Origin of the sequence: Segatella baroniae B14 (assembly GCF_022024235.1) — a bacterium.
GTDB classification, from domain to species: domain Bacteria; phylum Bacteroidota; class Bacteroidia; order Bacteroidales; family Bacteroidaceae; genus Prevotella; species Prevotella bryantii.
On sequence record NZ_CP091800.1, the window covers coordinates 2,501 to 60,171 of the forward strand.

A 57,671-nucleotide genomic window follows, 5' to 3' on the forward strand; every position below is an offset into this window, starting at 1 on the left:
TAAACCTTGCCAGAGACGGTAACTCGTAGGTTCATTATGCAAAAGGCACGCCGTCACTCATTGCTGAGCTCCGACCGCTTGTAGGCGTATGGTTTCAGGAACTATTTCACTCTCCTCATCGGAGTGCTTTTCACCTTTCCTTCACAGTACTCGTTCACTATCGGTCTCACAGGAGTATTTAGCCTTACCGGATGGTCCCGGCTGATTCACGCAGAATTCCTCGTGCTCCGCGCTACTCAGGATACCGCTATGCCATGTTTCGCTTCGTATACAGGACTTTCACCTCCTATGGTTGTTCTTTCCAGAACATTCTACTCACAAAACACATACAATATCGCGGTCCTACTACCCCGCCGATGCCGAAACAACGACGGTTTGGGCTATTCCCCGGTCGCTCGCCACTACTGGGGGAATCATTATTTATTTTCTCTTCCTCGAGGTACTAAGATGTTTCAGTTCCCTCGGTTTGCCTCTCTACCTTAGGTAGAGATATACATTCTTCAAATGTATGGGTTGTCCCATTCGGAAATCCTCGGATCAAAGGTTATTTGCACCTACCCGAAGCTTATCGCAGCTTATCACGTCCTTCATCGCCTCTGTGAGCCTAGGCATCCGCCATACGCCCTTTCTTACTTTTTTCTTTACCGGTTCAGTCTTGCTTTTTGAAATTGCTTCTCCAAGTAAGATGAACGGTAGCTCATACTTTCAGCTGTATTGTTTCTTGAACTATTGCTAGTTCTCGCTACAGTTTTGCTTGTGTCAATATGTCAAAGATCTTATTGGCTTATCTCACTCTGTTAAAAAGTGGATTACCTGAAGTGGAGAATAACGGATTCGAACCGTTGACCCCCTGCTTGCAAAGCAGGTGCTCTAGCCAGCTGAGCTAATCCCCCAAACTTTTTTTGTTTGAGAAGACTGGAAGTTTTTGTAGTCCCAGGCAGACTTGAACTGCCGACCTCCACATTATCAGTGTGGCGCTCTAACCAACTGAGCTATAGGACTATAGTTCCGGGTTGGCTGACTGTCCAAGATTTCTGGGCTTGCATCTTCGAGCCCGGCTTCCTTTTTCTCTTATATGTTAAACAGGTTCTGTAGTACAAGGAAACTTTGGATGACATCAACCAACCTTTACGTTTGTCATGTCTCTTGACTTTTACTTACTTCTAAATAAGCATCTCTTCCAGAAAGGAGGTGTTCCAGCCGCACCTTCCGGTACGGCTACCTTGTTACGACTTAGCCCCAATTACCAGTTTTGCCCTAGGCCGACCCTTGCGGTCACGGACTTCAGGCACCCCCGGCTTTCATGGCTTGACGGGCGGTGTGTACAAGGCCCGGGAACGTATTCACCGCGCCATGGCTGATGCGCGATTACTAGCGAATCCAGCTTCGTGAGGTCGGGTTGCAGACCTCAGTCCGAACTGGGACCGGCTTTCTTGATTAGAATGACCTTACGGGCATCCGACTTTCTGTACCGGCCATTGTAACACGTGTGTAGCCCCGGACGTAAGGGCCGTGCTGATTTGACGTCATCCCCACCTTCCTCACACCTTACGGTGGCAGTGTCTCCAGAGTGCCCAGCTCTACCTGATGGCAACTGAAGAGAAGGGTTGCGCTCGTTATGGCACTTAAGCCGACACCTCACGGCACGAGCTGACGACAACCATGCAGCACCTTCACAGATGTCCCGAAGGAAGTCACTATCTCTAGATCCGTCATCTGCAATTCAAGCCCGGGTAAGGTTCCTCGCGTATCATCGAATTAAACCACATGTTCCTCCGCTTGTGCGGGCCCCCGTCAATTCCTTTGAGTTTCACCGTTGCCGGCGTACTCCCCAGGTGGGATGCTTAACGCTTTCGCTTAGCCACTCACCCCGAAGGGCAAACAGCGGGCATCCATCGTTTACCGTGCGGACTACCAGGGTATCTAATCCTGTTCGATACCCGCACTTTCGAGCTTTAGCGTCAGTAACACTACAGCGAGCTGCCTTCGCAATTGGAGTTCTTCGTGATATCTAAGCATTTCACCGCTACACCACGAATTCCGCCCGCTTCCTGTGCACTCAAGTCTGGCAGTTCGCGCTGCAGTGCCCAGGTTGAGCCCGGACATTTCACAACACGCTTACCAAACGGCCTGCGCTCCCTTTAAACCCAATAAATCCGGATAACGCCCGGACCTTCCGTATTACCGCGGCTGCTGGCACGGAATTAGCCGGTCCTTATTCGTAGGGTACATGCAAATAACCACACGTGGCTAACTTTATTCCCCTAAAAAAGCAGTTTACAACCCATAGGGCCGTCATCCTGCACGCTACTTGGCTGGTTCAGACTTCCGTCCATTGACCAATATTCCTCACTGCTGCCTCCCGTAGGAGTTTGGACCGTGTCTCAGTTCCAATGTGGGGGACCTTCCTCTCAGAACCCCTACTGATCGTCGGCTAGGTGGGCCGTTACCCCGCCTACTACCTAATCAGACGCATCCCCATCCATAAGCGATAAATCTTTATTCCATCTCAGATGTCTTCAATGGAAACCATAGGGCATTAATCTTACTTTCGCAAGGCTATTCCCTACTTATGGGCAGGTTGGATACGCGATACTCACCCGTGCGCCGGTCGTCATCAAAGAAAGCAAGCTTTCTTCATGTTACCCCTCGACTTGCATGTGTTAAGCCTGTAGCTAGCGTTCATCCTGAGCCAGGATCAAACTCTCCATTGTAAAATATCTTTGAATATCTATACAAATAGATGATTTGTCTCTGTTTCAAGGACGCTTATCCTTTTATTGAAGTCGGTTTAAAGCCTGGACAAAAACCAAACTTGACGGTTCGTTTTTGTTACCCATTCACACATATTTATAATATGTGAACGCTTCTTGTACTACTTCTCTGTCTATGTAATCTTTTCAAAGAACTCTTTCTTTTAAGCCTCGTAACCAACGTTATTTGGCTGCTTCCGTTTGTTTGAAAGCGAGTGCAAAGGTATACAAAATATCCATAACCTCCAAATGTTTTCAAGAAAAAATTGCAAAAAACTACAATTTTGCGCGTTCTTTGACAATAAAGACTTACTCCCGTGGACGTACACATTATAATATATAAGGATAAAGGATTAAAGAAAAATAAGAAAAGACGAAAAAGGCGGTGGTAACAATCATTTTCTTGGCAAAAGGTTTGCTTAATCCCAATAATCTATCTATATTTGCAGCAACAGAATCCGCCACGCTTCCCTTAAGACCAGCGAACCAGAGCGGGTCTTTTGCTTTTATGACCACATTGAGATTATATACCAAGCAAGCGTTATCCATCGCTGACTAGATTGCTCTTTTAAAAAACAGAGGGCTTCAGATAGCTGACGAGTCTAAGGCAACAAAGTTCCTTGGCGAGGTCAGTTATTTTCGTTTACGACATGTACAACAAAAGAACCGATTTGAATTTTACGGACAAGAACCCTCATGAGGTTTGCGTATTTGAAATTGCAATGTAAGAATGCCTCAAATACGTGAATTTTGAAGAATTTTCATATCTACCTGAATATCAGCACGTTACAGATTTTACGTATCACCGGTTAAAAAAAGGGCGCCAAAACCCTAGCTCCTAGGGGTCGAAAGCTTAGGGTTGATACGATAAGGTCATAGAGTTTAGCGAACAAAGTCTTAGGTTTCGCCCCCCAGGACCTGGGGTTTTGGCGGGAGAGAAAATCGAGGGGAAGAAAAAAGACCAAACAGGCTGATCAAAAGTTGAATATTTTGAGCTAGATGACGATTTTTGAGAGCACTGTTTTTTGGCATTTTATTTGACAGTCAAACCATTACAAGCAGGAAAAAGTCAGAAGTAGTTCAATACGTATCACTGCAACAGGATTCTATGTATCTGTAGCATCTGTACATCCTTATTCAGAAGCCCTCATAAGATTTGAAAAACAGGAAATAACTGAGTCTACTTAAAACACCAGTTTTGAGACCATATTCCACAATACATAAAAAAGCTTGATGCTTTCAATGCCTTATACCTGAAGAGAATATGGCTTATTATCGAAATAAGCTTTAAACAAAGCTTCTATAAAAATCTCCACCCTACTTATAAGAGAACTAATCCCAACAACGGAGATCTTTCTCAATTTCTGGCATTTGAGAACGATGAAACTCAGGACTCTTGATGCCAGCCTTTTTTTGCTTGCGATAATCATCAAGTAGAAAAAAGACATGCTTGCCTAAACTGACGATAGCTACTAAATTGCATATCGTAACGAAGCCCATGAACAGATCACCTAAATTCCAGACAAGATCAAGACTTGCTATCGCTCCAAAAAACACCATCACTACAGCATTCATAATACGGGTGGCCAATAACCATTTTTTGTTTCGCGTAAGGAACCGAACGTTCATCTCGCCATACGTATAATTACCTATAATACTACTAAAGGCGAAAAGGAAAATGGCAACAGCTACAAAAGTAGGTCCAACAGAGCCTATTTCATACTGCAGTGCACCTTGTGTGAGTTGGATGCCACTTAAATCGCCTTGATCATAGATTCCACTGATAATAATAATGAAAGCTGTACAACTACAGACCAATAGAGTATCAGTAAAGACGCCTAAAGCCTGTACCAAACCTTGCTTAACAGGATGCGATACATCTGCAGAAGCAGCTATGTTTGGAGCACTACCCTCTCCCGCTTCATTAGAAAAAAGTCCACGCTTTATTCCATTCATCAGCATCACTCCAAAAGTTCCACCGGCAAACTGTTCAAATCCAAAAGCATTACTGACAATGACCTCGAAAACATGCGGAATAAGGCTGAAATTTGTCAGGATAATAAAGACTACAAGCAACACATAAAGCACAGCCATAACCGGTACAAGCACACTACTCACCTTCGCTATACGTTGGATTCCTCCGAATATACATACTGTAGACAATACCACCAGGATGATACCCATAACGACAGGATCTACACCGAAAGCTTTATCCATTGCCCCTACAATAGTATTAGCCTGCACACTAATATACACCATACAGAAGGTTACTGTGATGAGCAAGGCAAAAATGCCAGCCATCCATTTAGAATGCATACCATAAAACATATAATAAGCAGGTCCACCAATATACGAATGGCGTCCACGACGCTTATATAATTGTGCCAAAGTCGATTCTACAAAAGCTGTAGCCGAACCGAGAAGAGCGATAATCCACATCCAAAAGACACTACCAGGACCACCAACGGCGATAGCAGACGCTACTCCTGCAAGATTACCTGTACCCACACGCGAAGCAATACTAACTGCAAATGCCTGGAATGAAGATATATGTTCGCCTCCATCTTTTTGGGTTCCCTCACCCAACAATCTAACCATCTCTGGGAACATCGTAAACTGGAAACCTTTAGTCTTGAACGTAAACCACAAGGCACAAATCACAAGACCTCCTGTTAAAATATAAGTCCAAAGGAAATCGTTACAACTGATTATAATCTGGTTTAATAAGCTTTCAGCTGAAAATATACCGTTCATGTCTTTTGGGGTGTTTAGAATAAAATTAAAGAAAGTTGAAAACAACTACTCCTCCCAGCATAATAAGAATACCGAGAATAGCCTGCACTGATACTGTCTTTTTATCGGCCTGAAACAATCCATATTTGTCGATAACCAGACTCAATGCCATCTGCCCTAAGAGGGTTAGTACGCTGAGTGCACTTACACCTACCTGGGGTATAAGATAAGTACAGCCAAAAACGAAAATGGCTCCAAAGATACCACCAAGACGAATCCACCACGGATCTTGTCGTTGAAACCCTAAAACAGTTTGTCCAAGCGTATGAGTAATCAAACAAAGTATTCCTAAGAAAAGCGTTCCGGCGATAAACGAAATTAAGGAAGCATTTAGCGCACTAGACAAGCCGACTCCTAAACGACCATTAGCTACACTGTTCAACGTCAAAATGACACCTATCAATACTGCAGAGATTTGAGGAAGCCATTTATTTTTTTTCGAAACATTCTGTGATACTGTTTTCGTATCAACCTGAACCTTTTCACTTTGTTTAAAACGGCTACTAACCGGTTGATTTACAATAAGTAAAACACCAACAAAAACGAAGATAACACTCAATATATGTACCACACTAATACTGCATTGTGGCATATCAAACCAACCGAATTTATCAATAAAAAGACTAAAAACGAGCTGACCGAAAATGGGTAATACGATAGTCTGTACACTTCCGATGGTACGGAAGAGAAAAGTAATATAGGCAACATACATCGCACCGAAGAGTCCACCTGTCCAAGACCACCAAGGAATATCCGAAATATTTATCGAAGAAAAATTACCTAGTTCTCCCGTCCCTAAGGCAATAAAAGCCAAAAGGATAGTAGAAATGACAAACGAAATAAATGAAGCCACAAGAGCCGAACTTACAGAACGCTGAAGACGCGCATTAGTTGCTGTCTGTAAAGGAATGAATGTACCTAGAATAATAGTTAATAATACTAAAACAATCATAGAGTTATCTTACTTGTTAAAAATAGCAACTACAAAAGTACAAAAAAACAAGGAAAGCGCCAAAAAAGAGTATTCACAAAAAGAAGAATCATCTTTATAGATAGATAGTTTCCATCTTACAAACTGATAGCAAAATATTACAAAAAAAAATAAAAATAACACTATAGCATAAGAAAAAAAACAACTTTTTAATTGTCATAAAGCGCTATATTCAGAAAATAAGCTATATTTGCAATTTATAATTGATTCTGCAACATTCCTATTGTGAACTTACATAGCTCACAAGCAGACTCCTACAAATATGAATAACCAACCATAAACACAAAAACACATGAAACTACTTAAAAAATATTTATCAACCTGCTTTATTGCCATTCCATTGCACTGGGTGGGAATAGTTCCTCAACACGACACCCCTGTGACATTAGGTATCCCTTTTGCGCCAGGAGAGCTAAAATCATCTACTTCACTTGTATTAGCTGATGCGCAGGGAAAAACGTATCCTTCAGAATCCTGGACTCAAGCATACTGGCCTGACGGTTCCGTTAAATGGGCAGCAGTATCAGCTCTTGCACCATCGAACAACAAAGATCTACAAATTATTCGTTCATTAAAAAAATCATCCAAAAATTCCACTAAAAAATCGAAACTATCGATTTCCCCCGCCTCATTTACAGTAACAACTGGTAAGATGACAGCTTACTTCTCCCTTCAAGGCAAGCATGTGATAGATAGCATTTATGTAGGGCACCAAAAAGTAACAGATGCCGTGGAATTTGTAACAGACAGTAAATCTCCAGCTATCGTAGACCAAGTTTTACTGGAGCATCAAGGTCCGATACGCACTATTGTACGTGTACAAGGCCATTTACACCAAAAAAAGTTTCCTTTTGATGTGCGCCTTTATTTTTATCAGGGCAGTGATATCATCAAACTCGTAAATACACTCACCATCGACGCCGAACCTAGTGAACAAGGACTGAAGGCAATAGGTATTCGGGCACAAGTTCCGCTTCGAGAACAACTTTATAATCGACATGTAGCCTTTACTTATAATCAGGGCAAAGTTTGGAGCGAATCAGTTCAGCCACTGGATGGCAGACGTGTACTCACACTACAACAAGGAGTAAGACAGCGGGCAGGCCACCTGCATAATCTGCAAGTTGACCAAGTAGCAGGCAAACGCATTCCGGAGTATAAGGCCTTTGACAAAATCAATCAGAATCTCATCGATAACTGGGCCAAATGGGATGAATATCGCCTGTCACAAATTACCGATAATGCCTGCAGCATTCAAAAAAAAGCGAATTCTTCCCGACCATGGTTAGGTACATTTACGACAGGACATGGCGACGGCTATGCCTTTGTGGGAGATGTAAGCGGCGGACTTGGATTATTTCTCAAGGATTTCTGGCAATCGTATCCTTCGGCCTTCACTCTTCAGAATATGCGTTCTTATCAGGCACAGGCAACCGTATGGCTTTGGAGTCCCTATGCTGAGCCCATGGATTTGCGCCATTATGACGATGTAGCTCACGATCTAAATGCTAGCTACGAAGACGTACAACCCGGACTAAGTACCCCTGTGGGCATCGCCCGAACATCTGTGGTATACCTACAACCATCAGAGGGCTATCAAGGGCAAACGGATATCAGTACCCGTTCACAAATACTGACAGAGGACGCTCAACTACTTCCCACCCCAGAATACCTGCATGAAAAACGAGCTTTTGGTATATGGTCGCTACCAGACAGCAGTACTGCAAACGCCCGACTAGTGGAAAAGAAACTAGAACACTACATACAGTATTACCAGCAGCAAGTAAAACAATATAAATGGTATGGCTTTTGGAATTATGGGGACTTCATGCACGCATTTGATGAAGAACGGGGCATGTGGCGCTATGATGTAGGTGGATACGCGTGGGATAACACTGAACTGGGGACACCGCTGTGGTTATGGTACAGTTTTCTGCGAAGCGGACGTAAAGATATCTGGGATATGGCCGTAGCCATGACACGACATAATGCAGAAGTGGATGTATACCATTTAGGCCCATGGGCCGGATTAGGCAGTCGACACAACGTAAGTCATTGGGGATGTGGTGCCAAAGAAGCCCGTATCAGTCAGGTATCGTGGAACCGTTTTCTCTATTATCTCACAGCCGATGAACGTACAGGCGACCTCATGCATGCCGTAAAGGATGCCGATCAAAAGCTTTACGAACTCGATCCGATGCGCTTAGCAGAACCGCGATCTAAATATCCGAGCACTGCACCAGCACGTCTGCGTATTGGTCCCGACTGGGTATCGTATGTAGCCAACTGGATGACAGAATGGGAACGTACGGGCAACACGGTTTATCGTGATAAGATCATTGCAGGCATGAAGAGCATTGGCCAATTACCGCACGGTCTGTTTACGGGCAATAAGGCTCTGGGGTACGATCCCGCAACAGGTAAAATCACTTACGAGGGCGACCCAAAACGGCAGAATACCAACCATCTGCTATCCATTATGGGAGGCTTTGAAACAATAAATGAACTGAGTGATATGATTAAGGAACCCACCTTTTATCGCGCTTGGTATGAGCATGCACGCGACTTTGAGCGGAATAGTCAGGAAATCAGTGGTAATCATCAGCGTATTATCCGCCTAGAAGCCTATGCCGCCCAACAAAGCCACGATACACAACTAGCCACCAAAACTTGGAATGATCTATTGGGCAGACATCGCAACCATAAGGCAGGACAAAAACAACCGACTATTAGTACCAACGAAGCAGCTTCGTGGAGTTTAGCAGCTATCTACACTCAAGAAGTACTAAAATGGGCTTCTCCTGATACAGCTGCAGAGAAGCCTATATGGATAGTGGAATCTGAATCACCTTACCATGAAATCCACCTGGGAGACACTATAGATATCAAAGCTCCCAAAGGTCTTACCCTATGGTACACCCAAAAGCTAAAGGCACCTGTAACCATTACCTACCAAGCCAGCATCGTGGATGAAGGCAAAGTGGGAGATCGGCTTAGTGACCTAAACTGTTTCTGGATGGCTACAGATCCTCAAGCCTCAACAATATTCGACAGAATGGACTGGCGACAGGGTAATTTTCTTCGAAGTTATTCTTTAAAACAATACTATCTAGGATTTGGTGGTAATTCGAATACAACAACCCGCTTCCGATTATACGATGGCAACGATAATGCGGAAAAGAATGCCGAACTTCGTCCAGCAATCATCAAAGAATATACTGATCAAGATCACCTACTCAAGGCTAATCATTGGTATACCATCCGAATCGTGGTAAAACAAGATAGTACCGCAATCTATTTTGATGGCGAGAAGATAGCCGACTATCAAGGTAAAGATGCCCTCACATCGGGATGGTTTGGTATCCGTACTACACAAGCCCATCTACGATTTACTTCATTCCAAATCAAAGAACACAACTTCTAATCGGCATCAAGTGCGTAAGTGTCAGATAGCTTATATATTCCTTGTATGGCTCAAACCTCTCTCGTGTCACTATCTGGCGATGGGAAAAGAAATATAATTGGGTATTAATGCCAGACGATGATGTGGAAAATTCTTCTACACTCACCTGTTCGCTACACTCCTTAAAAAAGTAAAATATATTTGGCACTTACTTCTTTTTTCTGTATTTTTGAATTCGAATTACTAAAATAATTATTTCGAATAACCAAAAGAAGAAAGTATATATGAAAAAAACTCTTATTATCATTTTAGCTGTTGTAGCCGTATTCGCTATCTGGGCTGTTAGTACCTATAACAGTTTAGTAGGTGAACAACAGAAAGTAGAAGAAGCATGGGCTCAAGTAGAAAACGTATACCAACGACGCGCTGACTTGATTCCAAATCTTGTAGAAACAGTAAAAGGGTATGCCAAGCATGAAAAGGAAACTCTGGAAGGCGTTATTCAGGCCCGCGCAAATGCCACAAGTGTAAAAGTAGACGCAAACACACTTGACGAGGCTTCTATGAAAAAATTTCAAGATGCACAGGGAGAACTCGGTTCTGCTTTAAGCCGACTGCTCGTTGTTCAGGAAAGATATCCTGACCTGAAAGCTAACGAGAATTTTAAAGAACTTCAAGCTCAATTAGAAGGTACCGAAAACCGTATCACTGTGGAGCGTAAGAACTTCAACGAAATAGCTCGTTCGTATAATACCTCTGTGAAAACTTTCCCTAAGAATATCTTTGCCGGCATGTTTGGTTTTCAAGCTAAACCATATTTCCAAGCACAGGCTGGTGCTGATAAAGCTCCAAAAGTTAGTTTCGACTAAGTCATGGCTCTCATCGATTTTCTTACTACCGACGAACAGCAACGTATCGTTAGTGCAATTGCAGAAGCAGAGCGCCAAACTTCTGGCGAGATTTGTGTACATGTTACTCCACGCTGTTGGGGTAACGTTATGACGACAGCCCAGAAAAAATTTAATCAGTTAAAACTCTATGAGACTGAGCGTCGCAATGCTGTACTGATTTTTATCGCCTATAAATCTCACAAATTCGCAATATTAGGCGATCAAGGCATTAACGAACTTGTACCAGATGACTTCTGGAAAGACACCCTAACGTTGTTAGGCGAAAAATTGAAAGCAGGCGAAACTTGCAATGGATTATGTGAAACCATCCTACAAATTGGTAATAAACTAACCCATTATTTCCCTGCCGTTAAAGATGATATCAACGAATTGAGCAATGAAATTACCTATGAAGATTAAATCTGCATTACTTACCCTCATGGTACTATTGGCTACCATAGGAACCTTTGCTCAGATTCCAGATAAACCGAACCCACCCAAACTGGTAAACGATTTTGCAGGAATCCTCCCTGATGCCAATATTATGGAAGATAGCCTGGAAGAATTTGCCAGAAAGACTAGCAATCAGATTGTTGTCGTTACCATAAATGATCTAGAAGGGCTAGACAAGGCAGATTTCGCCCAACAACTTGGACAGAAATGGGGCGTAGGTGGCAAAAAATATAATAATGGTATCGTCATTCTGATTAAAGCGAAAAACGAAACTAAAGGTGAGGCTTTCATCGCCACAGGATATGGTATGGAAGGAGCTTTGCCTGATGCCGTCTGCTATAAGGTAGTTAACCACGAAATGATACCTCATTTCAAAGAAAATAATTATAGTGAAGGTGTCTGGGCGGCGTTGCATATATTGATGCCTATTGCTAAAGGTGAAATCGACGTAAATAATTATGCAGAAGATGCCGACGATGATACTTTCATCGGTATCGTATTTATTTTTGTTCTCATCTTCCTTTTTATCCTCTATTGCTTCTTTGGTGACAAACATAGTGGTGGCAAAGGAGGCTCTGCTACATTCGGAGGATTTGGTGGAGGTTTCTACCACGGCAGTAGTGGTGGTAGCAGCGGATTCGGAGGATTTGGTGGATTTGGAGGCGGAAGTTTCGGCGGTGGTGGAGCCGGCGGAAGTTGGTAAAAACAAATTACCTCATTCCATAAAAAAGACGACGGACGAGAATATCGTCTGTCGTCTTTTTTTATGGAATAAAGTGAGAAGTTACCAAACTAATACTTCTCAAGAATAATATATTATTGCACGAGAACAAAACCACAGTTTTGTTTCATTTCGATAGTCAATGTTCCCTTTTTACCAACCTTAACCTGAGAAACATTTCCCAAATTTTCTGACAGAATATCAGTCACCTTCTTGGTCCATTTATCAGCATACAGAGTTGCCTGTCCTGCTTGAAGCATCGGTAAATGAAGAGTTAATCTAACAGGAGTCTTATTCGCATTTACACCAGCAATATACCAAGTATTACCATGACGACGAGCTAAAATAACATACTTACCAGGATAACCATCAATAAACCTCACCTCATCCCAAGTAGTCGGTACTTTCTTCATAAAATCAATAGCCCATGCAGGAGCATCCTCAAGATTGTTAGGCGCCATGGCAAAATGCTGAACACTACTTTGGAAAAGTACGGCTGTAGCCAAAGCATAAACATCTGAAGTTCTACGGGTAGTACCCTTCTGGTTATCACGACTATAATGCTTATTGAGAGTACTTCCGCCAAAATCCATACTACCTACAGTGTTACGGATAAACGGATGGATGCAAGCATTAAAGGCTTCTGCATCGCAGGCGCCCTGCCCAAAGTGAAGATTCTCACTAGCCAAAACAGCCTCACTGGCTACATAATTAGGATACATACGCTCCCAGCCACGCGGCAGAGTACATCCATGGAAAATAACCATCAGACCATAATCATTGGCATCGCTCAAAATATCTTCATAAAGTTTCATCATCGGCTGTTTGTCACCACCAAAGAAGTCTACCTTAATACCACGTATACCAATCTGATGCATCCATTTCATCTCCTTCTTACGGGCTATCGTATTATTCATGATACCACGAGGCCCTTGAGGAGCATAGTTCCACGCTCCATTAGAGTTATACCAAAGATAAATACCCACACCTTTGGCAGCACCATATCGGGCAAGTTCTGCAATTTTATCTCTTCCTATCTGTGTATCCCAAAGAGCATCGATAAGAACCGATTTATATCCCATAGCCGCTGCAAAATCTATATATCGCTTCTGTTCATCATAGCGAGTATAACCATCCATCTGGATAATCCAGCTCCAAGTACCTGCCCCATAAATATAAGGTTGAGATGCTTCATATTTCGGTTGCACCAAATCATAAGGAACAGTAGTTTCGACGATAGGTGCAAGCGTTTTGCCAAGAGTAAGCGTGCGCCACGGAGTACTACCAGGAAGGGCAATAGCTACAGAGGTACTTCCCTGTCCATTCATCTCAGCTGCCTGTGGAAAACCTATACTATAAGTACCATCTTTATGGCCCATGAGTCGACTTCCTACATAATTTGCATCTACACCCGTCTCAGAAACCAGTACCCAACCGGCATTACCCTCGCGGAAAAGACATGGGAAAGTATATCCTTGCCCCCATCCATTTTTACCCAACTGATCATCCATAGTATACGAAGTTTCGTAACTTGGCGATGTACCGGCAAAACCATGCATCGGCTCAGCCTGTGGACAAAGGAAAGTCGTGGTATTTGACGGAAATTTAAAACTGCTCGCCTCGCTTGTTATCACTCCCGAGTTTTTTTCCCCCTGAGGATATACACGATAACAATAAGCAACGTCACGATTGCTCACACGAAACACAATATCAAAAACCTTATTACCATGTTGAGTACAAGTTGCTGTAAGTTCATTGGCTTCATAGTCTACACGGCTGCATTTTATCGTTTGAAGTTCATAATGATCCGTCACCTTCTTCACTTGATATTCTTCAGTCAAAGCAAGCTGATCAGTATAATCACCCAAATCCATCTTCAGACCTAGACGCGAAGGAAGGATAAAAGTATACTGATCAAGATTGACTTGATAGTTTAATAGACCAGCGTCATCGCTCAATGTAACGGCGATTTGTCCATTAGGACTCTTCACTTGGATTTCACGAGCCTGCATCTGGAGACTCGCAAAAAACGAAGAGGCAAGCAGTAATTTTTGAAAGATTTTCATTGCTTTTGGTTTTATTATTGGTTATGATTACTCATCATTCTCTAAAAAAAGTGTACTCTCCGAAGAAAGCACACTTATCCGTTATAAATTAAATAGGATTATTGTCTTTTTGTAAGAGAGAAAGACAATAAAGAATTAAGGTTATTAGGTCTTCCCCCTCTCACGAGGGGGAAGAGATTGATATAGGAATATTTATTTCACATTTAATATCTTATTTACTAGGCTATTATTTCACAGCATAAAGTCCGATTACCGCACCAATGAAACCACCACTCTGGTGTGTACTCAAATTAACAGCATCGACACCCTTAGCTAAGAGCTGGTAATCAGCATCACCCTCTGCATAATAGAAATCATAGTAACGACCGTTACCTACCACCTTGAGACGAAGAGGTTCGTTACCAGCAGCATGTACACCTGTCAATTCCGTAGAAGCTATAACCGCATTACCACGTTCAGCTCTTTCAAGAACAAGTACCGGTTTACCAGCACGAAGAGTTTTGACAAACACGAAGTTATGATCCTCTTTCTGCATCAAAACCAAACCAGCCTGTGTTTTTTCACTTGTAGGAGCGAAACGAACAGTAGTCTCAGCAGTAAAGTTAGTATGCTGCTGACGAGTAAAGATAACAGAAGGACTCTCCTTTTCATTAATCTTAGCATGTTTTGGAGAAATCACCAATCCCTCGGAAGAGGTCTTCCAGAAAGCAGAAGGATTACGAAGGAACATCCAACGCTGATTTAAGCTTTCACCATCAAACTTATCTTCATAGCTGAAATTACCAGAGAATTCACCCTGATTCTTCAGTCCTGCACTCAGTTTTTCCTGCCACTTCGTCATCTTGCTAACAGCAGGAATTGCAGTATTCTTAGGCTGAATAATAGGCCAACCATTTTTCCAGGTTACAGGCAAAAGATAAGTATCACGACCTGTATTATAGAAGTCATCCTGATATGGGCGACAGCCGAGGAATACAGCCCACCAATCACCTTCCTTACTCTGCACAATATCTGCATGACCGGCACTGGTTACGATATCAGGACGATTAGGATCAAGACCAGTACGCTGAGTCAATATAGGGTTATCAGGACATTCCTCCCAAGGACCCTTTGGACTCTTGGCACGGAAGATTACTTCAGAATGCCAATCACAGGTACCACCTTCAGCACACATCAGATAATAATATTTGCCAACACGGAAAAGATGTGGACCCTCTATCCAAATCGGATTTTTCTGAACATGGGTACCACCACGAACAATCTCTGTAAAATCGCCCTTAATGCTATCACCCTTCACATCAAACTCGAAAAGACGAATAGCACGCTGACCCTCATATTCCTGTTTACCTGTTACAGGACCATTATGAACAATATAGCCTTTACCATCCTTATCAAAGAAGAAACTTGGGTCAATACCATTTACCTTAGGAAGATAAATCGGGTCACTCCATCCCTTCTCAGGATCCTTACTCTTTACGAAGAAGTTACCTGCGCCCACATTTGTGGTAATCATATAAAAAGTTTTATTCTTCTCATTATAAGAAATCGCTGGAGCAAAAATACCGCCTGAAATATTTTGGCGAGTCAAAGGCAACTGAGATTCACGATTGAGAACATATCCAGCCGGTTTCCAATGAATCAAATCCTTACTCGTACTCAATGGTACACCAGGATAAAAACTAAAAGAAGAGTTTACCAAATAATAGGTATCACCCTTACGGCATAAAGATGGATCTGGATAAAAACCAGCCAATACCGGATTATAATATTCTTTACTGGTGTCGATATTTTTAGCAAAACGACTTTCGTTACCAGTATACTTAAAATTCTGGAAAACAGCATCCTGAGCAAAACTACTTACACTCAAAGAAGCCATAACGAGAAGAGATAATATAGGTTTCATATCGATAAAAATTGTTTTTCGTTATTTTCGATTATTTTAATATTGTTTTCTGCAAAATTAGAGCATTTTAAACAAAATAACTTTAGATTTTGTATCAAAGAGTTTATCAAAGATTACATCAAACAAAAAAAATAAAAGTACATTTTGTCATATATATCAAGAAGTTTACGAAATGATACATCAAACAAAATAATTCTTAAGCAAGAATAAAAATTCTACCTGGTGAAAAACAAAAAAGAACAGTGCTTGTAAAAAAACATTTCCATCAACATAATAATAATAACTTACATTATACACCAACGACAGATATTCGATTTTTCTGTAAATAGCTTCTCAAATTACATTCAAAGGCTTCTTTTGAAAGATTTTTAGGAAGATGTAAGAATTGTAAGATAGATTGAGTATAATTCGGGATTTTTTTTATACATTTGCATACGAATATAACCATTTAGTATCGTAATAAAACTTATTAAATACACACTAAAATGAAAAAAATCTTTTTAGCAGCTCTCACAGCTGTTCTGACATTAAATGCTTCAGCACAAAACAATGTAACATTTGGTATCCGCGCAGGTTTGAACATTGCCAACATTACTACAAGTGGTTCTCAAACTAACGCAAGTATAAATCTAGGTAGTCGAGTAGGATTCCACATAGGTGCTATAGCAGATATCCCTGTAGCAGAGAATTTCTACATCCAGCCAGGCTTATTCTTCTCACAAAAAGGCTTCAGCACAGATGCAACAAACCAAAGTTCAGCAGAAGGTAAACCACTTTATCTTGAAGTTCCTGTTCTGGCCTCTTATCGTATCAAAGCCTCTGATGAAGTCAATATTTCACTCGAAGCAGGTCCATACTTAGCTTACGGCCTAGGCGGTTCAGGAACTTTGTCTAGTGGCAATCAAACTGCAAGCGGAGATTACTTTGATGACGATACCAATCGTTTTGATGCAGGTCTTAAAATTGGTGCAGGTGTAACTTTCAGCCAGCATTACTACGTAGGCATGGCATATGAATGGGGTTTCGTAAACCTATTAAAGGATTACGACAATATTTCTGTCAAAAATAAGAACTTAATGATTTCTTTGGGGTATAACTTCTAAAACTTAGATATGATTTTAACGCCTCCTAATCAAACAAGGTTAGGAGGCAATCATAATATTTTTTACTTATACACTGTCCGTTATATAGTCGTGCTCCATAATCATACATTTCAAGACCAGACATCGAATCATATTCCTTGCCTTTTTCGTTCTGGACGATTCGATGATTACCCAAATGATCCTTGACAATGACACGTCAACGCGTTATACGATCAACAACTAACCAACCAAACAAGCCTTTACTATAATAAACTTTACAAGTATTTATACCATCAAAGGAGTCGGTATTGTGTCCCATTGTACAAAACATAACAATTATGATTCAACCATATAATCTCTTTATACCATCTTTCCAGTAGTAATTCACCTTTTTTGTTAATGATATTCCATTTCTTATCTCTACAAACAGAACACATATTTTTACTGAAAACCCCTATCTTTTGATAAGAAAAAGGAATAATTACTGCAGAATTTTGATCTATGACACCCCATAATTTACCTTTCTTTACTGAAAATAAAAAAAGGTGTGCGCTCTCATTATAATCGAAACCGAGAATTGCATCATAGCAAGCAGGGATTATAATCCGTCCTTCTGCATTTACAATTCCCCAATGTCCATTTTTGAAGAACGAAGTTAGTTTTTTATTTAATGTACTCATATTATGTTTCAAGGACTTAATGCATTATACTAGAAAACATATATAGTTAGATTTGATAAGCACTATATCCAACAGAACGAAATTTTATCGAGAAATTTACAAACCGACATAATTAACTGAATGTTAACTAATTAGAAGTCTATTGAGACAGCATTACAGAACGCAAAGAATCAGCTCTTTCCTTATAATATTGCATTGGTTTCCAATCTTGGCGAGGAAGTTTATTATCTTTGAGAAGATTATATATTATATCTGCACAATTATAATGGCCTAAATCTGATCCTTTTCTAAGATAATAAAGTGCCATTTCTTTTATCTCAGTATTTTTACTATTAGCGAACATGTTGTTTTCTTTATATCCGAATAATAAATCATAAACCTCATAACATGCATACATATCATCATATTTCTCTGCCATAAGCAAATCATAGAATAAAATATCATATTGCTTTTGGGTTGGCATACATAATTCATCATCAGGCAAACACAATGCATATAATTCATAATAGGCATCATGATTACCATATTTTACAATTTGTTGCTTTAAACTATCTTCTATTAAAGAAGTTCTATTTGTACAAGAAATATCCTTCTTATAATTAAACATGAAAACAAAAGTTGTGCAAATTGCCCCTATTACTATTCCAATAAATATAAATAAAACTTTTTTCATCTTTTGTAAATTTTAGGTGTATTAAATAGCATTTCTCGTAATTTCTTTAAGAAGTTTTTAAATTTATCATTCGCATCAGGATCTATTGAGCCAGGTTGCCAATTAGAAGAATGTTTCTCTATTAGTTTTCCATTTTTATATGACAGCCATTTCCCATTATCGATAACTTCTTCAATAGAGAACGTAGACAAATCTGATGTAACTTTTACATTCGAGACCACAAAGGTGGGGTCTACTGGCTACTTCTAATTTTATCTCTTAGTTCCATCGAAGAATAGAAATAAAATTTCGATTTGTTTTTCGACTTAAGTACGGCTTCAACGACTGCCAAAGAGTCTGCAACGGAAATATTATATATCTTTCTATCTCCTTGTACGTAGCCTACTCTTAACCCAGATAATAGTCGAGGAAAGCCTTCATCCAGATGAGTTGCGATGATACTATCGTTGCTATCAATATCATCAATCACAATTTTTATTGCTCTATGGGAATCTTTCTTCAATAACATTTTAAATGCAACAAAACGCACTGCCATAGATTTATGTTTTGTTGCCAATTCTGTCAGTTCCTCAACATTACAGTATTTAGCAATACTATCGCCATAAATCCATTGTTCAAACCTCGGATTCCTTTCGTCTGTCAGATAGCGTTCATCAAGCCAAACATGTTCAAAAGGACCACTCCTTATAGGTTCACATAAAACACATATGCTGTCAATACTATTGATCACTACGGGATTTGACAATCCATCCTTATCATTTTGGCATCCACATAATATGATAAAAAATAATATAAATAAGATTCTATACATAACCAATTTCGTTTGTTAATATGGTTTGGTTGAAGTTGGACTAACTGTGCGGCATTCTTTCGCAGTTCGCATTATTGCTATGGCCTCACCTATTGTTCTACCATGGGTTGATGACAATACACATACGGACTTATACTATAATATTTCCAACAGAGCGGATCTACAGACATGAATCTGCCCAATGAAGGGTCATACATGCGAGCTAAATAGTCATAAGTATCAAGACCTTTCGAACGGTCAAGTTCTTTGCCGTTATACCTCTCCTTAAAATCACCACGATTACCAGAATTTATATTTCCATCTTTTTGTTTTCATGATAATTCATTTGGCCATAATAGAATTAAGTTATACGATTTAATCAGTATATAAAAATAAGTGATTAATTTTCTTACAAAATTATATATAAACTAGATACATTGTTTATTTTTTTAACTTTTTTAGTACTCAATAGGTAACTTTCATATTCGAGACCACAAAGGTGGTACAGGTTCTGCGCTGCTGTCAATGGATACACATACCAGCAAGAGTTTGTATCTTTACGAATTATTTTGGCTTAGATTACTAATATTTCTTTTTATGATTATAACCACATTTTGAATAATGAAAACAATAAGAATACTATTCCATAACCTATAATAACTTATATGGATTACTGCCTTCTTGCAGAAAATATCAAGAAAAGCACAACATAGGAAAAGGAATATACAATATATTATGCTATACCATTTGTTGGAAAGAATAGCTTTGTTAATATTAGTATGGTATAAAATGCTGTCAGAGATTGTTATTATTGGAGCATAAATTGCACACGTAGCAAACAATGTTAGTTGAAACATAAATTTAAATGTGTAGGGACTTGCGAATGCTAATCCCCACACACCTGCTATTCATTACTACTTATGGGTAAGACATCAATTACATCAAATGCTACAAAGTATAAACTACCAGCTACAATTCCCGCAAAAAGCTAGTTTCCGTTGATTCTTGTTACGATCTTCCACAATAAGAATGCCTTTCACATTATAGAATTCACTATCACCTTTGCTTTGTGTATGGTTGATTGTCACTTTTAAAGTAAACCTTTTATTCTTGTAACAAAATACGTCTTTCCGATTGGATACAAGAGTAAACTCTTCTAGACGACGATTAATCACCATGTAGGCCGTGGTTGCAAGGTCTTTCACCATTATGTAGCTTTTATTTCGCATTTTGTTTGGATACTTATAAAAGACACAACATCCACCATCTATCTCTGATGGTATAGAGTCGAAGCTTCCTATTTCAATGCTGACATTCGATTTTACCTCTGCAAAAGATGTGAGAGAATATAGTATTGAAAAACAAGTAATTATAGATAACTTTAAAGTATTCATTTTTTGTATTCGAATAAACGGTTATGGAAGTTCTTCTTGGTTACAGTCCGTCTGTCATAGAGCTTTTTTGCACGGATTTCATCCATTGAATATTTTTTTGCTATATTCCACTTAATGGTATAAAGGTAACAAGTGTCATAGTGACTATATATATATGGGTCAATATAGATAGTTGAATCTGGTAACGCAAAACTACCGATGATAGCTTTATTAAATGCAATATCTACCTCGTCTGTATCATTCGGCGAAACGACATCCGCAGCTTGCTTACCCCAAAATTGCCAGTTAACAAGAGTGTCTGCCTCCGATAACTCTATTAATAAGGTGTCTTTTGTACAGTTCTTTATATAGAGGGTGGTTTTTCTGTCCATAATACAAGAACTAAATATATCTAAAATCAATAACATCAAAACTATTTTTACCACTATCGATATTTTTTTCATGTGCAATATATTAAAAAAGTTATTACAATTCATCGCACTTTCTTTAGCAATGACTTCATAATAAAAATCTATTCCTACTTTTCGATACTGGAGGACATGGCCGAACTCGTGTTGCATCATTACGAGTCCATTTATTTGGCTACTAGAGAATACGCCCTCACCAGCGAATATGCCTATGTCAGGTAGTGTGAAAGCTGCATATTCACCACTTGATAGTGAACCTAGATACTTACTTTCAAAAACTCTTTGACCTTCGAATCTTCCGACGTATTTTGCTTTAATCTTATCTCCGATTTTAAATTCTTTTGGCTTACATCCTTGATAGGCCATGGCTCCTGTCGTATCAAAGTACCCCCTTCCTGTCCAGAAGTTTGCATGGTTATCCATTGCATCAATGCCACCGAAGATTCCTCCAGTAAGACCGCTTTCTAAAGCTCCGATGCCTCCAGATTCTAAACCAGCAAGAAGACCTTTCCCAAAACTGTGTCCATCAACCCATGAATTACCTGCACCGTAAATAAAGCCACCAGCAAACCCAGCGCTTGCACCCGAAGCAGCACCAGCAAGGAATCCTGTAGAAGCTATTCCTTTGGCTAATCCTGCTGCTCCAGTCCAGAAATTACCTCCTGCCATGGCAACGTTCACTCCTGATGCTAATCCTGCACCGACAGCTCCGGCAACTGCACCAGTGGCGAAGTAGCCGAGTCCCTTCGCATTAAGCTGGAATCCATGTGACGCCCAATTGAAGACTCCTCCAATAGCAGCACCTATGATAAGGTTCCAAAAATCCCCACTCGGATCCGTGTATTTCAGCGGATTATTCAAACAATAGCTGTAGCGGTTGAAGTTCTGGCTGTTGTCCGGCATCTGCACATAGTTGTCAGGGCTGAAGAATCTGCCCAACACAGGGTCGTATAACCGACCGTTCATATTGATGATGTCGAACTCATTCAACATCTCATGCCCCGTGTAGCCACGGTGCAGACCTATGGTGTTGAGCGTCACCGTCTGCCTGCCCCACGCATCGTAGGAGGCATCGAAAACCTTTGTACCATTTTCATCCGTAACGGAAAGGATGCTCCCTAAATTGTCCGTGAAGGCAAGATAATATTTCACCGTGCCGCTATCTCTAATGACAATAGCCATATATCTATCATTCTTCGTATTACGATTACCTAAGTACGCCAAAATCTGAGGCATCTTTGCCACATTGATACTTGTACATTCCAAAAGGCTGCCTAATGTGAATTTGATGACATACCTACAGGCCTGTACTCGAAGAGGCGATCATGGAAATCTTTCTTGGTTACAACCTGTCGGTCATAGAGTTTTCTCTCACGGATTTTATCTAATGTATAACGTTCAATTATCTGCTTTTTTATAGCATATATGTAACAGGTATCTTTAGTGTCAAATGAGTATGGACTTACGAGCACGGTTGAGTCTGGCAATGCATAGAAACGATTATCTATGACTACTTTTTTGTTATTGATATATATCTCGGTTGTGTCTGTAGGCCAAGTTGGAGGCATCAAATCATTCGAATCCTCGCACCAATATATTAAATCACCAAGAGAATCTGACTCTGAAAGTTCGATATAAAGAGTATCATTTGAACTATTCCTTATACCAAATGAAGTTATTCTGTCCATAACGCAGGAAGTGAGCATACATGTACAAAAAACAAGAAATACGAAAGATTGTTGTTTATTAATTTTCTTTATTATTTTATTCATAATTTTCTGGCTTAATAAGCCCAAATCGGTCTATTTGAGATTAAAAGAATAGTTTCTATTAATTATTTCTGACCAATTTGGGCTAAATCCTATTACATCGTCAAATACGGAGACCTTTCCAACCAAATTTTATAAATTTAAGCAATCTGCTAGGATCCTTTGAGGGATAATAGAACTGCCAATTCTTTCGTGAAAGTGTTTCAACTCCAAGCCATTCAGCGCCAAAGTAATTCTTAGATAAATAGTTAGCCCAAGTCTCCGTCCAATATGTACTATGTGTATTTGTACCAAACAATTTGTCATATCCGCAATTTAATAAGCTTTCTTTAGCAATGACATCATAATAATCAATGGCACCAACTTTCCTGTATTGAAGGACATGACCAAATTCATGCTGCAACATAGCCAATCCTCCTTTTTTCCCACTGGAAAAAACTCCATCGCCTACCACAATACCTTGATCGGGAAGTGTAAAACCTGCATAATTACCACTTGCATATGTTCCAAGTTGCTTACTTTCATAAACATATTGTCCCTCAAACATTCCCTTATATTTGACATCAATTATATCGCCAATTTTGAAATCAGACGGAGCACCTTCTGTACAGGCCATAGCACCTGTTGTATTAAAACTCGCCTTGCCAGTCCAGAAGTTTGTGCCTTTATCTAAAGCATCAAGTCCACCAATTAGGCCTCCAGCAATACCACCTTCCAAAGCTCCTAAGCTTCCAGAACCTAAGCCAGCGAGAAGACCTTTCCCAAAACTGTGTCCATCAACCCATGAATTACCTGCACCGTAAATAAAGCCACCAGCAAACCCAGCGCTTGCACCCGAAGCAGCACCAGCAAGGAATCCTGTAGAAGCTATTCCTTTGGCTAATCCTGCTGCTCCAGTCCAGAAATTACCTCCTGCCATGGCAACGTTCACTCCTGATGCTAATCCTGCACCGACAGCTCCGGCAACTGCACCAGTGGCGAAGTAGCCGAGTCCCTTCGCATTAAGCTGGAATCCATGTGACGCCCAATTGAAGACTCCTCCAATAGCAGCACCTATGATAAGGTTCCAAAAATCCCCACTCGGATCCGTGTATTTCAGCGGATTATTCAAACAATAGCTGTAGCGGTTGAAGTTCTGGCTGTTGTCCGGCATCTGAACATAGTTGTCAGGGCTGAAGAAGCGGCCGAGGACAGGGTCATACAGCCGCCCGTTCATGTTGATGATGTCAAACTCCATGAGCATCTCGTGTCCCGTGTAGCCACGGTGCAAGCCTATGGTATTGAGCGTAACAGTCTGTCTGCCCCACACATCGTAGGAGGCATCGAAGACCTTCGTGCCGTTCTCATCCATAACGCAGAGGATGCTCCCTAAATTGTCCGTGAAGGCAAGATAAGTTTTCACCATGCCGTTCTCTCTGATGACGATGGTGTTGCCGTCAAGGTAATAGAACTCGCGCGTGACACCATTATCTGTCACTTTCTCATACGGACCGACATAAACCATAGTCCTGACATCCGTACCATTGTGCGACAGTTCCGAATACCATCTTTGTTGATCCGGACCGTATGCGAAATCCATCCTGAGATTCTTGCCTGCATCTTCTATCAATTCAATTTTTCCAAAGTCATTGAAGGAAGTCGTCAGCGCATCGCCCGGTATCTTCCCGTCAGTGTTTTCCACCTCCGTCACGGCATGCGGGCGGACATCCTTGTCGTAAGAGAAGTTGCCCACGCCAGTCTTGAAGAGGATGTCGCCTTTTTTGGGGGCATAATCCACACTCATTTTTATTATACTTTTTTCATGTAGTCCTTCTATTCTTTATGATAATTTCTCATACATCAAGTTCATGTCATTTTACAAAATCATTTAAAACTCCTAATTATGAAAGATTGTAATTCTTCATACATTCGTACTGAAAAACCAATAGCGGGACTCTTGTTTCTTGGACTAACCATATTGTATTAATTCTTGTTAGTGTTCAAGTTTCTTATATGCCTATCAAACCTGCCTTCCTTATCTCTTGTGACAATCCATCTACGATATAATTTCTTAGTTCGAATTTCATCCCACGAGAATCCCTTTGCATTTTCCCATTTTATCAAGAAAAAATAGCAAGTGTCAGTATCGTGGAATAAGTAGTCTGCATCTATTGAACATAAAGAGTCTGGATATATAAAATTATCACTACGAAAATATGTTCCTTCCCATAAAGAAATATTGGAGATATCAAGACCATTATTGGCTACGAAATTATAATGTGGACTTACTTGCTCGCTAACACTATCAATATTATCATAGTGGGATGCACCTATATATACCGTGTCATTAGTACAGTTCTTGAATACAGCGAGGACTCTTGTGTGACCTATTGGTATGCAAGAAGATAATGAACAAATAACGATAGAAATACACACAAATAGATTTATTTTGCTCATACTCATAGTGAATAAGAATATTTTATACTAAATTTAGATAAAACCACGTGGCTTCTCCCTCATTTGAGCGGCTATTATCTTAATCAAATTGAAGGTGCTGATGTTTTTTGCAGGATAGTAAGATCCTCCTATCCAAGCATTTCCAAAATGTCCTTTAGACAAGTAGTTAGCCCACGTTTCTGTCCAAAATTTATAATGTGATGATGGTTTAATTATAGCACTGGCTAGACTTTCTGGTGCAATCACGTGCCAATATGCAGCTGATCCAAAACCACGATACTGCAGGATATGTCCAAACTCATGTTGCATCATAGCTGTTCCATCCTTTAAACCACTGGTGAATACACCTTCTGCAGCAATAATACCACGTTCTGGAATTGTTACAGCCCTATAATGTAAATAACCATCAGGACTCGGAGTAATTAGACTCCCAATTTTCTTGGTTTCAAACACATTTACACCTTCAAACTGTCCGACATATTTTCCCGTAATGGTGCTTTCACCAAGTTCAAAATCTGAAGGCATACAGTTAGCACACGAATATGCACCACTCAAATCAATCTTGGCAGTTCCTGTCCAAAAGTTTGTGCCTTTGTCCAAGGCATCAAGGCCACCAAGCAAACCTCCAGCAATACCGCCTTCCAAAACTCCGATGCCTCCTGATTCTAAACCAGCAAGAAGACCTTTCCCAAAACTGTGTCCATCAACCCATGAATTACCTGCACCGTAAATAAACCCGCCTGCAAATCCTGCGCTTGCACCTGAAGCAGCACCTGCAAGGAATCCTGTAGAAGAAACTCCTTTCGCCAATCCTGCAGCTCCAGTCCAGAAGTTACCTCCTGCCATGGCAACGTTCACTCCTGATGCTAATCCTGCACCGACAGCTCCGGCAACTGCACCAGTGGCGAAGTAGCCGAGTCCCTTCGCATTAAGCTGGAATCCATGTGACGCCCAATTGAAGAGTCCTCCAATAGCAGCACCTATGATAAGGTTCCAAAAATCCCCACTCGGATCCGTGTATTTCAGCGGATTGTTCAGGCAGTAGCTGTAGCGGTTGAAGTTCTGGCTGTTATCCGGCATCTGAACATAGTTGTCAGGGCTGAAGAATCTGCCAAGAATAGGGTCGTACAAGCGACCATTCATGTTGATGATGTCAAACTCCATGAGCATCTCGTGTCCCGTGTAGCCACGGTGCAAGCCTATGGTATTGAGCGTAACAGTCTGTCTGCCCCACGCATCGTAGGAGGCATCGAAGACTTGGGTGCCGTTCTCATCCATAACGGAAAGGATGCTGCCCAAATTGTCCGTGAAGGCAAGATAAGTTTTCACCATGCCGTCTTCCTTAATGACGATGGTGTTGCCGTCAAGGTAATAGAACTCGCGTGGTTTGCCATCTTCTGTAATCTTTTCGTATTCCCCGGCATAGACTGTTGTCCTGACATCCGTACCTTTGTGCGACAGCTCCGAATATCATCTTTCCTGATCCGGGCCATAGACAAAGTCCTCCTAAGACTCTTGCCTGCATCTTCTATCAGTTGACTCTTTCCGAAGTCATTGAAGGAAGTGGCCAGTGCATCGCCCTGTATCTTCCTATCAGCATTCTCCACCTCCGTCACAGCATGAAGACGGACATTCTTGTAGAAAGAGAAGTATAGTCCAATCTGCGTAGAAACACACCGACAGCCTTATCTGATAAACAGACTAGCTGCCAGTGTGAATTTACAGTGTTCAAGGATGTTTATTAAATACCCTTCGTTAGAAGAACTAAAGGCCTTAAAACGTTTAATTACCACAGCTATTTTCTCTTCGGTCTCCTCAATACTATTCTCAACGAATCTGTGAGTACTCTTTTATCATTTCTCATAAGGAAGTTTGATGGTAAAACAAATAAGACTAAAGATTCATCGAGCCCTTGTTCTTTATCTTTACGTTCATAGCGTAATTGTACTGTAATTAAACGATTCTTTACATGTGTATTATTTTTTTTATATGTATTTGTTTCAGAACAGGGTAATAATTTCCCTACTATTATGTTCTTATCGCAAAATTCCAATTTTAAGGAATCGGGATTCATTACATATTCTCCTTTTAAATCAAAGAGAAGGTAATGCCAGCCATTGAAGTACATACTGCTAACCTTAACCATACTGTCCTCCGATAAAGAAATGTCATAGCTAAACTTGTTGTTGTCTAACGGAAGTATGAATCCCACATCGCAAGATTGGATAGATAACATAAAAATCATGTAAAGCCCAAGCCATTTAATGTGTCGGCCACCAACTGTAACTATCGACAAAATCTTCATAATAGTTTTTATTTGCTATAAAATTACCTTTTAAAATCAAAGCATACAATCCTTGAAGTCCATAATTCGCTAAAAACAAATCATTTAATGCACGAGAATGCCATAGGTGATGCAATTCATGTTTAAGTACATTACCCAAATTGCTATTTCCCGTTACTGTATATGGACTAAAACCTGCACTAACTTCATATAATTGGCCGTCATGCATAGATTGTGTAGGTTGGAAAGTATCCATTAGACCGCCTGTATATTCAAATGTTAGATTATCAGTATTAAAATGGACTTTCCCACCGGCAACCGTATTAACAAGGCCAAAGGCATTTATCGCAATGTTTCCAAGATTATTTTCCCATTGCAGCAACCTTTGTCCTTTACCCAATGTCAAGTTTATAGGACCTAATCCTAATGTAACTCTTGAAAAGAGTCCTTTATTCGAAGCCCAATTATTCCCGACTGATTGACTTACAGTTCCAATCATCTGATAACCGAGTTTTCCGGCTAACTTGCCTAAACGAGACGCAGCACCAAAGCCCTTAACCATTCCAAATCCTCCAGTTATTGCCCATGCACCTGTTGCAAGTCCAACGATTCCTGCCTTCCATGCACCATCCCAACTACCACCAGTAATTGCATTATATGCGATGTTTATGCTACCACTATTCAGAATAGAACTGGTTATACCTGCAGACTTAGCCACGACCTCAGTGCCATTTACTGTAGTAGTAAGGCCTGTTATTCCACCAGAAGATGCCAATGCTGAAGAAACACCATAACCAATTGTTGCGCCAATAATTCCACCGACAATGGCACCTTTCCAAGCATTGGAGTTCCAGTTCCAAAATGCAGCAGTTCCTGATTGTATGGAAGCCCCAGCATAAGCTCCTATAATGGCACCTGCTATAACAGGAACGAACCATGCCAATTCCCCGCTCGGATCTGTATACTTCAGCGGATTGTTCAGGCAATAACTGTAGCGGTTGAAGTTTTGGCTGTTATCCGGCATCTGAACATAGTTGTCAGGGCTGAAGAATCTGCCCAACACAGGGTCGTATAACCGACCGTTCATATTAATAATGTCGAACTCATTCAACATCTCATGCCCCGTGTAGCCACGGTGCAAGCCTATGGTGTTGAGAGTCACCGTCTGCTTGCCCCACACATCGTATGAAGCATCGAAGACTTTTGCGCCATTCTCGTCCATAACGGAGAGGATGCTCCCTAAATTGTCCGTGAAGGCAAGATAAGTTTTTACCGTGCCGTTCTCCCTGATGACGATGGTGTTGCCGTCAAGGTAATAGAACTCGCGTGGTTTGCCATCTTCTGTAATCTTTTCGTATTCCCCGGCATAGACTGTTGTCCTGACATCCGTACCATTATGCGACAACTCCGAATACCATCTTTGTTGATCCGGACCGTATGCGAAATCCATCCTGAGATTTTTGCCTGCATCTTCTATCAATTCAATTTTTCCAAAGTCATTGAAGGAAGTAGTCAGAGCATCACTCGGTATCTTCCCATCAGTGTTTTCCACCTCTGTCACAGCATGTGGACAGGTATTCTTATCGTAAGAGAAATTACCTACTCCAGTTTTGAAAAGTATATTTCCGTTTGGTGCATAATTTATCTTCATGGTTTCTGTTGCCCCATTTTTCACAGAAACAAGCCTGTCTAGATTGTCGTAGCCGAAGGTTTCCTGCGGGTTGTTGGTTCTCTTGCGTGACAACAAGTTATCGGTAGCACCGTCGTAGGTTCCGTCGAAGGACTCCAGGACGCTCGTACCGCGCATTATCTTCACATTGCTTTCATATCCCCGTGCATCGCGAGTCTGCATGGCAGTGAGTTTACCCATAAACGATGTACTAGTTACAAGGCCGTCTGTACTCTCTACCTTATAGATGACCTTGTCGCCTATCACTGACTGTGCCTTGAAGCCATAATTATCATATAGATACGACTCTTCTAATCCACCAGGATATATAGTCTTGGCGAGCTGATTGCTGCTGTTGTAGGCGTATGAGAAACTATAAGTGCCATACCCATTCACATTGCGCTTCTCCGTAACAACACGGCCAAATTTGTCATGGGTATATTCAACGGAGTTATTGTCCAAAGCCTGTTTTACCAACCTCAACTTTTCGTTGCCTACAGTACCATAAGTATATACAATGGTTTTCTTCCCGATTTGCGTAGATACCAAGCGTCCCAAATTGTCATAGCTGTTAGTAGTCTTGATACCTCTTCCGTCGGTCTGTGTCAGCAATGTGCCATCGGCTGCATATGTGTAACTTGAAGTCCCTGCATCTGGATCAGAGAGAGATAACTGATTACCGGCAGTATCGTAGGTCATAGTCACAGTAGAGCCCTGTGTCCTTACACTGCTTGGCTTGCCTATGGAAGAATATCGGTATTCGACCTCACCGACAGGATCAGATGACTTAATGACATTGCCCCATGCATCGAAAGTCTTGGTATAGGCACGCCCTGCAATGGTCGTGGTAACTGAACGGTTTCCGTATGAGTATGAAGTTGACTTGCCGGAGCTCAGCACATCCGTGACGACTCTTCCACGTTCGTCATAGGTGAGATTTTGTGTAATGGTCAATTTCCCCGTTTTATTCTCGACACGTGAAACCTGCCCCTTGCCGTTATAGGTTGTAGTCCTGGAAACAGGCATTCCCTTGGCACCAAACGTCTCCTGCAAGACCTCATGGGCTCCCTTGTCATACCATGTTGTTACAGAAGGCTTGCCCGTAGTGGTTTCTTTTGTATAATATTTCTTACTGTTGGTCGTTCCCCAACCTGTTTCATAGGTTGTCTGTGTGCCGTCAGCCGACAGAGCAGTCAGTCTCCTTCCCCAACCGTCATAAGTATATTTGGTGGTTAGTATATTGGAAGGTTCTGTAGCGTCGCTCTCTGTCAGTACATTGCCCCACAAGTCATACGTAAAGGTATTGACAGCAGAAGCTGGGTTGGTATAACTTTTAATGACGAAACGCCCCGATGCGTCATAGTCATTGTATTTTGTTATTGTTTTTACTCCGCTTCCTGTGATAACCGATGAAAGAACATTACCATACGCATCGTATGTTGATGTAGTCTTGAGCGCCATATTGGTTGCACTGTTCACGGTAGAAGAAAGCACATTGCCCTTGTCATCATAACTATAAGTTGTAACAGTTGTATATGGTGCCGGGTCATCTGCATGTTTCTGTGACATGGTTAATGTAGCAGGCAACCAAACTCCAGCCTTATTCTGATAGCCAGAATAGGAAACCTTCTTATACATTTTGTCACCGTCATTTTTTACGGTTTCATCAACAATAACACCTTTCGATACATCATAGTTAGAAAGAGTTGTAACCGTATTTCCATCCAAATCTGTCATGTCCTTCTTGGACACATAAGCAAAGTAATTCTTGCCGGACCTTGATACAGAATAGGTCGAGACAACCGTGCCCGTATTCTTCCCAACCGAGCTTGAAATCTTGATTTCCGTTGGGATCCAGAGGCTCTCGTCCCATTTAGTAATGCTGTTTACTTTCTTTGTACCTAACGTTGTATTCTCATTGGTTACCGTATTGAAGCCAAGCATTCCCTTACCTGCGATATGCAGTCTAAGGTCTTCATAGAAATATTTGGTCGTCTGGGTACCAATCGAACCGTTGTCACCCGTTACCGTTTCCACAACCGACAGTGGAAGGGTATAGGTGTTAACCGGATATGTGCTTTTAATGCTCTTTTTATAGACAGCAGGGGTTGTAGCACTTGCATACTGGATGTAGCTGTTGTTGCCCATGCCATCAGAAATACCTGTAATCTTCCCAACCTGCGACAGGTTATATCCTGACTTATAGACATTGATTTTCTCACTGAACGTATTGTTAGCGTTGTTCAGCATGTTACCGTAATTTGCAAGTTCCGGATATCCATCGCCATCAAAGTCGCCAAGGAAAGTAGAGCTCTCATTAGCGTCGTCCTCCCGGTTTTTAGTATAGCTGCTGACCAATTTTAGATTTGACCCCGTAGAATAGAGCCATCTCACCTGAGTGTTTGTATATTCATTCCTGAATTTAGGGAATCCCCGATGTCTGTATCCGGCCTTACAAACCATCACGTCAGTACGACCGTCATGATCTATATCGCAAGTCATCAAGGTAAATCTACTGTCATCTTTGTTGGATGCATGGTCTGAAACTCCGATGTCTACTGACTTTGTATGAGTAAAAGTACCATTACCATTGTTGTGTGCTATCCAAAGACAGGATTCCCCCGACTTGTTGTAGACGAAGTCCGTTAATCCGTCACCGTCGAAGTCGCCTTGCTGAATCCTCCAATAATTACCAAAGTCCGTACTCGACTTTGTGTTATTCTCTGTAAATCTCGATGCGACAGCAGTCCCTCCATTATTGAAATAGATTTTATAGCCGCCATTATATAGTAGTATCAGGTCAGAGAGCCCGTCATTGTTATAGTCACCGGCAAAAACCTTTTCAATGTCTTTGCTCACACCTTGTGGTAAAGTAAACTTTACTTCCATACAGTTTAGTGCCGTTCCACCGGCAAGCTGTACTATAGTACATGGATAGTAATTGCCCTTTTTACGTTGTTCCACACACACGACGTCATCCTTACCGTTGCCGTCAACATCAAAGGTTGCAAACAAAGGGGCTCTGTCCGTTGACTGGAGGTTTACAGCAAAAGCATGTAACCCTACCCTTCCAGCCACAACATCGCTTCCCTTAACTATGTAGAAAACAGCCTGGTTCCAATGACCTGTTGCCGCATTTTGGAATGGAAACACCAGATCATTGTATCCATCTCCGTCAAAGTCCATGACCGATGCCCCTCCAAACATGGATTTGATGACATCCATGGATATACCGGAGGGCAACGTATAAACCAGAGGGGAATCGTAGGTTACGTTTCCTGTAGATGAAAGTTTACTTCTGCTAACATATACATAAGTATAGCGGTCCCAACTGCCACCACCAGCCCAGACGGCAGTTGTAACTTTCACAGGTGCTATCCTTATGATATCACTGACGCCATCGCCATTGAGGTCTGCCGAGAGAAATTTCCTGTTGGTTTCCTCCACGAAACTGCTGCCATCCTTTGTCGGTACATTCAGCTGGGATGAGTTGACTGTAGAGGAAGGCAGATACTGCCAAGTAAATTTAACAGGAGGTAGTTTTTCTCCCTTCCCATTTGCTTCCTCGACCGTTACAAGGCGTGTCCACTTGCCGCTGGACAGGTCCGAATTGTCATTATAGGTAAATGTGTATTTACGATATACAGTATTGTTACTTGTTGTTATAACGGACGAAAGGCACATGTCTGTCTTTCCTTGCTGATCTTCAACAGCAAACGGCCTTGCATTTTCCCCAAGGCTCCGATACATGAAGCTGATTTGGTTGACTATTCCACGACTCTTCGCCGAATTTGTACCATAGACAATAGTAGTAGGTCTAATACTTAGATTGCTGATGGCATACTCATAAGTTATGTAATTGGAGTATTTGTCAGTTGCCTTGTTGATATACCATGAGGCAATACGCGAATAGCCACTTTTATTCCTGTAGGCTATTCTTGAATTTGGTGAATTGCCGTACTGGTAGGTCATACCGGTATTGGTCATTATCTCAAACCACGTCGTTGCTGTACTATTGCTGTAATTGCCATGTACGACAACTTTTGTAAATGGATTCCCTTCTACTGTATAGGTAGCTCCATTTTGACCAGAAGTGCCGGACTGGAGAATCAAGCGTTTACCATCAAGATAAAAATTATCGCTTGCTGTATATGTAATTCCTGATTGTCTGCCATCATGGAATAAATCGTTCCCGCCTCGGGTAATGGCAGAGATTCCTGTTATATTGAATCCGTATCCTACAAGTCCATATCTACCAGACTGACTATTATAACTTACACCGATAGAAGGGGTAAGACTACCACCATTAGGTGCAGATATATTAATACTATAAACTGCAGCTCCTGAATTATTTACACTAAGTGATCCCTTAGGACTACCAACATCATAGGTACTGGACGTAGACGTTGATGGATTTGGCATAACTGGTTTATCAGGATGAATCGGTAGTATTGGGTCTCCTGGATCGATAGGATGAACAGGACCGATTGGGTCTATTGGTTCAAATGGCTTATCAGGATTTGGATAGAGCTTATCAAATGTATTAGACGTAGCTGATAGTATCTGGGGCTTAGCTATTGTATTGATGGAATCATTGCTAGCATTCACTGAAATTGTACTCACCAAGCCTGTTACAACATAAAATAGAAGTGATCGAAGTAAATTTCTTTTCATTGCTTTACAATTTTCCAGGTTGAAGACTCTCCATTAAAGACTACTTGAAGAAGATAAACTCCATTAGGACGACCGTTCAGATTGAATTCTGTAGTAGAACCAGCATTTTTTTTCTGAGCAACCAATTCCCCAGTTGACGAATATACTGCCAAATCACAGCAATCATCACCATGTAATTTTGTAATACTAACACGAAGGGTACCCTGAGAATAGTTAGGAATAATTTGTACCTTTCTGTCGCCAAAATCATCGGTAAAAGAATCATGTCGTGCCGCTGCATTTGATTTTGCCTTAGGCATAACAATTACTCTTTCTATCCGATTACCAGACATATCATAACTATACCTTATCTTCCCCTGAGCAGAGGATAAGAAAGGTATAGCTGAAAACATGAGTAAGAATAGTGGTTTCATCGTTAAACTTTTCCTTTAAAATTAAAAAATGATTTATGTTTTAAAAAAATACTATTTGATAAATAGTGTAATAAGCTTGTTATTCGTTTTTAGCCAAAAGTGGACCAAGACGAGTGTTATTGGACATGATAGCATAACCACCATTATCCTTAAAATTGAAGACATAGACATAATTAGAGTCTACGTTCTCTCCAGAAGTACTACGGCTTACGAGTTTCTGAGTACTATACCCTTCAGCTATCTGTGGAATCTGCCCTTTATTTGCTCGAGTAGATTGAATAAAAAGAGAACGAAGAATAGATTCCAAGGAATCTTTTGCAGCATCAAACGTTAAGTGAGTAGACTTTTCTGCTGTAGGTTCGAACCCGGGAATTGGATCAGATACACATCCTTCCGACGGCATCCGATCAGGAGAACGATAAATAATAAAAAAGATAAAAATTGTTTCATAATGGTTATTTTAATAAAATCTCTCTTTGCATGCGAAATTACTAATTTATCACGAAAAAAACAAACATATTGAATGTTTTTTTAAATAAAAAATATAATTTACTGAGTCCCCTTTAAAATGAGATTCCAACGAAAACCGCCTTGCATCTTGCAAATGTTCAGTTTCATGTTACCGTGTTCCTTTGCGAACTTTCGTTTTTCAGGACTTTGATAGCTCGGTTCACACCATTGAAACGCGCCAGACATCACGCATATAATGGAAACTAAAAAACACTTGTCTCATATTAGTTTAAAACTCTATTTCTTTCTACTTTAGAATTATCGTGTAGAAAAAAAATGGTTAATCCGAAAAATGAATTCCTTTCAATAGTTCCAGTGCAATACGTTTTTCGTCACCTTTCAAAGCTAAAATCATGTGTCTAACTTTTTCGTTCACATTCTCCATGTCCTCAGTTTCTTTCATCTCATAAGTTAACAACGCCTTTCCCAAGTCTGTTAGGTAATACTTTTGGTTGGGGCTTGTTGGTTTATTTGGATAGCATTTCAGAACTTTTGTTCCAGCTTCTTTATAAGTAATACGATTTCCATTACGTTGATTATTATACATCGCATTAGCCTGAGACTCTGGACTTCTTACTGTACTTGTAACATGGATCACAGTTAATCCTGCTTCAGCCATAGCTTCTATAATAATTGAACGTGATAAAACCGAAACCTTTCCTGCATCTGATCGTTTATTAAATAAAATGCTACGACGTGGACATGAACCTTTACAAACAACTTCTTGTAAAGGTTCTTTAGCTTCTAATGTTCCGTCAGGCAATGTCCTTGCATATCCTGTCCCTCCATCACCAGGTCCTCCATCATGTGCCAGATGATTGAATGCTGCAATTTGTAAACCAGACAAAGCTCCTTCAAGAAAATTACCTCCAGAAATCCAAACTGCCATGCCTCCCATTGCTGCCGTCGAAGAAACCATCTGCCAAGTCTCCAGACCCTTTATGGTCTTCGCATACGATCCGATGCCTGAAGCTGCGGCATCGGAAACAAAAGCACTGGCAAAGTTTCCCCCGTCCAAGGTAGAGACCACTCCGCTTGCCAGTCCATGGGATCCTGCACGCAACATCTCTTTGCCAAAACTGCCCGCACTGCCGAAAGCAGCCCCTATGCCATAGGAGGCCGCCGACGACAAGAGGCTCAATCCTCCGGCCTTCCATACACTCTCGCCATTATATGCCGCCTGCATCATGCTGCTTGCCATATTGAATACAGCAAAGGCTATCACGGCATCATCAATACCAAAGAGATTGCCACTGGGGTCTGTGTATTTCAGCGGATTGTTCAGACAGTAGTTGTAGCGGTTGAAGTTCTGGCTGTTGTCCGGCATCTGAACATAGTTGTCGGGACTGAAGAATCTGCCAAGAATAGGGTCGTATAACCGACCGTTCATGTTGATGATGTCAAACTCCATGAGCATCTCGTGTCCCGTGTAGCCACGGTGCAAGCCTATGGTATTGAGCGTAACAGTCTGTCTGTCCCACGCATCGTAGGAGGCTTCGAAGACCTTCGTCCCATTCTCATCCATAACGGAGAGGATGCTCCCTAAATTGTCCGCGAGAACACAAAAATTTTAGAACATCGAGGATGGCTCTGATTTGTCCACCCTCGATGTTGTTATTCAATATGCCTCGCAGTTCATCTCGTGTTCTATCTTTTCCTTTATCTTGGTGCTACATTTTCGATAAGGAAGAATTTTGTCCTTGTAAACATAGCCGACACATTTTCCACCATCTTTCAGATATACCTTCCACCAATTGCTTTTGGATGAAGGTGTATATAAGAATATCTGGTCTTTCGTAATTTGAGTTACAACTTTAGACTTCGCACTTTTTTTACTTCTGACATTCACGTAGCCGTCAGGATCATTGATACCAGCTCCGCATTTCAGATAATCCCCCTTAACAGCAAGACTTTCGCCCTCAGTATCATATATTTGTACTATTTCATAATCGTACGTGTTTTCGTTTTCTCCAGCATAATCAGACCATAATTCATAGTAGAGAGAACTGCCATCGTTAAACTTTAATTCCAAAATTGAACTAAGATTATATCCAAAAGAATATGTTTCCTTGCTTTTTATCATGGAAAAAAAATCATCTTTGCTCTTATCGAAACAGAGGTCTTTTAAAGCATAAATATTCCCTCCAACACTAATGGTTTTTATTCCTTTTTCCTTATGCTGTTTATACATTTTGCAGTAAATACTATTCACATAGCCAATATAATCGGCCTGGGCATGACAAAAAAAGCAGATCCATTGAAAGCCCCAAAACAATAACAATCTCTTCATCATAAAAAATAATTTTATTTATCGACCAGATATAATTACATTTAAAGGTATGTTTCCTTTTAAATCAAGTGTGTTACGTATAAGATCTCTTGCACGTCTCAACACGAAAGGATTATTCGAGGTGAGTCCTATGCATCCTTCTGTTCCAAGACTTCTCGCAGGATGGATTCTTATATATTGTCTATTTCTACCAGCATATTCATCATAAAAGGGATCTGGGGAAAGATTAGCAGTCCAGCCTACTCCTTTCCGCATAAACTTAGTTTCAGCCCTATTATTTATTGCAATGACAGAATAATTACCAGAAGGCAGAGTATAACTTCTAATATTTCCAGCCCCACTTACCGCTGGACTCCTTAAAACTTCTTCATCATAACTATACGTGGTATAAGTGCCCGCAGAATACATTTATAAAAGGAAAAAACGCTAAGACTATGTATAATGAATATCTCCATCTTTTTGTTTTCATGATAATTCATTTGGCCATAATAGAATTAAGTTATACGACTTAATCAGATATATAAAAATAAATGATTAATTTTCTTGCAAAATTATATATAAACTAGATACATTGTTTATTTTTTTAACCTCTTTTATCATTAAATAGTTACAGAATATTTAGTCCCCTACTGTAGAAGTAGTAACACATACCAATTATTGTATTTGACTAGTATATACATCATTTCGAAAGCCTGTTCGTAAAGACACGTCATATTCGACTTTAATTTGTATTGGAAATCAACGAAATCATATTTGGTATATACGGCTAACTTTTTATAAATAGATCCTCAACTCTTTAGACACACAACTTTTTATTTTAATACCACAAAAGTCGATAGACTTTCTTTTTCATGTTTTTCATTATTACATTTGTCGTAACAAAAATTTCGCTAGTGATAATTGTAATCACTAGCGAAACTTTTATAAAGAATTTATTGATAATAATAAGAATCTTCTTACTCCTGTTTCAAACCTTCACAGAAGCCTACATAAGCAGGTTTACGTACCCAATTTGCATCCCAAAGACCGATAGGTTCATCAGCTCTCCAGCCACTACCTTTAGGACTATCCTGAAGACCCCAGTTACAAATACCATACTGCTGGTTAGCAGGAATGATTTCAAAGTACTTCGATACAATAAACTTATAGTATTGAGCCATCAACTGCTGCTGTTCTTCAGTAACGTCAGCAGTATTAATGGTATTGCCTTCTGCATCTGCGATACCCATATCGAGCTCAGAGATACGCACCAACTTACCTGTTGCTGCCATCATCTTCAGATGGTTTACATAAGCTTCCTCGTTAGCAGCCTGAGTTTTAGGATTCATGCTATAAGTAACGTGCATCTGACTACCTATACCATCAATTTTGGTAACACCATCGCTTTCCCAATATTTTATCATATCGATAAGACCCTGAAGTTTAGCATTCTTATTATAAGCAGCTTCAAGATTATAATCGTTGATAAACAGTTTCAACTGTACCGAATCGCTGGCAGCCTTACGAGCCAACTTCACAGCTAAACGGGCATAATCTTTACCAAGATGATCTTGCCAGAAGAAACACTTCTTAGGATCACCATCACGACCAGCGGTCTTAAGTTCTGCAGGAGCGGCGTCACTCATAGGCTCATTTACGACATCCCAAGCCTTAACTTTACCATTACAAGCCTTCATCATGCCAGAGATAAAGTTATTGAGTGCCCAAGTAAGGGTATCTTTCTTTACTTCTTCGGTCATACCACCGCCACCACCTTCTTGGTCTGGGTCGGCTACCGTCTTGATTTCGTATTCATGCCAAGAAGGCTTGGTCCAACCGTCTGCATTTTCCTCAAAAGTACCATTGGCTATCAAGTTATTTCCATCTGGATCGAGTAGCTGTACATCATCCATCCAAATATCACCACCAAGAGTACCCAACTCGAAACGAAGTTGCTTCAAAGCACTCTTAGCCTCGAAAGCCTGCGCAACAGTAGTCCACTCTGTAGTAGACTTGAATGAAGGAGTTGGCCAATACTGAGTTGCATCACCCTGAGGCCATACCGTTACATCACAAGCAGCAGAAGTTTTTACACGCAACTTTAAGGTGTAAGTTTTGCCGCTCTGTAATTCAGTAGTAGGATTAACATATAACTCACGATCCCAGTTGTTGGTTTTAGGTTCGCCCATGTGGATATAAAGCACATGCTTAGTAGCATTAGGGTCTGTTATAAGGCTATTCAGATAAGCTACTTGCTGCTGAGAGTGCCAACAGAGAGTATGACCGAAAACAGTAAGACCTGCATTTGTAGCATTATTCACAAAAGACTCTACCGTAGCAGTATTCAAGGTACCATCTGAACCAACAACAGAAGCATACTTAAACGCATTACCTGTTACCACTTCATCATAGTTAGCTTTAGCCAGCGAATAAAGCTGACCTACTTGGTTAAACTGTTCTGCATTAACGGCACCGGCCATTACAAACTGAGGATATTTATCACGGTTAACATAGCTCTTCAACGTACCATATGAATTGATTTCGTCTTGAGCGATAACCTCAGCAGGCTCATCCGTTGTGAAACCAGGAATATCCTGGTCTGCACAAGCTGTAAGAGAGAGTCCTGCTGCAACGTATAATAAAGAATTTAATACTTTCATTGTAATGATTATTTGGTTGTTGTGAATTCACGCAAGTGATTGCCACGAGAAATCAGAACTAGTTTCTCGTTGTAGTTCTTAGTTACTTCACGAGTTACTTTCTTCTGAGTGGCTTCATCATAATCTTCATAGCTGTAAATAACATCAAAATTTACTTCGATAAGATCACGTTCTCTGTCACCCCAAGCCACGCTATGGTCAACTTTTGAACCGTTTTTGACAAACTTACCGGTTCCCTTGATTTTGCAGTCAGCACTATTAGTAGAGAAGGTTATGTTACCATCAGCACCAATCGTCAGAATAGCATTGCCATCAAGTGTCTTAGATACAGTCTGAAGTTTACCATCTTTGTAAACAGGTTCACCATTAGCATTAAACTCTGCAGCTGTAACCGTCTCGCTATGTGCATAGTTTACTGAATTCATATCATAACAGGTAAGCATGCTCTTAGATGTATTGTCAGCGGTATTGAGCCAAATGCCAGAATACGGATTCTTATATTCTACTGCATAAAGGGTATAGTTCTTATTTTCTAAAATGGTATCATTACCTGCCTCAAGAATACGAACTGGAATAACGTAAGTAACATAAGCAGACTTCAAATCGTTGAAGAAAGCTTCGTTCAGTTTTACATTAACAACACCACGAACCTTACCTGCAGGAATAACGACATCTGTTGTCTCTAGAGAATAGTAATCAGAAGGCATTGCTACAACAGGTTTACCTGTATTCACAAATTTTTCACCTTCAATCTGATTAAATTTGAGATTATCTACCAAACTGTTATCAACAGCTATTTTCACATGACGATCGACTTTGTTAGACCAAACACCACCGAGCACCACTTGAAGCTGGCACATGTGTGCATTATCAAGTTCATTAGGGAATGCATCATCCTCGCCTAGAGTAATGGTACGAATTGGTGTCTGCTTAGCAAAATACACAGACTGGTAATCAAAATCGGCGAACTCTACATCACCGTTCTTGCAAGAAGAAGCAAGAACGAGTGAACAGAGAGATAATATTGCAAAAAAGATCTTTTTCATCTTTGTTATCTTATTAAAATCAATTATTGTATCAGAGAATTACTTCCAATCCTTATTCTGTGTAAGCTCACTAAACTTCAAGCACTCAGTGTAAGGAATTGGACCATAATACATATAGTCAGCAAAGTTTCTCTTCTCTACTTCTACCTTATTATAGGTAGCTGAACCGTCAGCATTGATAACCTTACGGATACCCATAGCAGGTTCATTGATAGGAGCCTTCCAGCGACGAAGATCCCAGAAGCGGAAACCTTCAAAAGAAAGTTCGATACGACGCTCGTTGCGTATAAGCTGTCGCATAGCCTCTTTATTGCCCTTGATGCTCTCGAGATAATCGTTACCTACACCAGCACGATCGTGAAGTGCCTTGATGATATCATAAGCACTATAACCATGACCACCCTTGCCCTCTGGACCAAAAGCTTCGTTAGCAGCCTCAGCATAGTTCAAGAAGATCTCTGTGTAGCGGATACGTGGAGTATAATGATCCTGCTTAGTATTCACATTAGGCTCAAGGTTGATATCCTGGCGGAGCAACTTACGCATATAGTAACCGGTACGTGTAGAAGTACCCTGTTCATAGTCGATACCATCATAAAGACCACCTACATGGGTATAGATTTCCTTATCACCAGAACCAACTTTAGAAGAATCGAGAACTACGAATGCTGCCAAACGAGGGTCACGGCCATCATATGGATGAGCAGGATCGAAACCACTCTTGGCATCAGTAATAGCATAACCGTTAGCCATAGGGAAAGCATCTACGAAGTTCTGAGTTGGGTTGATACGACCTTTACCCTGCAAAGAAGGTGGATAATTATCTTTTTCCCAGTCGTTGTTGCTAGATTTCTGACCACGCCAAAGTATTTCCTTAGGATTGATACCATCCTTCAATCCATTGATTTCAGCTGTATTAGAGAACCAGTGCCAACCTGTTGGATCCATACCTGCAAGACCACCATTAGCATCGAGAACCTCAGCAGCATAGTCAGCAGCTGCTTTGTAATCAGTGCCACTTTGGTCAGCATAAGCAGGACTTGCTGCAAGAAGAGCTGCCTTACTGCGGAAAGCCTTAACGATAGTACCATCCATACGACCATTAAACTTACCACCGAAGACACGGTTAAGTGTGCTCACGTCAGCACCCATCTGCTTATACAAAGCTGGTATTTCGTTAACAGAAGAGATATCGCTATAACGCATAGGCAACAAAGCTAAAGCGCTATCACAGTCCGCATAGAATGCCTTCATACATTCTGCAAATGTTTCACGAGGCATATTAAACTGTGAATTGACATCCTCAGGAGTAGTTACAATAGGTACACCAAGAAGAGTTCCCTTTGCATCATAACCACCATGAGCTTGGAGCAAGTAGTACATAAACATGGCACGAAGTGCATAAGCCTCACCACGTTCACGTGCTGCATACAATTTAGAAGCCACCTTATCTTCTGCCCAACGCACTTGGTCTACGCGGCTCAAGAAGAGATTCATATACATAATACCTGAACGACAATCACGCCAACGTTCAGCAGGATTATTGTCAGCTGCCCAAGTACCTGACGTAATCTTACGCCAGTTGTTGGTATTATCATTGCTGACTGCATCGTCTGTAGCCACCTCATTAAAAGGGAAGCTTCCACATGGTATACGTGTATAACCATTACCGAGCACACCCTCTGCGTAAGAAGCATTCTGGTTCATATAATCTAAACCGAGGTTATTCTCGATAGCTGGAGAAAACATATCATCGCAAGAGCTTAAGCCCAGGGTGACAGCTCCAAGAATGCAGAGATATTTTAGTTTATTTGTTTTCATTGTTTTTCGCATTAGAAATTAACTTTTACACCTAAGTTGTATGAACGTGTCTGAGGTGCTGAGCCTACGTTAGTTTCCATATACTTACGCTCTTTAGCGATAGTAAGCAGGCTATTTCCACTAACATACACGCTCAAGCCATTGATCCACTTACCAGCAAACATATTGGCTGGGAAATCATAGGTGAACTGTACCTTGTTCAGAAGAAGTGCACTTGTCTTGTATGTCCAGAAGTCTGAATCAACGAAACTCAAGTCGTTATTAGAAGCTGTAAGACGTGGGTAAGTAGCAGAGTTTGCTGTTTCTGGAGTCCAACGACCGAGTGCCATATCACTGTACTTGCGCTCGCCATAGCACCATGCATATTCGTTGTTCTTCAGACCCATACCGCCAAAGTCGCCTGTCCAGTTCATGAAGAATGTAAAGCCTTTATACTTAGCTGTGAAGTGGAAGCCAAGATAGAAGTCTGGATTCCAGTGACCTAATACCACACGGTCTTTGCTGTCAATCTTACCATCTTTATTCTGGTCTTTATATTTTAAGTCACCAGGCTTGGTCTTGTCGTTAACAGTAGCATTTGCTGCAATATCAGCTTCATCAGCGAAGAAGCCTAAGCACTGATAGCCACGGATAGCATCGATACGAGCTCCCTCTGATTTCTGCCAATCGTATTCTACCAACTCACTTACACGACTATTCTTATTAGTAACATACATGCCTGTTACACCTGCCTGCAAGTCAACTTCACCAAGATTTTTGTGGAAGTCTACAGTAAAGTCGAAACCACTACGATTCTGGATGTTGTAGTTATAGTTAGGCAAGAAAGTAGAAACTGGCCAGTATGTATGATAGTAACTTGGGAAGTTAGCTTCTGGAGTAATAACCAAACCATCAAACTTCACATTGAAGTAGTTAGCATTAAGCTTAACCAGACCTTTACCAAAGCTAGCATCGAGACCGAAGCGGAACTCTTTACGCTTGATAAAGCCGAGATCTACATTCTCACCACGCTGAGAATCAGATGTCTGCATGGCATTAGCACTCTCAGACCATCCCCACCATGTACCTGTTGCGGTGAAGATATCATCATACATATAGTATTTTTCGAGATCGAGGTCTTCATTCACTACACCATAAGAAGCCGTCAATTTCAAATCGTCTAACCAGCCCTTAGTTCCTTCCATGAATTTTTCCTCGCTTAAGCGCCAACCCAATGTTCCTACTGGAGAAATAGCACCACGATGACCTTCAGCCAACTTAGCTGAGTGTACAGCAGCCATGCTTAAATCAGCATAATAGCGATGAGCATAGTTATAATTCAAGTTCAAGCCTAAGTTAGCATTGCTGGTATGGTGATATTCTCCATCATTGCTGAGCTGATAAGCATGAGCCAACAAAGTAGCACCTACAGCATGCTGGTTGAACTGACGAGCCCAATCGAACTGACCAGAGAAGAAGATAGTCTGCTTGTCATGACTGTCGCTCACGTTCTGATTAGCCGTAAACTTATCAATCATTTTCTTTTCCAAAGAGATGATCTCATCGTAACCATTCTGATTAGACCATGTAGGAATATAGTAAGCATATTCATTCTGGATACTAGCATTGTAGCTCGTGTTATAGTCGATAGCTACCTGAGTAGTAAAGCTCAAGCCCTTGAGTACCTTATTGAGATCGAACTTAATACCAGCATCAAACTGCAACTGACGGCTTGTATAAGTATTATAACCAGCAGCATACATATCAGCAAATGGGTTAGACTGGTCAGTTAGCGTACCTCCAATAAGATACTGTCCGTCGATAACATTACTACTGTTACGAATCATCTTCATCATGTCAACAACATCAGGATTCATCATGCTGATAGGGAGCAATGGTGACAGTGCATTCTTAGATGTAGGACGCAATGTTGCTGACTTTGACCAATAATTAGAACGGTCGCTACGGAGATCATAGAAACTTGCAGAAGAGTTAACCCAACCCGTAATCCAATCGTTCAGACGTAGGTCGATATTACCACGGAAGTTCAAACGGTTAGTATGATTGTCTTTACCCTCACCAAAGTTGATTAGGTCGCCCTGATGATAAAAACCTACCTGAGCATAGAAGTGAGCATACTTGCCACCACCTTCGAATTCAGCCTGACCCTCGTAACGAGTATAACTCTTTTTCAGATAATCCTTAGAGAAGAAATCATTGCTATGATAACGATAAGGATTTCGGCCAGAAGCAAAGTTGTAGATATCTGTATCGGTAAACGCTGGTTTATCACCATCATTAACCAAAGACTCATTATAAAGACTCATATACTGAGCTGCACCAAGGAAAGTAGGATACTCCTTAGGAGTAAACAAGCTGACGTTACCACGTACACTTACCTTCAAGCCATCAGCGTGTCCACGCTTTGTAGTAATAAGTACAGCACCCTTAGCTGCGCGAGAGCCATAGAGGACGACAGCAGAAGCTGACTTCAGGAAAGTTATCTGATCTATCTCAGAAGGGTTTACATTATTGGCATCACGAGGAACACCGTCTACCAGTATCAGTGCATCGCCCATATTCCAGAGCTGTCCGTTATAGCCACCGGCATAAGCCTGAAGAGCATCCAGACTATACGTATTATAGTTTTTCTGGGTCAGATCTTTCATATCAACAGCAGAAATACCACCCAGCAGTTCTGATTTAGCTTTGGAACCGAAAGCTACTTTAACCTCAGCAGTATCAGCAACGGTCTGAGCGTTAGCTGAAACTGAAGCTATAGCTGCCAGTGAAAAAGCCATAACAGATTTCGTATATTTTTTAGGTTGCTTCATTAGTATTGTAATATTGAAGTTGTATTGTTAGATAAAGTTTGATTTACCATCCTGGGTTCTGTTTGAACTCTGGATAAATGCTGCAATCACTGATCTTAAGTGGTAACCAGTAATGCTTCTCTGTGAAGTTACGTACAAGGATAGTCTTCTCCTTGAATCCTGATACTTCGTTGTTCTCTGGATGTTCTGGATCACATTTTACGCGTTCGAACTCTTGAGAAGTCTTGATATTATAAGGAGCCTTATCAAGGAGCAACCAGCGACGAAGGTCGTTGAAGCGGTGACCCTCCCAAGAGAGTTCTACTGCACGCTCACGACGAAGTTCACTCATAAACTTGTCTAATGTAGCTGTATTCTTGGCAGCCAAATCTGCAACACCAGCACGCTCACGAACTTTATTGACAGCCTGGATAGCAGTAAGAGGAGCCTTATCAGAAGCATTAGGATTACCGGTAGCTTCAGCTACTGCCTCGGCATACATAAGGTATACATCGCTCAAGCGCATCCATGGTAAATGGATATTGAAATGCTGAGCCCAACCATAACCCTGGTCTACCTTGTTACAGCTATTGTCGATAAACTTATAAAGCAAATAACCTGTACGGCTACCCTTTTCTTCGTTTCTCCAACGACCACCAGTCTGCAAGTCTGCATAACGAATAGAATTCATTGGATTTGCAGCGATAGCAGCCTTAGAAGCAGCATCTGATTCCTGAGAAATATCACCCTTAATCAGCTTCTCACCGTCAAAACGGATATCATTGTAGAAACGTGGGTCACGACCCTTCCAAGGATGAGTCTTATCAAAACCAGATTCTGGGTCATCAAGTGGAAGACCATTAGCCATACCATAATAGTTAACATAGTTGGCTGTTGGCAAAGTAAGTACACCACCATCATTCATATCGGCATTACAAGCAAAGAACTGCTTACTCAAACCCCAGTTTGTACCGTTGAAGTCGCCATAGTCAGGACCACGGAAGATCGCCTCTGTCACGGTACCATCTACACTCTGACCAGGAACCTTACCATCTTGACCCATGGTATAGAAGTTATTGCTATACTCCTTAAAATTAAGCAGACCAAACTGAGTAGCACCACTTTCTACCAAAGCGAGCAATTCACCAAAAGCATCAGCTGCCTTCTGACAATACTCCTTATTATATGATGCATTACCCGTAACGGTCTTATTCATCAATGGGCTACCTGCATAAAGCAAGTCTTTGCCTAAATAAGCCAAAGCTGCAATCTTGGTAACACGCAACTGGTTTTTACCCTTACTGTTAGAACCTACCTTAGTATTATCCCAGTCAATAGGGAGCAGATCAGCAGCCTTGCGGAAATCGGCAGCAGCTTTATCAGCACACACATTATAAGCCAAACGTGGCTCATGGAATTCCTCATCAGCAGGCAAAACTCGATCGATATAAGGCATGCCGCCAAAGTATTTCATCAACTGGAAATGGAACCAGCCACGGAAGAAATAAAGCTGACCCAACAAGAGATTTTTCTCTTCTTCGGTACCTACAAAGTAGTCGATATTAGCCAAACCGAGGTTAGCTTTACGGATACCATACCAGCAACCAGGAACGAGAGAATGAGCAAAACGGTCACCATTCGTATCGAAAGAATTACGATCCATGAAACCACTCTGCCAACCATCATGGCTGCTCTGCCATCCCAGAAGTCACCCTGGTCAATCTTATATACCATGTGGTAGTCGATACCTACATTCTGGATTTCATCTTCACCCCAGTTCCAAGAGTTTGTCCAGTAACCCTTCTCAAACTCAGGGATACAGTTATAAAGTTCTTCGGTAAATCCCTCAAAGTTAGTGAAGTCCTTGAAAGCTTCAGTCTCTGAAATATCACTATCTGGAGCTTTATCAAGATAGGATGTACAACTGGTCATACCTGCTGTTACAAGCAGAGAGCTGTACATGACAACGATATATTGGTTTAACTTTTTCATTATTCGTATTATTACAAGTTAATTTTAAGTCCCAGGTTGAAACGCTTAACTGTAGGATAAGCACCCTGAGAAGCAAGACCAGTACCTGCGTAGTTGCTTTCACGGTCATCTGGCATACGGCTCCATACCCAAAGGTTGTTACCGTTCAGATAGAGCTGAATACTAGTAAGACCCAAATTCTTTACCCATGGCTGGGTGAAGGTATAGCTGATCTGTGCGTTCTTAAGACGAACGAAACTACCATCGTAGTGGAAGCGTGTACCTTCGTAGAAACTTGGTGTAGAGTTCAGACGTGGCATTGGTGCATCAGCATCCTGATTGTACTTGGTCCAGAATGAACCTTCATCAAATACTGTATTCAGGTTCTTATTTAATGAGTTGAAACCTACATAACGACTAACATTGGTTACACCATAGAACTGTACGTAAACGTCGAAACCTTTCCAGGTCCAACCAATCATCGCATTATAAGTATTCTGTGGAGTACCTGTATAACCATAAGGTGCAGAGTCATTATCATCGATAACACCATCAGCATTATAGTCGAGTACATCATACTGACCTGGCATCTTCTGATTATCGTTGGTATTATACTGTGTAATACCAATAACATCGTCCCAAGTCTTGGCAAAGCCACTGGTAAGGTTAGCATGATCCTGTCCGATAGCAAAGCCCTGAGTCTTCTTGTATGCTGGATAGAGCTTAGGATCATCGTAACTAAGAACCTTATTGGTAGCATGAGTCATACTGAAGTTTCCGTAGACATGATGAGCACCAAAGTTCTTGTTTAGACGAAGTTCGATTTCATAACCAGTACAACGCACCTTACCCAAGTTAGCTGCAGGAGCACTTGCACCGAAGTAAGTTGGGATAGCACGTCTATCACCAGGAATCAATACGTCTTTACGATTATCAACGAAGAAGTCGATATTACCTGTAACCAAACCACCGAAGAAGCCATAATCGATACCAAAGTTTTGCTTCGTAGATTTCTCCCAGTGAATATTAGGGTTACCGAGTTTAGCCTCTTTATATACTTGATAATGACTCTCTGTATCATCGATACTCAACTGAGCCTTACCATGACCAGGGTCACCGCCTTGGATTTGCCACTGTGTAGCATACAACCAGCGGCCGAGGTTTGCACCATCATCACCGACCTCACCATAGCTATAGCGGAATTTCAACATATCAACCACCTTGCGCAATGGCTTGAAGAATTTTTCCTCGCTAATGGTATAACCAGCAGCACCAGACTTGAAGAAATCAAAACGATAGTCAGGACCATATTGCTCTGAACCATTATAAGCTGCATTCAACTCCAAGAAATAACGGCTGTCATAATTATAGGTAGTACGGAAAGCCCAGTTTTCACGATAATGAGTAAACTCACTACCTACAGAACGCTCTGAACGCTCGAATACACCCATGGCAGACACATCGTGCTTGCCAAACTTGTTAGCATAAAACAACTGACCCTTATAATTCAGGTTACGCTGTGTTAACCAGTTGCTGACGGCACCACCCGCAGTAGTCCAAAGAATACCCTCCTGGAAATCGAAGTTAGTCAAACCATTCTGCTGTTCCTTATAAGATACAGCTCCTGTTTCTGGGTTAATCCACTTCATCTGAGCATTGTGATACAAGTCATTGATACCACGACCATCCTCCTGGAAAACGTTATCCCAAGCTATCTGTGCAGAGAAACGCAAGCCCTTCGTAATGAAACTCAAATCCTGATTCAAAGTGAAGTCTGTATTGATACGAGTAGTCGTATGCTTTTCTACACCAGAGAGAGCCAAGTTAAGGATAGAGTTAGGAGCACCCTGAGAATCGGCAGGATAATAACCCCAAGTACCATCGCTATAACGAGGCTGGAATGCATCGCGAGGAGCACTATAAGCAGCCTGCCATAACTGAGACTCACCGAAAGAACCTGTAGCTGTTTCCCAAGGACCCTTACGTACACCATGGCTACCAGAAAGATTCATCGCTAACTGAGTGGTCTTAGTCAACTTAAAATCGAGGTTACTACGAACATTGATACGGTTATAACCATAACCAGCCTGATAACCACGATTGTTATCCCACTCTCTAAAGAGGTCACCTTCATGCAAATAATCTACAGCTGCAAAATACTTAACATACTTAGTACCACCACTTACATTAATGTGTGGATTGTAAGCCATAGCAGTAGATTTAAACACTTCACTCTGCCAGTCTACATCTGGATAACGCTCAGGATCTACACCATTACGATAATTATCGATAAAATCGAGAGGAAGCACCTTGCCCCAAGATTCAGGCTTTAGACCCAATTCCTGCTGAGCTGCCTGATTACGGATAGTTAGCGCATCGGCACTATGGAGAGTACCAGGTAACTTTGAAGCAGTTTTAAGCGTCATGTTCATACCTACTTCAATCTTAGCTCTACCCTCTTGACCACGCTTAGTAGTAATAAGGATAACACCATTAGCACCACGCACACCATAAACAGCGGTAGCTGAAGCATCCTTCAATACAGATACATTCTGTACAGAACTGATGTCCACGCTATTCATTGGTCGTTCGATACCATCTACCAAGACTAAAGGTTCTGAATTGTTCCAAGAAGAAACACCACGGATAACGATTTTTGGATCTTCTTCACCTGGCATACCTGTACTACTCATCGTTACTACACCAGGAAGGTTACCTGTCAAAGCAGCACCAATAGAGCTAACACCACCCGCACGCTCCAATGTCTTACCACTCGTCTGAGTAATAGAGCCGACAACAGAAGCTTTTTTCTGCTGGCCATAACCTACTACGATGACCTCATCCATAGTATGCTCATCGTCGTGCATTGTTAACTTGATGGTCTGACGACCTTTCAGTTCTACCTTTGCATTCTGCATACCTACGTAAGAGAATTCAAGCACTGCTTTAGGGTTAGGAACAGAAAGAACGAAGTTACCATCCATGTCAGTGACTGTTGCAATGTTAGTATGTCCCTTCATCATGACAGTAACACCAATCAACGGTTCACCTTTCGAATCAGACACGGAACCCTTCACTGTAGTCTGTTGTGCCATAACCTGTAAAGGTGCTGACACAAGAACTGCAGAGAAAAGAGTAGTCTGCAGAAGTCTGTTTACTTTCTTCATTCGATTATTAAGTTTAGGTTCATTTATTAAAACACATTAATAATTAGCGCAAAAATAGTATAATAAGGTTAAGTGTATTTTGTACTATGTTCCAAAGTGTTTGCATGACGTATTTTTGTGCAAAATATGTTAAATACTTTTGACTACGTTACATAAACTTTATCATATGTAACACTATTGATGGTAAAAAAACACAATAACAGGTATGTGTGTCTGTGAAAAAACATAGCTAATAATGGGTAAAAACATACACTTGAACTGACTAACATGATGTTATTACAATCTAAACACTATGTTTTCATCGTATAAACACTATGTTTTCACAGCACAAACACTATGTTTCTGCCAAGCGTTTTCAAATCGACCAAAAGTAAAGAGATAAATATGTTGATTATCTATCAGATATAACATGCTTCAAAATTTACATATCTGATACAATCTGGTATATCAACTCTAAATAAGCAAAAAACACAGACGGTTCATATCAACTAAATTCAGAAAAAAAAGACGTCCCTAACTCATAAAAGAATCAGAGACGCCACAAGTCGGTTTTAATATAAGATTTTCTAAGTTACCCTATTAATATAAACAAAACATATATATTTATCGCATATCATTTACGTTATAACAGAAATGCTTGAATTCAGCTTTACCGCCCTTGACCTTTGTGCCATAGTTGAATAAGGCAAAACGGGCACCCATAAAGAAGCGACGATAATCATAACCCATCTTGAAAGGTAGACCAATTGTCTTCCACGTCTTACCATCCAAACTATACTCAAATGTCGCAATATCCTTACCAGGTCGGAAATCTGCATTAATCTTCAACCATATGTTATCCTTAACAAATTCAAGTTGACCATGACTTTCTTCTTTATAATCCTGAATCTCCTTATCTTTCTGGCCCAACTGTACAGAAGTAGTTTTCTGACTCAAGCGATAACCCAAAGCCGTCTTTTCTATCTGAAGTAAAGCACCATCATCATTGAAGACAGCCAGACCGGCATAATCACCTCTCTTCAAATGCTTCACATCAACTTGCACAGATACACTACTCTTAGGACCCATAGTACGCTGACTTATGGTATTTGGTGCATCATAAATAGAATGAGCTATGCGAGCCACTTTGAGCGTAAGTTTACCATTACCAACCTTCCAGGCATGATCAATAGGGTTATGATTCCACTGCCACGCTTTGTTCAGCTCAGAACCTTCAAATTCATCTGAAGCATAAATGGTTTTAACAGCTTCACCAAGCACAGGCTTTACCATATAAGTAGGTACATGACCATTCTCATCGCCAAGCATTGGCCAACCATCTATCCATCGACATGGCATACATGTAAGTACACGTCCTACTCCACCACGATCCTGAAATATAATACCATACCAGTTACCATCAGCACCATCTACGATAGTACCCTGCCCTACGTATGGGAATCCGCCAAAAGAACTAAGTAGTATTGTTTTTTTCTCCAAAGGTCCATTCAGACTGTCCATACGATAGCATACCTGATGGCGAGCCTTACCAGCAGGCCAAGATATCATGGTAAGATAATACTTGCCGTCATGCTTTACCATTCGACTTCCTTCAAGAAGTCCCGTTTCATCAGCTTCACGCTTAAAGAGAATACGATCTGTACCTGGAATAACACCACTTAAATCACTCTTCAATTCACAGATTTGACCGGTACCATAAACCACATATACACGATCATCATCATCGAAAAAAAGCGATGCATCATGGAAATGCTTCATACGACTCACCAGTTTCCATTCTCCTTCGGCTTTATCTGCACTATATATATAGGTATCACCACCAGGATTATCATTAGGAGCAAAGAGTGCATAGAATTTACCTTTATGATATTTCAGAGAAGTAGCCCATTGACCTCGACCATACACCGTACCTTTCTCCATATTATATTTTGGAGAATCAGTCAACTTATCAAAGATATAGCTTACGGTTTCCCAGTTTTGAAAATCTTTAGAACGCATCACAGGTGCACCTGGCATAAGATGCATCGTTGTGCTTACTAAATAATAGTATTCACCGACACGAATTACATCAGGATCAGGAACATCTGCCCATAGCATCGGATTCTTGACAACCACATCTTGACCCATCAGGTGAAGCATCTCATATGCGTACCGTTTACCTAACATACGATAACCGGCTGCATCAAAGTGTAGAGAATCACTTGCATTAGAACATCCTTCGGAAGAAATGACATGGGCTGTCGGAATAACCTCAGGCAGACGATTGATAATCGGATTCATCGAGATACATCGTCCCCCTCCATTAGCTCGTACCACCTCACCTGCTAACAAAGGCACATCTTCTGCTTTTAGAGACAAGTCCTTCAAAAGATGATCATATACAGATTTTACCTTAACCGGCCAATCCTCCTGTCCACAATTACTTTCTCCTTGATGCAGAAGGATACCTTTAATTACACCCTGCTTTTGCGCTTTACGAGCCAGCGTAACGATACGCTGATAAGGATTATTATCATAAGCAGCAAGCATTGGTACCATCCAGTCGGGAGCCGTCTTGACATAATTCCCAATAGAATCAGTCATGTATGCTTCTATCTTACAACCTCCGATAGCAACATGAATAACACCTACCTTAATATTATTAGGAAGATATTTTACAAGAGTACGACCAAAATAATCAACAGGAGTCAAACCCGTATTCGGACGACACAACGGAGGGACTGCTACCGACCATTCCCCCATCTTGCGATTCATCGCAGGATTGTCTACAGCTGCCATCATCTGAAAGCGAGAATCTATAGATAGCAAATCTTGAGGCTGAATTTTGGCATTACCCTCCATATTCGACTGGCCAAAACAGAGGTAAATATAAAAATTAGGATCAGCTTGTGCCATAGCCGATGAAGGTAATAGCCCCAAGGCTAACATAAGATACTTCAGAATACGGTTTTTATTTTTCATAATAACAAATCAAAAGATTGATAATCGCATGAGAACAAAAGATACATCTCATTAAACATTAACACTGCAAAGATAAGACTATTCTACGAAACTTATTTTGTATAATGTGTCTAATACTTTAGAATATTTTTTTTGAAGTAACAAAAACTTTGTATTACGTTACATAAGCGCAGAAAAACGGCAAAAAATGGTACTTTCTCGAAAATAAAGCTTATATTTGCAACATAAATGAACCTCATGAGTAAAAGGACTTAAAAAAAACCTAACTAACATGAAATACCTAGTATCAACTATACTGCTCTGGATGAGTTTGTCGCTCCATGCCCAAGTTGGACGAATTTTCACAACAGACGATATGTTATGTAATAGTTACGTGAATGAAATATTTCAGGATCGCGACGGATTTATTTGGATTGCTACCCGTAATGGTTTGATGCGTTACGACGGATACCAATTTAAAACTTTCAAAAAAGGTATTAACGATAGTGGCATAGAAAGTAACTATATCAACTGTATCGATCAAGATCGAGAAGGCAATCTTTATATCGGTGGCAACACTACCGTACAACGCTATAAAGATGGCAAATTCATAACCTATGAACTCTACGATCGCTTTGGTAAGCCGATACATACATACTTTACAGATATTTTACAACTCAGCAACGGTAAAGTTATCGCTGCTTCTTCAGGCTTTGGCATTATGCAATTGCTTGACAATGATAAAGCTGAAATTATCAATCACGACAAAAGACTGAATTATCCCCTCCACTTTGCTGAAGATAATCAGAAAAACCTCTGGGTAGCTACAACTACAAAGGGGCTCTTTGTTATTCGAAATAACCAAATAAAACAACAATATTTTAAGTCTTCTAACCAGAGATCGGCCCTGAGCGATGTCATATGCGACAAATTGGGCAATGTTTGGGTTTCGCTTCATGATCAAGGCTTATGGCTAAAAAGACCAAATGAACATGATTTCCATCAGGTAAAGGCTGTAGGTAATCTGCCAATATCCGACCTGAATGTGAACCAAAAAGGTGAAATCTTCATCGGTACCGATGGTGCCGGAGTCTATATCTATCAGCCTAAACACGATTTACTCTTATCGAATCCCTATTATTGTAAAGATATCTATCTAAACCAAACTAAAGTATACTCTATCCTAGAAGATCATAACCATAATATCTGGCTCGGTCTTTTCCAAAAAGGTGTATTTATGTCGCCTTGCCGTCCCAACGAATTCTGCTATATGGGCCAGAAACTTGGTCCTAAAAATGTTATCGGTTTCAACTGTATAAGCGCTATACTTGTAGATAGCAAACACCACGTATGGGTAGGAACAGATAAGGATCATCTATACCAACTCGATTCACAGATGCATCTTATCAAGCATTACACCAATGTGCCAGGCACTATCATTATCATGCATGAAGATGCGAAACATCGTATCTGGATTGGTAGTTATCAACAAGGATTGGGCTATATCGACGAAGGTGGCATCTGGCATGCTGTCAACCTAAATATTGGTGACAATATCAGCATTTTCGGCTTAGATAGCGATCAAGAAGGTAATATATGGATAGGAACAAGCGGACAGGGACTAATATGCTACAACCCTGACACTAAGCAGAAAAAACAATTCAAATCAAACATTAGAGCTAAGGAAAATAAACAGCTCAACTGTCTGATAAATGATTATATCAGTGGTCTGGCTGTATCACATAATAACCAATATATATATACAGCTACCTCTACAGGATTGGCTATATACGACAAAAAGAAGAAAAGTTGGACTTCTGCCCTAGGTACCAACTGTCCTGATTATGACATCTTCTCTCGCTTTATACGCGAAGACAAAGACGGAAATGTATACATGGGTACTAATGTAGGTCTATATATCTATAATCTGAAAACTCGTAAGAAAAAAGTACTTACCATCGACGATGGACTCCCTGATAATGGTGTAGCCAGCATGGAACAAGACTATCATGGCAACTTATGGATTACCACCGACCATGGCCTCTGTTGTATGCATCCGAAGACTGGCAAAACCAAATACTATTACTCTGATAAAGTACTGCAGGGCAACGAGTTCTCTAATCAGGCATCATATATCACACCTGATCGTAAGACCATCTATCTTGGTGGTTCAGGCGGAGTTACCTGGTTTCACGTAGATAGTATTAAGCAACAACCATGGAATGCTACGATCAAGGTTTCTACCATCTCTATCGGTAACAACGAGCAAAGCGTGAATCCTGATGACACGGAATTTGAATTTAACTACGAAGACAATTCTTTCGCCATTCACCTATCCACTCTCACCTACGATGAACCAGATAACATTGTATATCTCTACAGTATCAACAACGAAGATTGGGTAGAATTAAGCCATGGTAGCAATGAGCTCGCCTTTAATCATCTTTCTCCAGGAACTTATCATATCCGTGTGAAAGCTTGTCTTAACGACAAATCTACACCGATTCGAGAATTTACCATCGAGGTAAATGCCCCTTGGTATCGCAGTAACTGGGCCTATTTCGGTTATCTGATCATTCTACTCTGTCTCTTGAAAGTATATCACAAGTACCGTCAACGTAAACTACATGAGGAGAAACTTATCGAAGAAAACAAGCATCAAGAAGAACTTAACGAGTCTCGCCTCAAGAGTTTTATTAATATCAGTCACGATATACGAACTCCTATGACGCTGATTATCAGTCCTCTGCAACAATTATTACAGAGTGATACTGACCCATCACGCCATGCTACTTATCGCACTATTCAAAAAAATGCGGTACGTATTCTCCATCTGATTAACCAGATTATGGACTTACGTAAAATTGACCGCGGACTCATGGCTATGAATATGCGCAAAACGGATATGGTGAAGTTTATCTCTGATGTATATGCGCTCTTTATCGAACAAGCTAAGATGCAGAATATCGACTTTAGTTTTGAGCACGATTCAGAACAGCTATATATGTGGATAGACCGCAACAATTTTGATAAGGTTTTGGTTAATATCATCTCAAATGCCTTTAAATATACCTATGCTGGCGGTAAGATTGAAATTAGACTTACCCACAACGATAAGGAGGCAGAGATTGCCTTCTATGACAATGGTGAACGAATTCCTGATGATCAGATTAAACATATCTTCGATCGCTTCTACCAGGCTAATGTAAAAAGCAATGACCGCAAGATTGGTACAGGTATAGGTCTCGATCTTACCCGATCACTCGTAGAATTGCATTATGGAACTATCAGCGTTCATAACAATGCAGACGGCAAAGGATGCGAATTTAACATCACGTTGCCACTTGGCAAAGAACATTTGAGCGAAGCTGAACTGATTAATGATACACAAGATACAGAAAGCGAAACGTATGAAAGCGCAGAAGTATTAGAGAATACCGATAATATAAATACGATTTGGGATATTCCTGCAATACAAGTAGCCGTTCATGCCAACAAAATGGACGATGATGCCAATATCATTCTGCCAACCAGCAACTCCACAACTGATACAAACGCTTCTGCAAATGAAAAATCAAATACGACAAAACCTATCGAATCAGACAACAATACTAAACAAGAAAATGAAGTACAGAAAATATCGATATTTGTCGTCGAAGATGATTTTGAAATCGCTACTTATCTGAAAGAACAGTTTCGCAGGGAATTTGATGTAAGCACTTTTGCCAACGGAAAAGATGCACTTTCTGCAGCTATTCGTCAGCAGCCTCAACTTATCATCAGTGATGTCATGATGCCTGTAATGGATGGTATTACCCTCTGCAAACGTCTGCGTGATAATACCAATACGAATGCTATCCCTATCATTCTGCTTACTGCCAAGAATAGCGATGAAGATAAATTGAAGGGTATCGATACTGGTGCTGATGCCTACATGGTAAAACCTTTTAATATCGACTTGTTAAAGAGTCAAGTTTTCAACCTGATTCGTCAGCGTCGTACTCTCATGAACAAACTGGGCGGACAAGAGACTCAAGAAGAAAAACTAAAACAGTTAAAGCTCAACTCTGCCGATGATCGTCTCATAGAGATGATTGTCGAGGAAATTAACAAGAACCTTACTAACAGTGACTTGAATGTTGATATGCTGGCCGAAAAAGTAGGTTTAAGTCGAGTTCATCTCTATCGCAAGATGAAAGAACTCACTAACCAAACTCCACACGGATTTATCCGCAATACACGTATCCGTCA

Annotated in this window: 34 protein-coding genes, 2 tRNA genes, 2 rRNA genes and 1 pseudogene (2 of these 39 running past the window's edge); 6 read left to right on the forward strand and 33 right to left on the reverse strand. The window is 40.8% G+C overall.

Annotated features, from left to right (window positions below):
• The 7 genes from L6469_RS10385 to L6469_RS10415 form a co-directional block, all read right to left on the reverse strand.
• Positions 1-639, reverse strand: a 23S ribosomal RNA gene (locus L6469_RS10385) (it extends 2,255 nt beyond the left edge of the window).
• Positions 640-819: 180 nt separating this feature from the next.
• Positions 820-893: transfer RNA gene (locus tag L6469_RS10390), tRNA-Ala, on the reverse strand.
• A 35-nt stretch (positions 894-928) separates the two neighbouring features.
• Positions 929-1,002 (reverse strand) — tRNA-Ile (locus L6469_RS10395).
• 182 nt (positions 1,003-1,184) lie between these two features.
• Positions 1,185-2,714: ribosomal RNA gene (locus L6469_RS10400) — 16S ribosomal RNA — on the reverse strand.
• The 16S and 23S rRNA genes sit together here with 2 tRNA genes alongside, the layout of an rRNA operon.
• A 369-nt stretch (positions 2,715-3,083) precedes the next feature.
• Positions 3,084-3,302, reverse strand: coding sequence for a hypothetical protein (locus tag L6469_RS10405; protein ID WP_006281716.1), 219 nt, complete (start codon positions 3,300-3,302; stop codon positions 3,084-3,086).
• Positions 3,303-4,085: 783 nt separating this feature from the next.
• The gene (locus tag L6469_RS10410; RefSeq protein ID WP_006282205.1) at positions 4,086-5,507 is read right to left on the reverse strand and encodes an alanine/glycine:cation symporter family protein; all 1,422 of its coding nucleotides are present in this window, start codon (positions 5,505-5,507) and stop codon (positions 4,086-4,088) included.
• Between the two features lie 25 nt (positions 5,508-5,532).
• Positions 5,533-6,498 (reverse strand): DMT family transporter, encoded by a 966-nt coding sequence (locus tag L6469_RS10415; RefSeq protein ID WP_006282206.1) that lies wholly within the window; start codon positions 6,496-6,498, stop codon positions 5,533-5,535.
• A 331-nt stretch (positions 6,499-6,829) separates the two neighbouring features.
• Here L6469_RS10415 and L6469_RS10420 point away from each other — a divergent pair, with 331 nt between their 5' ends.
• The 4 genes from L6469_RS10420 to L6469_RS10435 all read left to right on the forward strand — a co-directional run bounded on the left by L6469_RS10420 (position 6,830) and on the right by L6469_RS10435 (position 11,986).
• Positions 6,830-9,961, forward strand: coding sequence for a DUF6250 domain-containing protein (locus tag L6469_RS10420; RefSeq protein ID WP_006282207.1), 3,132 nt, complete (start codon positions 6,830-6,832; stop codon positions 9,959-9,961).
• 263 nt (positions 9,962-10,224) lie between these two features.
• Entirely contained in the window at positions 10,225-10,809 is a 585-nt protein-coding gene (locus tag L6469_RS10425) for a LemA family protein (protein ID WP_006282208.1), read from the forward strand.
• A 3-nt stretch (positions 10,810-10,812) separates the two neighbouring features.
• Positions 10,813-11,250: a TPM domain-containing protein gene (locus tag L6469_RS10430; protein WP_006282209.1), complete on the forward strand. Its 438-nt coding sequence runs from the start codon at positions 10,813-10,815 to the stop codon at positions 11,248-11,250.
• A complete protein-coding gene (locus tag L6469_RS10435; protein WP_006282210.1) occupies positions 11,240-11,986 on the forward strand; it encodes a TPM domain-containing protein in 747 nt (248 codons plus the stop codon). The genes L6469_RS10430 and L6469_RS10435 overlap by 11 nt, the downstream gene beginning before the upstream one ends.
• 113 nt (positions 11,987-12,099) lie before the next feature.
• Here the strand turns inward: L6469_RS10435 and L6469_RS10440 are convergent, their stop codons facing one another.
• Together L6469_RS10440 and L6469_RS10445 are read right to left on the reverse strand one after the other, a co-directional pair.
• Complete coding sequence (locus tag L6469_RS10440) at positions 12,100-14,070, reverse strand: glycoside hydrolase family 97 protein (protein ID WP_006282211.1); 1,971 nt, start codon at positions 14,068-14,070, stop codon at positions 12,100-12,102.
• Positions 14,071-14,296: 226 nt separating this feature from the next.
• Positions 14,297-15,973, reverse strand: a complete 1,677-nt coding sequence (locus L6469_RS10445; RefSeq protein WP_006282212.1) for a glycoside hydrolase family 43 protein — start codon at positions 15,971-15,973, stop codon at positions 14,297-14,299.
• Between the two features lie 485 nt (positions 15,974-16,458).
• Here L6469_RS10445 and L6469_RS10450 point away from each other — a divergent pair, with 485 nt between their 5' ends.
• A complete protein-coding gene (locus L6469_RS10450; RefSeq protein ID WP_006282213.1) occupies positions 16,459-17,076 on the forward strand; it encodes a porin family protein in 618 nt (205 codons plus the stop codon).
• A 272-nt stretch (positions 17,077-17,348) separates the two neighbouring features.
• Here the strand turns inward: L6469_RS10450 and L6469_RS10455 are convergent, their stop codons facing one another.
• From L6469_RS10455 to L6469_RS10570, 24 genes and pseudogenes are all read right to left on the reverse strand, one after another.
• The gene (locus tag L6469_RS10455) at positions 17,349-17,735 is read right to left on the reverse strand and encodes a WG repeat-containing protein (protein WP_006282214.1); all 387 of its coding nucleotides are present in this window, start codon (positions 17,733-17,735) and stop codon (positions 17,349-17,351) included.
• Between the two features lie 139 nt (positions 17,736-17,874).
• Entirely contained in the window at positions 17,875-18,408 is a 534-nt protein-coding gene (locus L6469_RS10460; RefSeq protein WP_006282215.1) for a hypothetical protein, read from the reverse strand.
• Between the two features lie 232 nt (positions 18,409-18,640).
• A complete protein-coding gene (locus tag L6469_RS10465) occupies positions 18,641-19,219 on the reverse strand; it encodes a hypothetical protein (protein ID WP_006282217.1) in 579 nt (192 codons plus the stop codon).
• An 89-nt stretch (positions 19,220-19,308) separates the two neighbouring features.
• Positions 19,309-19,512, reverse strand: coding sequence for an RHS repeat-associated core domain-containing protein (locus L6469_RS10470; protein ID WP_081456325.1), 204 nt, complete (start codon positions 19,510-19,512; stop codon positions 19,309-19,311).
• 648 nt (positions 19,513-20,160) lie between these two features.
• The gene (locus L6469_RS10475; protein WP_143067215.1) at positions 20,161-20,406 is read right to left on the reverse strand and encodes a hypothetical protein; all 246 of its coding nucleotides are present in this window, start codon (positions 20,404-20,406) and stop codon (positions 20,161-20,163) included.
• Between the two features lie 182 nt (positions 20,407-20,588).
• Positions 20,589-22,235 (reverse strand): RHS repeat domain-containing protein, encoded by a 1,647-nt coding sequence (locus L6469_RS10480; protein WP_006282218.1) that lies wholly within the window; start codon positions 22,233-22,235, stop codon positions 20,589-20,591.
• Positions 22,236-22,273: 38 nt separating this feature from the next.
• Positions 22,274-22,687 carry a hypothetical protein gene (locus L6469_RS10485; protein ID WP_143031392.1) on the reverse strand — a complete coding sequence of 138 codons (414 nt, stop codon included), beginning with the start codon at positions 22,685-22,687 and terminating at the stop codon, positions 22,274-22,276.
• Between the two features lie 184 nt (positions 22,688-22,871).
• The gene (locus L6469_RS10490; protein WP_006282220.1) at positions 22,872-24,551 is read right to left on the reverse strand and encodes an RHS repeat domain-containing protein; all 1,680 of its coding nucleotides are present in this window, start codon (positions 24,549-24,551) and stop codon (positions 22,872-22,874) included.
• A 179-nt stretch (positions 24,552-24,730) separates the two neighbouring features.
• Positions 24,731-25,204 carry a hypothetical protein gene (locus L6469_RS10495; protein ID WP_006282221.1) on the reverse strand — a complete coding sequence of 158 codons (474 nt, stop codon included), beginning with the start codon at positions 25,202-25,204 and terminating at the stop codon, positions 24,731-24,733.
• A 33-nt stretch (positions 25,205-25,237) separates the two neighbouring features.
• Complete coding sequence (locus L6469_RS10500; protein ID WP_006282222.1) at positions 25,238-26,536, reverse strand: RHS repeat domain-containing protein; 1,299 nt, start codon at positions 26,534-26,536, stop codon at positions 25,238-25,240.
• A 463-nt stretch (positions 26,537-26,999) separates the two neighbouring features.
• The gene (locus L6469_RS10505; protein ID WP_223918737.1) at positions 27,000-27,509 is read right to left on the reverse strand and encodes a hypothetical protein; all 510 of its coding nucleotides are present in this window, start codon (positions 27,507-27,509) and stop codon (positions 27,000-27,002) included.
• Positions 27,466-33,831: an FG-GAP-like repeat-containing protein gene (locus L6469_RS10510; RefSeq protein ID WP_006282224.1), complete on the reverse strand. Its 6,366-nt coding sequence runs from the start codon at positions 33,829-33,831 to the stop codon at positions 27,466-27,468. The genes L6469_RS10505 and L6469_RS10510 overlap by 44 nt, the downstream gene beginning before the upstream one ends.
• Positions 33,828-34,244, reverse strand: coding sequence for a T9SS type A sorting domain-containing protein (locus L6469_RS10515; RefSeq protein ID WP_039870278.1), 417 nt, complete (start codon positions 34,242-34,244; stop codon positions 33,828-33,830). The genes L6469_RS10510 and L6469_RS10515 overlap by 4 nt, the downstream gene beginning before the upstream one ends.
• Positions 34,245-34,323: 79 nt before the next feature.
• Positions 34,324-34,647: a Spi family protease inhibitor gene (locus L6469_RS10520; protein ID WP_039870279.1), complete on the reverse strand. Its 324-nt coding sequence runs from the start codon at positions 34,645-34,647 to the stop codon at positions 34,324-34,326.
• 387 nt (positions 34,648-35,034) lie between these two features.
• Positions 35,035-36,279 carry an RHS repeat domain-containing protein gene (locus tag L6469_RS10525; RefSeq protein WP_074803337.1) on the reverse strand — a complete coding sequence of 415 codons (1,245 nt, stop codon included), beginning with the start codon at positions 36,277-36,279 and terminating at the stop codon, positions 35,035-35,037.
• 93 nt (positions 36,280-36,372) lie between these two features.
• Positions 36,373-37,047, reverse strand: coding sequence for an SH3 domain-containing protein (locus tag L6469_RS10530; protein WP_143067214.1), 675 nt, complete (start codon positions 37,045-37,047; stop codon positions 36,373-36,375).
• A 15-nt stretch (positions 37,048-37,062) separates the two neighbouring features.
• Positions 37,063-37,452, reverse strand: a complete 390-nt coding sequence (locus L6469_RS10535) for a L,D-transpeptidase family protein (protein ID WP_039870225.1) — start codon at positions 37,450-37,452, stop codon at positions 37,063-37,065.
• Between the two features lie 548 nt (positions 37,453-38,000).
• On the reverse strand, positions 38,001-39,683 hold the full coding sequence (locus tag L6469_RS10540) for an endo-1,4-beta-xylanase (protein WP_006282137.1): 1,683 nt from the start codon (positions 39,681-39,683) through the stop codon (positions 38,001-38,003).
• A gap of 8 nt (positions 39,684-39,691) precedes the next feature.
• Complete coding sequence (locus L6469_RS10545; protein ID WP_006282138.1) at positions 39,692-40,729, reverse strand: DUF5627 domain-containing protein; 1,038 nt, start codon at positions 40,727-40,729, stop codon at positions 39,692-39,694.
• A 39-nt stretch (positions 40,730-40,768) separates the two neighbouring features.
• Positions 40,769-42,550 carry a RagB/SusD family nutrient uptake outer membrane protein gene (locus tag L6469_RS10550; protein ID WP_006282139.1) on the reverse strand — a complete coding sequence of 594 codons (1,782 nt, stop codon included), beginning with the start codon at positions 42,548-42,550 and terminating at the stop codon, positions 40,769-40,771.
• Positions 42,551-42,561: 11 nt separating this feature from the next.
• The gene (locus tag L6469_RS10555; RefSeq protein ID WP_006282140.1) at positions 42,562-45,363 is read right to left on the reverse strand and encodes a SusC/RagA family TonB-linked outer membrane protein; all 2,802 of its coding nucleotides are present in this window, start codon (positions 45,361-45,363) and stop codon (positions 42,562-42,564) included.
• 43 nt (positions 45,364-45,406) lie between these two features.
• A pseudogene (locus tag L6469_RS10560) lies at positions 45,407-47,334 on the reverse strand (RagB/SusD family nutrient uptake outer membrane protein).
• An 11-nt stretch (positions 47,335-47,345) separates the two neighbouring features.
• Positions 47,346-50,480: a SusC/RagA family TonB-linked outer membrane protein gene (locus L6469_RS10565; protein WP_006281618.1), complete on the reverse strand. Its 3,135-nt coding sequence runs from the start codon at positions 50,478-50,480 to the stop codon at positions 47,346-47,348.
• Positions 50,481-51,083: 603 nt separating this feature from the next.
• The gene (locus tag L6469_RS10570; protein ID WP_006281619.1) at positions 51,084-53,441 is read right to left on the reverse strand and encodes a family 43 glycosylhydrolase; all 2,358 of its coding nucleotides are present in this window, start codon (positions 53,439-53,441) and stop codon (positions 51,084-51,086) included.
• A gap of 271 nt (positions 53,442-53,712) precedes the next feature.
• On the opposite strand from L6469_RS10570, the gene L6469_RS10575 reads away from it, so the two are divergent.
• Positions 53,713-57,671, forward strand: the 5' portion of a protein-coding gene (locus L6469_RS10575; RefSeq protein WP_039869720.1) for a hybrid sensor histidine kinase/response regulator transcription factor. 148 nt of this gene lie beyond the right edge of the window; the window shows 3,959 of its 4,107 coding nt (coding positions 1-3,959); the start codon lies at positions 53,713-53,715; its stop codon lies beyond the right edge, outside the window.

Coding starts and splice junctions, on each gene's coding strand:
- L6469_RS10485 (WP_143031392.1), bottom strand. CDS start 22,687: ATGGACAGAATAACTTCATTTGGTATAAGGAATAGTTCAAATGATACT.
- L6469_RS10460 (WP_006282215.1), bottom strand. CDS start 18,408: ATGAAAAAAGTTTTATTTATATTTATTGGAATAGTAATAGGGGCAATT.
- L6469_RS10565 (WP_006281618.1), bottom strand. CDS start 50,480: ATGAAGAAAGTAAACAGACTTCTGCAGACTACTCTTTTCTCTGCAGTT.
- L6469_RS10510 (WP_006282224.1), bottom strand. CDS start 33,831: ATGAAAAGAAATTTACTTCGATCACTTCTATTTTATGTTGTAACAGGC.
- L6469_RS10410 (WP_006282205.1), bottom strand. CDS start 5,507: ATGAACGGTATATTTTCAGCTGAAAGCTTATTAAACCAGATTATAATC.
- L6469_RS10495 (WP_006282221.1), bottom strand. CDS start 25,204: ATGAGCAAAATAAATCTATTTGTGTGTATTTCTATCGTTATTTGTTCA.
- L6469_RS10490 (WP_006282220.1), bottom strand. CDS start 24,551: ATGAGTGTGGATTATGCCCCCAAAAAAGGCGACATCCTCTTCAAGACT.
- L6469_RS10530 (WP_143067214.1), bottom strand. CDS start 37,047: ATGATGAAGAGATTGTTATTGTTTTGGGGCTTTCAATGGATCTGCTTT.
- L6469_RS10570 (WP_006281619.1), bottom strand. CDS start 53,441: ATGAAAAATAAAAACCGTATTCTGAAGTATCTTATGTTAGCCTTGGGG.
- L6469_RS10500 (WP_006282222.1), bottom strand. CDS start 26,536: ATGGTGAAAACTTATCTTGCCTTCACGGACAATTTGGGCAGCATCCTT.
- L6469_RS10435 (WP_006282210.1), top strand. CDS start 11,240: ATGAAGATTAAATCTGCATTACTTACCCTCATGGTACTATTGGCTACC.
- L6469_RS10415 (WP_006282206.1), bottom strand. CDS start 6,498: ATGATTGTTTTAGTATTATTAACTATTATTCTAGGTACATTCATTCCT.
- L6469_RS10465 (WP_006282217.1), bottom strand. CDS start 19,219: ATGTATAGAATCTTATTTATATTATTTTTTATCATATTATGTGGATGC.
- L6469_RS10545 (WP_006282138.1), bottom strand. CDS start 40,729: ATGAAAAAGATCTTTTTTGCAATATTATCTCTCTGTTCACTCGTTCTT.
- L6469_RS10480 (WP_006282218.1), bottom strand. CDS start 22,235: ATGCCTCAGATTTTGGCGTACTTAGGTAATCGTAATACGAAGAATGAT.
- L6469_RS10440 (WP_006282211.1), bottom strand. CDS start 14,070: ATGAAAATCTTTCAAAAATTACTGCTTGCCTCTTCGTTTTTTGCGAGT.
- L6469_RS10445 (WP_006282212.1), bottom strand. CDS start 15,973: ATGAAACCTATATTATCTCTTCTCGTTATGGCTTCTTTGAGTGTAAGT.
- L6469_RS10550 (WP_006282139.1), bottom strand. CDS start 42,550: ATGAAAACAAATAAACTAAAATATCTCTGCATTCTTGGAGCTGTCACC.
- L6469_RS10430 (WP_006282209.1), top strand. CDS start 10,813: ATGGCTCTCATCGATTTTCTTACTACCGACGAACAGCAACGTATCGTT.
- L6469_RS10505 (WP_223918737.1), bottom strand. CDS start 27,509: ATGAAGATTTTGTCGATAGTTACAGTTGGTGGCCGACACATTAAATGG.
- L6469_RS10405 (WP_006281716.1), bottom strand. CDS start 3,302: ATGGATAACGCTTGCTTGGTATATAATCTCAATGTGGTCATAAAAGCA.
- L6469_RS10520 (WP_039870279.1), bottom strand. CDS start 34,647: ATGCCGTCGGAAGGATGTGTATCTGATCCAATTCCCGGGTTCGAACCT.
- L6469_RS10475 (WP_143067215.1), bottom strand. CDS start 20,406: ATGGTGAAAGACCTTGCAACCACGGCCTACATGGTGATTAATCGTCGT.
- L6469_RS10555 (WP_006282140.1), bottom strand. CDS start 45,363: ATGAAGCAACCTAAAAAATATACGAAATCTGTTATGGCTTTTTCACTG.
- L6469_RS10420 (WP_006282207.1), top strand. CDS start 6,830: ATGAAACTACTTAAAAAATATTTATCAACCTGCTTTATTGCCATTCCA.
- L6469_RS10425 (WP_006282208.1), top strand. CDS start 10,225: ATGAAAAAAACTCTTATTATCATTTTAGCTGTTGTAGCCGTATTCGCT.
- L6469_RS10515 (WP_039870278.1), bottom strand. CDS start 34,244: ATGAAACCACTATTCTTACTCATGTTTTCAGCTATACCTTTCTTATCC.
- L6469_RS10455 (WP_006282214.1), bottom strand. CDS start 17,735: ATGAGTACATTAAATAAAAAACTAACTTCGTTCTTCAAAAATGGACAT.
- L6469_RS10525 (WP_074803337.1), bottom strand. CDS start 36,279: ATGGATGAGAATGGGACGAAGGTCTTCGAAGCCTCCTACGATGCGTGG.
- L6469_RS10540 (WP_006282137.1), bottom strand. CDS start 39,683: ATGAAAGTATTAAATTCTTTATTATACGTTGCAGCAGGACTCTCTCTT.
- L6469_RS10450 (WP_006282213.1), top strand. CDS start 16,459: ATGAAAAAAATCTTTTTAGCAGCTCTCACAGCTGTTCTGACATTAAAT.
- L6469_RS10535 (WP_039870225.1), bottom strand. CDS start 37,452: ATGTATTCTGCGGGCACTTATACCACGTATAGTTATGATGAAGAAGTT.